This window comes from Halopelagius longus, assembly GCF_900100875.1.
Taxonomy (GTDB): Archaea; Halobacteriota; Halobacteria; order Halobacteriales; family Haloferacaceae; genus Halopelagius; species Halopelagius longus.
The window spans coordinates 725772-781432 of the sequence record NZ_FNKQ01000002.1 but is presented as its reverse complement, the minus strand read 5'-3'; the positions used below and the strand labels follow the sequence as shown (position 1 = coordinate 781432).

Here is a 55661-nt window from a genome sequence, read left to right as displayed (position 1 = left end):
GGGAGGCGCGGGTGTACCTCCTCGACGACCCGGTGACGGTGTGAACAGCTCCCGTAGTCGAAACCGTCAAACGGTCGTTCGACGAACGTTCGGGTAGCGAATGCTCACGAAGCGAATCATCCCCTGCATCGACGTCGATTTGGACGAAGACGGCGAGCCCGCGGTGTACACCGGCGTCAACTTCGAGGACTTGGAGTACACCGGCGACCCGGTGGAGATGGCGAAGGCGTACAACCGCGCCGGGGCCGACGAGTTCGTCTTCCTCGACATCACCGCCTCCTCGGAGGGTCGCGAGACGATGCTCGACACCGTCTCGCAGGTGGCCGACGAGGTGTTCATCCCCCTGACCGTCGGCGGCGGCATCCGCACCCGCGAGGACATCAAAGAGACGCTCCGCGCCGGGGCGGACAAGGTGTCTATCAACACCGCGGCGCTCCAGAACCCCTCGCTCGTGAACGAGGGCGCGCGGGCGTTCGGCAGTCAGTGCATCGTCATCTCCGTGGACGCCCGCCGCCGGTTCGACGAGGAGGGCGAGCACTACGAACGGGTCGACGGCGAGTCCTGTTGGTTCGAGTGCACCGTCAAGGGCGGCCGCGAGGGAACCGGCGTGGACGTGGTGGAGTGGGCCCGGGAGGCGGCGTCCCGCGGCGCGGGCGAACTGTTCGTCAACTCCATCGACGCCGACGGTACGAAGGACGGGTACGACATCCCCCTGACGCGGGCCGTCTGCGAGAACGTCTCGACGCCCGTCATCGCCTCCTCGGGGTGCGGCGGCCCCGAGGACATGTACGAAGTGTTCACCGAGGCGGGCGCGGACGCCGGACTCGCGGCCTCCATCTTCCACTTCGGGGACTACTCGATAGAGGAGACGAAGCGGTACCTCGCCGACAGGGATATTCCGATTCGCTTCTGAGACGGCGGCCGACGGGACGCCGCCGGCATTTCAGTACCCGACGCCTCCCATCCACAGGAGGTACGCCCCCGCCGCGAGGAACAGCACCGAAAGCGCGGCGGTGACGAGGAGTCGCCGGACGACCCGTCTGACGACGGGACGCCACCCCGTCGTCGACAGCAGCGGGCGATTCTCGAACCGCCCGGCGGGGCGAACGACCGACCCCCGCCCGTCGGGTTCGACGCGGACGCGGCCGAACACCGAGACGGTGTCGCCGGGACGGACCGTCGATTCGCTCACGTTCAGGACGTGTTCGAAGACGGGTCCGCGAGACGGTTCGGCGTCCGACTCCGCGTCGCGCGCTCGCAGGAACGACTGGACCGCGTCGATTTCTCGCGCCGAGTCGTCGCCGGCGGTCAGCGTCTCCGTCCGACCGCCGACGACCCGACAGTCGCCGCCGAGTGCGAGCGTCGTCCCGCGGTCGATCTCGAACGCCGCGCTCTCGGTGTCCTCGAAGTCGATTCCGATTTTCGCCGACGGCCGCGGAACCCCCGTGAACCGTTCCCGCTTTGCCACGTTCGTTGTCGCCGCGAGGGCGTCCTCGCCGAACGCGGTTCGGACCGTTCGGTTCCCCATCGACGCCGTCCCGGTCAACCGGACCCACGACGTGTCGGACGGCGAGTCTTCGGCGGAGCGAACGGGCGTGAGGACGAACCGGAGCGCTTGGTGTCCGCGCTGTACCGCCTCGGCGGCGCCCAGAACGCCGGCGGCGAAGAATCCGACGCCGAAGAGGAGGAGGAACGCGCGGACGGCGAGTCCGGACCCGCCGACGAAGACGCTGACGGACGCCGCCGCGCCGACGACGGCGAACGCGACGACGCCCGCCCCCACCAGTCGATCTCTCGTCACATCCCGCTGTCGAACTACTACCAGTTATACTGACCGGTCGGATAACGCGTATGTTCAGCGTCGCGACGGCGACGCCTCTCGCCGGTGTTCGTCGGAAGAACGGACGGAAGGACGGTCCGCGTCTACAGTGCGGCCTCGAAGGCCGTCGTGAAGTCGTCGGTCATGTTCTGTACGCGCCGGGAGGCGTCCGCGAGGGCGTCGAGGGGGTCGGTGCCGTCCACCGTCTTGATAGAGAGGATGGGGTCCGTCTGACCGCCCGACTGCTCGGGGTTCACGTCGTACGTCGCGGCGGCGACGCCCTCCGTCTCCAGGAGAGCGCCCTTGATGACGTTCATGAACGTGTGGTCTTCGCCCGCAATCTCCATGCGGAGTTCCTCGTCCGTCTTGTCGATGACCCGCAGTTCCATGTCCCTCCTTTCCCGGCGGCGGCGTTTCAGTATTTCGTATTCGGGAACAGGTCCGCGACGTTCGGGTCCGACTCCGAAAGCCGGTACTCCTCGCCCGTTCGCTCGGCGACCCCCCGCCGGACGAGGTGGTCGAGGTGGGCGAACGCCTCGCCCGGTCCGTGGAGGATGTGGATCTCCTCCAGTTCGCCGAAGAGGTCGGCGCTGACGGTCCACGGGTCCGCGGTCCCGCGTTCCCGGAGCACCGACACGACTCGCTCCGTTCGGTCGCGGTGGTGTTCGAGGATGGTTCGGGCCCGCGCCGTCGGGTCCTCGATGGGGTCGCGATGGCCCGGCCACGCCCGGTCGAGGTTACGGTCCATCAGGCGGACCAGACTCTCGACGTACCGTTCGAGGGGCGCGTCCACGGCGAGGTCCGCCCCGCCGACGTTCGGGGTGTACTTCGGGAGGATGGCGTCGCCGACGAACGCCTCCTCGCCGTCGTCCGTCTCGGCGGCGAACCCGACGAGTCCGGCCGCGTGACCCGGCAGGTGGACGACTTCGAGTTCCGCGTCGCCCGCGACCACCCGGTCGCCGTCCGAGAGCGTCTCCACCTCGACGGCCTCCCCCTGCAGGTCGTCGTGGCGGTCCAGAAACGCGACCAACTCCGCGCGCTTCTCCGCCGGAAGCCCCCACTCGTCGAAGCGGCGTTCCCTGCGCTCCCGTTCGGCCGCGAGGGCGTCCTCGTCGCCGGCGATGCGCGGCGCGTCCGCCTCGTGTGCGCGAACCGTCGCACCGCTTTCCGCGGCGAGTTCGCCCGCGAGGCCGGCGTGGTCGGCGTGCCAGTGAGTCAGAAGAATCTGGTCCACGTCGGCCGCCTCGACGCCCGCCGCCGCGAGTCCGGCGTGCAGGTCGTCTCGAACCGAATCGAGCGACGCGCCGGGGTCCACGAGCGTCGTCCGGTCGCCGCGGAGGAGGTAGGCGTTGTTGCGCCCCTCGAAGACGGCGTTGCCGAGTCGGATGCGGTGGAGGTCCATGTCTCGCCGGACGCGAAGCGACTCCATGAGGGTTTTCATCCACCCAAATCGCCGCGGACCGTACCGTTTCAGGCCTCCGGGACGAACGAACGGGCATGTCGGAGTATCAAGCCGGCGAGTGCAACATCGGCGAGGCCGAGCAACGGCGACGGTACGCGTTGGGCGGCGTCGCGTCGGTCGCGACGCTCGTCCTCATCACGTGGGTGCTCGCCACCGACGGTCCGATGTGGGTGCTCGGGTTCTCCGTGATCCCCCTGTTCGGCGCGGCGGAGGGGTTCTTTCAGGGGCGATTCGAGTTCTGCCCGCTGTTCGCCTCGCTCGGCATCTACGACGTGAGCACGGAGGGTGACGACCGCCGCGAGGTGCCGTCGGAAGCGGACCGCCGGGCGGACGCGCGGCAGGCGTGGCGGATCCACGCCTACTCCGCGGCCCTCGCGGTCGTCCTGACGCTGATCCTCTACGTCGTCGCCTACCTAGCACATATCGACTGACTGACTGGTACGACGCCGGTACATTCAAAGCAAGTGATTTCGTACCCGGTAGCGACGGGAATGGACGACTTCTACGACCTGCTGGAGGTTCCGGAGAATGCCTCCTCCGACGACATAAAGGCGGCGTGGCGGGAGAAGGCCAGAGAGTACCATCCGGACGTGAACGACGACAACCGCTCGACGGCGCAGTTCAAGACGCTCAAGAAGGCGTACGAGGTGCTCTCCGACGAGACGGAGCGGTCCGCGTACGACCGGATGGGACACGCGAACTACGTCTCGAAGCGACTCGACGGCCTCCCGACGGCGGGGATGACGCGCCCGTCGAGTGCCGGCGGGAACCGCTGGCAGACCGCCTCCCGGTCGTCCGGTTCGACGGGTAGCGGTCGGTCATCGTCGGGGTCGGGCGGCGGAACCGCCGCGTCGTCGAACGCTTCGACGGCGGGGTCGTCGTCGTCGTCGTCGCGGTCCGCGTCTTCTTCCGGCCGGTCTTCCACGTCGTCCGGTTCTACTCGGTCTTCGTCGTCCGGTTCTACTCGGTCTTCGTCGTCCGGTTCTACTCGGTCTTCGTCGTCCAGTTCTACTCGGTCTTCGTCGTCCTCCGCCTCGTCTTCGACGGGGACTCGGGGCTCTCGGTCGTCGCGCGGTCGGTCGCGGCGGTCCGCCGACCGGCCGTCCGGCGGCCGGACGTCGGCCTCCCGAAATCGCTCGCGGAGTCGAACCGACCGAAGCGCAGACGAGTCTGCTTCCGCGTCGGCCTCGGGAACCGACGAGGCGGCGACCGACGAGGGTTCGACGCGGAGTCCGCTTTGGTACGCGTGGACCGCGGTGTTCCTCGCGGGCATCGGGTACGCCGCCGGTCTCACCGGCTACCTGCGGTCGAACCTCGATGCGCTCTCCGCACTCGCGTCCGCGGCGACGGCGGACCCGGCCGCCGCGTTGACGGCGAGTCACGGGCTGACGCCGCCCGGGGCGTTCGTCCTCGGGACCGTCTCCGCGCCGCCCTCGGTCGGACTGGCGTTCCCGGCGGGCGCGGCCCTCCTCGCTCTCGTCTTCGTCGGGACGGTGGCGAAGTTCGGCCGCGGGACGGCGTACCTCTACCTCGTCGGCGCGTTCGCCCCCCTCGGGGCGTTCTCGTTCGGGACGGCGGTGGCCGTCGAACCGTCGGGCGCGACGCTCGCACTCCTCGTCGTCCTCCCCCTCGCGGCGACTCTCGTCTTCCTCGGCGACGTGGGGCAGTTCCTGCTCTCGGAGCGTTGACCCCCTCGGGGACGGCACTTTTGCCGGTTCGCCGCGAACGTCGACGTATGAGTCTCGAACCGGGGGCGGTCAGACGATTCGAACTGCGAGGGGTCAACGCGTACCTCGTGGACGACCACGGGGTGTTGACGCTTGTGGACGCCGGGACGCCGTTGGACGGCGACCGGATGCGCGCGATGCTCGACCGTGCGGGCCTCTCGCCGGGCGACATCGAACGCGTGCTTTTGACCCACTACGACGTGGACCACGTCGGCGCCCTCGGTTCTCTCGGGTTGGACGAGGAGACGCCGATATACGTCGCGGAACCGGACGCCGCCTACCTGCAGGGCGAAGTCGTCCCCCTCCTGACGAACGCCAAGGGCGTCATCCAGCGACTGACCGCGCCGTTCGCGACGGTGCCGGAGAACGAGGTGCGACTGGTCGCCGACGGCGACTCCGTCGGCGAGTTCGACGTGTACCGGACGCCGGGACACACGCCCGGCCACGTCTGCTACCACCACGACGCCCACGAGGCGGCGTTCCTCGGCGACTTGGTGCGGGAGTCCGACGGCGCCCTCGAACTGCTTCCGCGGTTCGTGAACTACGACACCGACCAGAACGCGGAGAGCGTCCGGGAGTTCGCGGAGCGCGTCCCCCCGTTCGAGGCGGCCTGCGTGGGACACGGCCACCCCCTCCCCCGCGACGGGTACGGGGCGCTTCGACGCCTCGCGGACAGACTGGCGTAACGACCACCGGCGTTTTTCAGTCCGTTCGACGTATCTACGGGGCGATGCGAAACTCGCCCTCCACGCTCACGCGGCGTCGGTTGCTCGCGACTGCAGGTAGCGGTTCGGTCCTCGCACTCGCGGGGTGTTCCGCGCCCGCCATCGAGACGCGACGGACGGACTCCGTCCAGTTTTCGCCCGACGGGAGCGACTCGCTCGCCGTCCGGAACCCGAACGGCGGGGTGACCGTCACGTCGGGCGACGGGGACGCCGTCGCCGTCGAGATGACGGTGCGCGGGTACGGCGTCGACGAGAGCCTCCTCGCCGACGTGACGGTCGAACGCTCCGTCTCCGACGGCACCCTCGTCCTCGAAGCGACGTACCCCGAGGGAGCGTCGCGAATCACCACGGGCCTCGACGTCCGGATGCCGCAGTCGATGTCGCTGTCGGCGGCCGAGACGCGAACCGGCGGCATCGAAGCCCGCGGCGTCGGCGGCGACCCGACGCTTCGGGCCGGCGACGGCGGCGTCACCGCGCGCCGCGTCGATGGATACGTGACGCTTGAGGCCACGAACGGCGGCGTCGAGGCCCGCGACGTGGGCGGAATCGACGGCGCGACGGTCGAGAACGGCGGCGTGAGCGTGGACGTCCCCGCCGTCCGCGGCGACACCGAGATACGGACCACCAACGGCGGCGTCGAGGCGCGCGTCGGCCCGGACGTAGACGCGGCGTTCGAGGTGAGAGCGTCGAACGGCGGCGTGGACGTCGGCGGTATCGAACTGGCCGACGCGACGAAGTCGCCGTCCCGCGTCGCCGGAACGCTCGGCGACGGAGGGCCGTCGCTGACGATTTCGGCTGGCAACGGCGGTGTCGAGGTCCGGTCGCTCGACTCCTGACGCTTCTCGGGGAGTTCAACGAGAAGGAAGCGGGGTCCGCGCGAACGCGGGCCCCGGACTGACCAAGCCACTGCGAAGAGCACCAGTCTCGCAGTTCCTTACCTGACGCGCCCGGAGTACACCACGCGCGTCAGTACGTTGTTTGACGCATGTCGTCAAAAGTCCTTTGTTCCTGCCAATAACGACCAACTCGTCATCGAGTAGTGGACGGATGGTTGGTAATTGTAGCCGATATCGGCACAGAACCGTAAATTCGTTTAATCTTAATGGTCGTTGCTGTCGTATTCGTCGGGGAAAATCGACCGAAATCGCCATTTCGAGAAGCGTGCGGGTGATTACCGTACGAGATACGGGTCGTTGCCGGCCTCGAACCGCCCGAGGTCGGCCTCGCGTCGGTAGTCGGTCGACTGGAGTTCGAGAAGCGAGTCGACGAGTCGGTCGTGGTGCGTCTCGTCCCACTCGGCGGGGTCTTTGATGGGGTAGACGAGGAATCCGCTCCCGCGAATCTCCTCGCCGTGTAGCGCCTCCATCTCTATCTCGGTCTTCCACGCCTGCGCCGTGTAGTTCTGCAGGACGTGCGCCGTCGCGCGGGCACCCACGGGCAGGAGGACGTGCGCGGCTATCGCGCGGAGTTCGGCGTCGAAGAATCGCTCCATGTCGTCGTACTCCGCCTGCGTCGGCGTTCCGTCGGCGACGCACATGTGCAGATACGAGAAGAAAGACTCCCGAACGTCCGGTTCGTCGCCGGTCGAATCGAGGAGTCCCGCCTCCGCGAGTGCGGCCTGCAGTCGTATCCCGGGTTCGTTGGTGAACGGGACGCCCGTGACCTCTCCGCCGTGGACGCCGGGATGGTCGCCGACGACGTGGAAGTTCGCGTTCGCGTCTCCGTACCCCGGAACGAACCGGTCGCACGCCGGTCGCATGCCGAAGGGGTTGCTCGTGCGGTCGGTTACGTTCTCCACGAAGCAGACGTAGCGACGGCGGCGTAATAGGTCGTGTGATTCCTCGCGATACTGCCGAATGCGGTTCGGTCGGCCGTCGAGAGACCCCCGTCGGTCCGCCACCCGGCGGCGTCGCCCTCAGAGTTCGACGCCGGAGGGGATGAGACTCTGGCCGCGGAGGAGGTTCCCCTCTTTGTCGTACACCAGAAACGTCTGTTTCTCGTAGGAGACGAGGTGTTCACCCTCGACGCTGATTTCGACCCGATAGCGTCCCTCGTCTGGGTCGGCGGCGTACTGGCCGTACTCCCGCGCCGCGCGGATGAACCGGAGTACGTCGTCGGCGTCTTCGTTCAGTTCGAGCACGAAATCCCCGGTGATTCGGTTCGTGACGCTCACGACGCCCGTCGCCGACGGGTCGTCGATACCGTCTTGAAGGCGGTAGGCCACGTCCGTCTCCTCGGCTTCGAGCACCGACTCCTCGGTCCCGGTCAGACGCTCCCGAAGCGACCCTTCCGGACCCCGGAAGTCGATTCGCACAAGCGGCTTTTCGGCGTCCCCGTCCGTCTCGACCCAGTCGATGTTTTCGACGTCCAACTGGAAGTAATCACGCCTCATTCCGTTACTAGAAGTTGGGTGCCACCGCGTATGAACGTAACGCCTATCCACGTTTCTGGGCCGACGGTCGGCACGCGTTGCGGGCGACGACAGTCGGTAGGTTTTACCCCTTCGACTGTTCGCCTCGGGTATGGTCTGGGTACGCTCCGAACACGCCGGAGCACTCGCAGTCGTATCCGCGTGGTTGACGGCGCTCATCCCGTGGAACGTGACGTATTCGTCCGCCGTCTCCGGCGGGTCCGTCCTGTTCGTTCGATTCCCGTTCTTTCAGATTCGGTACGCCTTCGGCGTCCCGTTCGCCGACGCGGTCAGGATTTCGGACCCCCTCTCGGCCGTCGCGTTCCAGTCGGGACAGACGATAGCAGTCGCCTATCAGGCGTGGGCCGTCGGCGCCGCCGTTCTCGCGGCGGCCGTCGGGTTCGCCGCACTCTACTACGCCCGCGAGGACGCCGTCGAGGCGGGGCCGGTCGACCCGGTTCGCCTCCTCGGCGGACTCCTCGGTCTGACGGGCGTCGTCCTCTCCGTCGCCACCGTCCTCCTGTGGACGCGGGGGTTCCCCGGCGTCCCGATACCCCTCGGCGTCGTCTTCTGCTTCGTCTTCGCCGGCATCCTCCTGTCGGTGGACAGAACATGAACGTCCGCACGAATTTAAGTCACTCCGACCGAAACGGCCGGTGACCTTCGGAAGGGGGACGCATGTCAGAACCGAACAACGAGAGGGGTGACGGCGGGGACGCGACGGATAGCCCCGCGGACGGATGGGGGTTCGACTCCGCGTTCGCGGACGTCAAACGGCGGTTCAAGCGGGCCGCGGAGGTTCTCCGCGGGTCGCACGTCGAGGTTCGGCCGTACCGTCCCGACGACGGCGCGTTCGGGACGTTCGACCCCCCGGACTCCGAGTCCGTCGTTGACCGCTACTGGGTGAACGCGCCGTACGCCCACGTCGTCGTCACCTACGACGACGAGGCGAGCGAACACCGCTACTACGCGGTCGAGCCGGATTTAGACGAGTTCCAACGCGACCTGTTGGATCGGGTCCGGGAGGACATCCGCGACCCGTTGCTCTACCGGACGAGCGCGGAACCGAACGAGGAGGAGACGCTTCGGAAGGAACTCCGATTGCTCCTCGAACAGTACGGCGTCGATATCGAGATGCGGCAGTTCCACGCGCTTTTGTACTACCTGCACCGGGACTTCCGCGGGTACGGCCGCATCGACCCCCTGATGCGGGACCCCCGCATCGAGGACATCTCCTGCGACGGGTACGACCTGCCCATCTTCGCGTACCACGACGACTACACCGACATCGAGACGAACGTCTCGTTCGGAAGCGAGGAACTGGACAGTTTCGTCATCCGCCTCGCGCAACGGTCCGGCCGACACGTCAGCGTCGGCGACCCGGTTCTCGGGACGACGCTCCCGGACGGGTCGCGCGCGGAACTCGCCCTCGGCGAGGAGGTGACGCCACGCGGGTCGGCGTTCACCATCCGCATGTACGCCGACGAACCGTTCACGCCCGTCGACCTGATACGGAACGGCACGTTCTCCGTCGAGCAGATGGCGTACCTGTGGCTCTGCATCGAGAACAACAAGAGCCTCATCTTCGCCGGGGGGACGGCGTCGGGGAAGACCACCTCGATGAACGCCGTCTCGATGTTCATCCCGCCGCGCTCGAAGGTGCTGACCATCGAGGACACGCGCGAACTGTCTCTGTACCACGACAACTGGCTCTCCTCGGTGACGCGGGAACGACTCGGCGAGGGGTCGGATATCGACATGTACGACCTCCTTCGGTCGGCCCTCCGTCACCGCCCCGAGTTCATCGTCGTCGGGGAGGTGCGCGGCGAGGAGGCCGTCACGCTGTTTCAGGCGATGAACACCGGCCACACGACGTTCTCGACGATGCACGCCGACAGCATCGAGACGGTCATCAACCGACTGGAGAACGAACCCATCAACGTGCCGCGGGCGATGGTCCAGTCGCTCGACCTGCTGTGCGTGCAGACGCTCACCCGATTCGAGGGCGAACGCGTCCGCCGGTCGAAGGCCATCGGGGAAATCGGCGGCATCGACCAGCGGACGGGCGAACTCGACTACTCGCGGGCGTTCCGGTGGAACGCCGACGCGGACACCTTCCGGCAGTCCGACTCCGTCCTCGTCGACGAGATACAGCGCGAACGCGGGTGGAGCAGGACCGAACTCCGCCGGGAGGTTCGCCGGCGCGAGCGGTTCCTCCGCCTTCTGGCCGAGATGGACGTCGCCGACTACCGACGCTTCACGGCGCTGGTCAACGAGTACTACGCCGACCCCGAACGGGCGATGCGGCGGTTGACGGAGCGAGCGGACGCCGACGAGGTGGCCGTGGCGGGCGACGCCGCGGATTCGGTCGGCGTCCGCCGCGAGGAGGCGGGCGGCCCCGACGGCGACGACGACGCCCCCGACGGAGGCGGGGCGGCGCGCGCGAACGACGGCGACGACGCGGACGGCGACGACGAGGAAACGGAGGCGGGCGCGGCCGACTGACATGCTCGTCGGCTACCTGCCGCTCCTCGCGGCGACGTTGGTCTGCGTCCCGTTCGCCTGCGTCCCGTTCAGCGCGCGGGCGCACCTGCTGGTCTCCCGCGTCTCGCTTCCCCTGTTCGGCCGGTACGTGGCGAACGAGAACCCGCACCGACGGGACCAACTCACCCGCCTCCGCGCGGCGTTCTCGGGGGAGACCCACCGCGTCTACGCCTCCCAGACGCTCCTGATGGCGGGGGCGTTCGGCGTCGCGGGGAGCGTCTTCGGCGTCTACCTCGCGGCGGGCGTGCTGCGACTCCTCGCCGTCTCCGAGGAGTCCCTCCGGGCGAGACTCCCCGAGGCGGTGGAGTTCCTCGCGGCCGTCGTTCGGGTGCCGAACCTCACCCCCGGCGAACTGTTCGTGCTGCTGTTGGTGTCGAGCGCCACCCTCGGCGCGACGCTGGCGGCGGGGACGTACTGGGCGCGGTGGCAGTACCTCGACTCGATGGCGCGCGCCCGCGGCGTGAAGGTAGACGCGACGCTACCGCGGACCGTCGCGTTCGTCTACGCCCTCTCTCGTTCCGGGATGCCGTTCCCGAAGGTGCTGGACACGCTCACGCGGAACCGAGACGTCTACGGGGAGGCGGCGCGCGAACTCGGCATCGCCGTCCGCGACGTGAACGCCTTCGGCACCGACGTGATAACCGCGCTTCAGCGCACCGCCGAGCGTACGCCGAGCGACAACGCCGAGGAGTTCGCCGAGAACCTCGCGAGCGTCCTCGGAAGCGGGCGGAACCTCGCGTCGTTCCTCAGCGAGCAGTACGAGCGGTTCCAAGACGAGGCCGAAGCCCAACAGAAGCAGTATCTCGAACTGCTCTCGGCGTTCGCGGAGATTTACGTCACCGTCCTCGTCGCCGGGCCGTTGTTCTTCATCACCGTCTTGGTCGTCGTCGGACTCGTCATGCAGGACACGCTGGGCCTCCTCGCCGTCGTCGGTTACGTCGGCGTCCCCCTCGCGACGTTCGGGTTCGCCGTCTACATCGACAGCATGACCGAGTCGATTCGCACCCCCGGCCGGGGCGACGGGGCGGACTCGTTCGAGACGGGCGTCGAGGTGACGGCGCGAACCGGCGGCGCTCCCCGCCCGGAGTCGCCGGCCACCGTCTCGGACGGCGGATTCGAGGCGGCCGACTCGCCGAACCGGGAGCGACTCGCCGTCTACGACCGGCTGAAGGGGGTACGAACCGCGTTCGAGCGACCCGGGCGGACGTTCCTCGAACGCCCGGCGAACACGCTGTTCGTCACGCTCCCCGCGGCGTTCGTCTGGTTCGCCCTCTCGGTCGGCCGGTCGGCCGAGGTGTCGGCGGCGCTGGAGACGGTGACGGCGGGTCCGGTCCCCGGCGCGTCCTCCGATGCCGTGATGACACTCGTCGCGGCGGTGGACGGACCCCTCGTCGTGGCGGCCGTACTCGTCCTCGGCGGCGTCGCACTCTCCCACGAGGTGGAGAAGCGCCGCCTCCGGCGCATCGAAGACGAGATTCCGGACTTCCTCGACCGGATGGCGAGCGTCAACGAGGCGGGCGCGACGGTGGTCGGGAGCATCGAACGCCTCGCGCGGACCGACCTCGGGCCGCTCTCGGCGGAACTGGAGCGCACGTGGCGGGACATCCGCTGGGGCGCGGACGTGCAGACGGCGCTTCGCCGGATGGAGGAGCGCGTTCGGACGCCCCTCGTCTCGCGGGCGGTGACGCTCATCACGAACGCGATGGTCGCCAGCGGCGACATCGCGCCCGTCCTCCGCATCGCGGCCGACGAGGCGCAGGACAGTCGTAGACTCCGCGAGGAGCGACGACAGGAGATGCTCACCTACCTCGTCGTCATCTACATCTCGTTTCTCGTCTTCCTCGGCATCATCGCGGCGCTGACCGTCGCGTTCATCCCGGCCGTCGAAGCCGCGGGTAGTTCGCCCGCCATCGGGAGCGGGGAGGTCGGCGGCGTCTCCACCGGCCTCTTCTCCGGCCTGCGGACCGTCGATACGGCGGCGTACGAACTGCTGTTCTTCCACGTCGCGGCCATACAGGGCGTCTGCTCCGGCCTCGTCGCCGGACAACTCGGCGAGGGGAGCCTCTACGACGGCGTCAAGCACGCCACCGTACTGCTCGCCGCCGCGTACCTGCTCTTTGCCTTCCTGTAGCGACCGCGGGTCGTCGCGCCTTTGTACGCCGACGGCAACCGGGAGGTATGGACGGCGAGGACGACGGACGCGGCCCGGACGGCGGCACCCCGGACGGGAACCGCCAGACGGACGCGGAGGCGCCGCGCGAGACGTACGACCGAATCGCCGAGCACTTCGCGTCGACCCGCGAGTACCCGTGGCCGGAGGTGTCGTCGTTCCTCGACGACCACGCCTCCGGCGCGCAACGAGGGCTGGACCTCGGGTGCGGCAACGGCCGCCACGCGGAGGCGATGGCCGAGAGCGTCGCCGCCGTCGTCGGCTTCGACGCGAGTCGCGGGTTACTCGAACAGGCGGTCGAACGGGCGACGGAGCGAGGGTTCGGCGTCGAACTCGTCCAAGGCGACGCCGCCGAACTCCCGTTCCGCGACGGCGAGTTCGATATCGCCGTGTACGTGGCGACGCTTCACCACCTCGGGACGCGCGAGGCCCGCGTGCGGAGTCTGTCGGAGCTAGCGCGCGTCCTCCGCCCGGAGGGTCGGGCGCTGGTCAGCGTCTGGTCCACGGAACACGACCGGTTCGATGCGGAGGAAGGGTTCGACACCACCGTCGATTGGACGCTCCCCGGCGGCGAACGCGTCCCGCGGTTCTACCACATCTACGCCCCCGAGGAGTTCGAGTCCGACCTCGGCGAGAGCGACCTGCGCGTGCGCGAGGCGTTCGTCTCCAGCGGGAACTGCTACGCCGTCGTTTCGCCAGCGTAGGTCGCGTGCGGTGCGGTTTCGCGGATGGTCGCCCCCGTCGCACTCGTGCTTTGCGTTTAAGTTCGGGGAAGAGTAACTCACGGATGATGAGTGAGACGGGCGACGCACGAGAGTACGAGGTAATCGTCGTCGGCGGCGGACCCGCCGGACTGCAGACCGCGTTGTACACGACGCGCTTGGGCCACGACACCGCGATCATCGACCGCGGGGGCGGGCGCGCGGCGATGATGCTCGACACCCACAACGTCGTCGGCGTCACCGAGGATATCTCCGGCAAGGAGTTCCTCCAGACGGGCCGCGACCAGATTCAGTCCTACGGGGCAGACTACGTTCGCGCCACGGTGACCGACGCCGAACGCCGGGACGACGGTCGGTTCCGCGTCGTCGCCGACGGGGAAACGTACGTCGGAGAGCGAGTCGTCCTCGCCGTCGGGTTCAACGACGTGCGCCCGGACCCGCCGCTTCCGCGCACGGGGAAGGGCCTGCACTACTGCCTGCACTGCGACGCGTACATGTTCGTCGACCGGCCGGTGTACGTGATGGGCCACGGCGACAGCGCCGCCTTCGTCGCCATGATCATGCTCAACTTCACCGACGACGTGGACATCCTGCTCCGCGGCGAGGAACCGCAGTGGAGCGACGAGACGGACGAACGCCTCCGCGCGCACCCCGTCGACGTCGTCGAGTCGGACATCTCGGGGATGCGCAAGTCCGACGACGGGTGGTTGGAGGCGTTCGAGTTCGAAGACGGGTCGGTCCGGCAGTACCGCGGCGGGTTCCCGATGTACGGGTCGGAGTACAACTCCGGACTCGCGGAGCAACTCGGCGCGGACCTGAACGACGACGGCACCGTCGTCGTGGACGACCACGGCCGAACGAGCGTCGACGGCGTGTTCGCGGTCGGCGACTTCACCCCCGGCCACAATCAGGTTCCGGTCGCGATGGGCGAGGGCGCGAAGGCCGGCATCGCACTCCACATGGAACTCCGAGAGTTCCCTCGTTCGCTCGACGACATCGAGGCGAACGGACCCGTCTCGCCGGACGAACTCCCCGGACTCGGGAGTCGCGTCCGCGAGGCCGCCGCCGAGTTCGAGGAGGCGCGCGCGCCGCCCATCGAATCGAACGCGGGTGCGGAACCGGCGGCGGACGACGACTGACCGCCCGATTCTCTCGCCTTCGGCGTCGTTCTCTCTTCCGAGCGGACACGATAGAATGATTCAATAGTCTTACCTGTCGTCGTCCCTTACTAATGGGAAGCACGGACTCCCCTCCATCCGCGACGAGCGCCCGCGCTCGTCTCTCCTCCGCCCTCGCGGTCCGACTCGGCATCGACACGCGCGCACTGGCGGCGTTTCGCGTCTCGCTCGGTCTGCTTTTGGTCGTCGACTTGCTGCTCCGTTCGCGCAACCTCGCCGCGTTCTACACCGACGCCGGCGTCCTCCCGCGGGCGGCGCTCTCCGAACAGTACCCGACGCTCTCGCGGTTCTCGATTCACGCGTTGTCGGGCGACGCGTGGTTTCAAGCCCTGCTCTTCGTCCTCGCCGGGGCGTGTGCGCTATCGCTACTCGTGGGATACCGAACCCGGATAGCGACGCTTTCGTCGTTCGTCCTCCTCACCTCGCTGTACGCCCGCAATCCCGGCGTGTTGAACGGCGGCGACTCCCTCCTGTGGCGACTCCTCCTCTGGAGCCTCTTTCTCCCGTTGGAGGAGCGGTGGTCGCTCGACGCGCTTCGGCGCGACGGCGCGCCGAGGCGGCGCGTGGCGAGCCTCGCGTCCGCCGCGCTGTTGCTCCAAGTCGTCGTCATGTACACCGTCAACGCCGCGTTCAAACTCCGAAGCGATCTCTGGGTCGGCGGCGACGCGGTACGGTACGTCCTGAGCCTCCAGCAGTTCACCGTCCTGATCGGGGACTCGCTGGCCGAGTTTCCGACGCTCCTCCACGCCGTCGACACGGCGTGGATGGGGATGGTCCTCTCGTCTGTGTTTTTGATCCTCCTCCGGGACCGACTGCGGACGGCGTTCGTCTCGCTCTTCGTCGGGATGCACCTCGGGATGCTGCTTACGCTCCGCCTCGGGCTGTTTCCGCTCGTCACGCTCACCGCCCTTCTCGTGTTCCTTCCCGCCTCGGCGTGGGACCGACTGGTCGCCCGACTGTCGAACCCGGTCGAACGGTCGGCGCGGCGGGTCGGCATCGATGCCGCACTCGACGGATGTCGCTCCCGAGCGCAGTCGTCGTCGGCCGAGTCGTCGTCATTCGGGGCGTCCTCGCTCGCGTCGCTCGCATCGGCGGCGGCGGCGGGCCGTCGGTACGCGGGGCGCGTCGCTCCCGCCGTCGTCGCCGCGTTGCTGGCGGTGATGCTCGTCTGGAACGCCATCGCGGTCGGATTGGTCGCCGCTCCGGTGACGGACTCGCGGTTGAGTCCGACGGACCACACGTGGACGATGTTCGCGCCGAACCCCCCGACGGTCGACGGCTGGTACGCCGCGCCCGGAACGCTCGAATCCGGCGAGCGAGTGGACGCCTTCCGCGAGTCGTCGGTCGTCGGCGACGAACGCCCGGCCACGCTGGCGATGTATCCGAGTGCGCGCTGGCGGAAGTACCTCGTCGGCGCGGTCAGCCCCGGACACGAGACACTCCAAGCGGCGTTCGGCGACTACCTCTGTCGGCGCTGGAACGGCAGTCACGAGGACGCCTTGACCAACGTCACCGTCTACTACGTGGAACAGCCGACCCGGTTCGACGGCCCGGAACCGACCCGGCGCGTCGAACTCGTGCACCGAACCTGTTCGACCGGCGAGTGAGTCGCGGTTCGACCGCCGTCCGTCGGTGCGGGTCGTGTCAACTACCGTCGGACGACGAACGCGAAGAGTAACACCCTTATTGTGGCGTCGAAAAGAGGTGAGTGAGCGCTGGCGTCACCAGAGCGCGAAGCGCTCTGGTTGGCGGACGAGACGCGAAGCGTCTCGTCAACGTCTCGACGTTCGAGACGAGTGCGCCGGTGTCTCCACCGAGTGTCACGAGGTGGAGGCTCGGCGCGAACGAACAGCGTGAGTGAGCGCCGGTGGTCTAGTGGTAGGACCTGAGCCTTCCAAGCTCATGGCCCGGGTTCAAATCCCGGCCGGCGCATTCTGCGAGGAACGAACGTGACGAGCGAATGCGTTACGACGGGATTCTGAATCAGGGAGCGAGCATCAGCGAGCGACCGCGGTTCAAATCCCGGCCGGCGCACTCCCTGCGGTCGTACGCCGCCCGACGTACCACTCGCGTTGCTCGTGGTACTCCCGGCCGGCGCATTTTCGCGACGAATCGTGCGCAGAGAGACATCCGCTGTCGCTCTTCCGGCCGAGTTTTACAAACCCCCGCGTCCCGTGGATGCGACTCGTGCGCGGAATCGAGTCGCTCCGGCGACGGGTTCGCACGAACCGGGTCGTCGTCGTGGTCGGAACCGTCCGCCGGGAGATTCGCGAGCAGAACATCCCGTTGCTCGCCGGAAGCTTCGCGTACCACGCTCTCGTGTCGCTTCTCCCGCTCCTCTTTCTGCTGTTCGTCGTGACGGGGTTCGTCGTGGACGAACCGCTGGCCGTGTTCGTCGTCGAGAGCACCGAGCGCTACCTGACGCCGGGCGAGACGCTCCTCGTCGCGGACGTCATCACCGACGACCAGAACCGCTTCCGCGCGTCGGTACTGAGCGTCGGGGTGTTGTTGTGGAGCACGCTCAAGGTATTCAGGCGGCTCGATACGGCGTTCTCAGCCGTCTACGGGACGACGGGCGAGGACTCGCTGGTCGACCGGGTTCACGACGGGGCGGTGGCGTTCTTCGCGGTGGTGTTCGCGGTGCTGGCGTTCTACGGCGCGACCGTCGGACTCGGAGACGTTCGCGGCTTTCCGGGGTTGGAGTACGTCCGTTCGCTGTTGGTGGTCCTCGGAGCGACGGTGGCGTTCCTCCCCCTGTACCTCCTGTTTCCCGACGTGGACGTCTCCGTCGCGGAGGCGATTCCCGGGGCGGTGGTCGCGGGCGTCGGGTGGGCGTTCCTCCAGCGCATCTTCGAGTTCTACCTCGAACTGACGGGCGAGTACCGGACGTACGGCGTATTCGGCGGATTCATCCTCCTCGCTCTGTGGCTCTACCTCGCGGGACTGTTGCTGTTGGGCGGCGCCGTCGTCAACGCGGTCCTCGGGGGTCGAATCGGGACCGCCGAGGAGTGACCGACCGCCGAACGGCGGTTCGGTTCGTCGGTTCGAGTGCGGCGTCTTCGCTCCTCCGGGTGACCGACGGGGACGAACGGAGCCTCCGACCGACGCGCACGGGCCTAGCCGTCACTCGCCGCCCGCCTCGGAGGCGTCGTCGTCGAGCGATTCCTCCCGCGCCGACACGGGGTCGCTTCCGACCGACTCGCCTATCGTCGCCGTCGGCGTGAGCGCCTCGCCGTGGAGGAGTTCGGGGAGGACGATGCGAATCGCTTCGAGCATCAGGATGAACACGATGGGAAGGAGGAAGAAGCCGTACCAGCCGAACAGCACCGGGCCGAGCAGGTAGGCGAACATCATCATCACCATGTCGAGTTGGCGGCCCGTGATGTACGGCTGAAGGAACGTCTGCGGGAGAATATCGAGGAGGAGGAAGTAAGCGACGAGCACCCCGGCGACGAACACGAGTTGGTTTCCGCCGAGGCGAATCGCCTGCAAGCCGAGGTAGCCGACCACCGGGAGGTAGACGACTTTGCCGACGACGATGGGAATCAGGCTGGCGACGCCGGTGAGAAACGCGAGCACGAAGACCATGGGGACGGTGAGTCCCGACGGCGCGAGGAGGTTCGTCCCCCAGTAGGCGGCCGCCGCGACGACTGCCATGACGACGACGAAGAGGAAGTTCCCGAAGAAGACGGACTCGATGTCCTCGTCGACGGCCGAGGCGTACGCGTAGGCCGTGGTGTCACCACCGCCGAACAGTTCCCGGAGGCCGTCGGAGAGTTCTTCGTCGTTCTTCAGGAGGAAGTACGAGAGCGTCACCGCCAGCGCCAAGAGTAACAGCGTGCTGACTATCGCCGACATCACCGTCAGACCCGCCTGAAGGACCTTCCGAAACGTCTGTTGGGGGTTCGTGACGACCTGCTGGGGGTTCTGAAGGACCGACGCGAGCATCTGGCGCTGCTCGCTTCCCAACGATCCGATGCCGAAGTACTGCTCGACGAGTGCGATCGGTCCGGTGGTACCGCCGAGCGACTGCTGGACCTGTTGGAACAGCTGAAACCCGGCGAAGGACACGATCGCGAAAATCGGGAGCAGTACGAGGAGGAGCGTCAGTGCGGCCGAGATACTGTCCGATCCGACGGTCCCTTTGAGGCGTTGATATATCGGACGGGTCGCGTAGTAGCCGAAGACGCCCAACACGAACATTCCGACGAACGAGTAGGCGATGTACGCCGCCGCCGCCGCGAGTACGAGAATGAACGCCCACCAGCCGATGCGAGCCCGGTCCTCCGGGGGTTTTACTCCGATTACTGACATGTTTGTGTACGGATAGGGACCTCATTTCCGAAATAGTTGTGGCAGCGTCTCCTCCGGCCGTAGAACGCCTCGCTCGGTCACAGAGTTCGGTAGCGCCGTCATCGTACCGAGCGGACTCGTTCGAGGTGTGTAGCACTACCCCCGACGTCACCGCGTTCGCCTCCGGGTGCGTAAGGTGGGCGCACTCGGGCGTGCGCGAGACGCAACTCGACGACGATCAGGATGAGGACGAGTCCGCCGATCAGCGCGAACCCGAGGTTCAGTTGGTTCGTGAGGAGAGTACTGCGACGGCTGTCGCCGAACGACGAGGCGAGTCGACTCCCCGCGGTGGGAACCGCGGCCTCCGCGTCGACGGTCAGTCGTCGCCATCGTCGCCGTCGCCATCGTCGCCGTCGCCGTCGTCGCCGTCGTCTCCGGCGTTCTTCGAGTCGAACTGTTCGACGAGGGCATCGACGAGGTCCTCCCGACTCTGGTTCGCCTTGATGTCGGCCTCCTTCGCCATCGACTGCAGTTCGCGGTAGGAGATGTTTTCGAGCAGTTCGCGGTACGTCTCGCGGCGGACTTCGCCGGGGTCCACCGAGTCCGGACTCTCCACTTCGGTCTCTTCGGCCTCCGACTCGGCCGCCTCGGCCTCGGATTCGACCTCCGACTCCGTCTCCTCGTCCGTCTCGTCGGCGCGTTCGAGCGTATCCTCGACGGTGCTCGCCGCCTCCGAGACGACCTCCTGCACTCGTTCGCCCGCATCTTCGGCCTGCTCTTTGGCCTCCTCGCCGGCGTCTTCGGCTTTCTCCTTGGCTTCCTCACCGGTGTCTTCGGCTTTCTCCTTGGCCTCCTCACCGGCGTCCGTCGCTTCCTCGACGACCGCTTCGGCGCTCTCTTTCGTCTCGTCCGCGGCGTCCGTCGCCGACTCCGCGGCGTCGCTCTCGGCGTCGCGAATCGACTCCTGCAGGTCGGCGAATGTCCGCTTGACCGACTCCGGGTCGCCGAGAGAGTCGTGTATCGACGCCGCGAGCGTCCGCTTGAGTTCGCCGGCGATCTCCGCCGGTCGCTTCCCTTGCTCGACGCCCTCGCGGACGGTTTCGTCCACCGTCGCGCCGAGGCGCGCGCCGAGGACGCGCCCCGCGCGAGAGCCGAACTCCCTGCCGACTTTCTTGCCCATCTTCTGGCTGTCTATCTGCGATTCGATTTCGTCGGCGATGACGCTCTTCAGCCCCGTGTTATCGTCGGCGGAGTCGCTACTCATGCATTCGCCTCCTGCGTCGAGTCGCTTCCGCCGTCACCGCTCCCCGACAACTGCGCGTCGCCGCCGACCTTATCGAGCATCTCGCCGACGAGCATATCGCCCGCGACTTCTCCGAAGAGAGCGCCGAGGGCACCTCCCAACCACTCGCCGGCGCGCGCGCCGAGGCGTTCGCCGAGGCCGTCTTCCTCCGTGACGCCCTCCCACTGAGTTCCTTCGAGGGCCTCCTCGTAGTCGACGTCGCTGAGGAGTTCCATCACGTCGATGCGGCCGAGTATCGACCCGCTCATGCTTCGGCCCCTTGGTCCTCCTGTCCGGCCTCGGAGTAGTCCTCGCCCTCTTCGGACTCCCCCTCTTCGGCCTCCGACTCCTCGCCTTCCTGCGCCTCCTCACCCTCCTGCTCGGCTTGTTCCTGTTCGTCTGCGCCTTCCTCCGCTTGGTCTTCAGACGCTTCCTGCTGTTCTTCCTCGCCGACGTCGGTGCCGAACAGTTGGTCGACGAGGCCGACGATGACCTGCGTCAGCACGTCCTGCAGGGGGAGTTCGTCGGCCACGTTCTTCGCCATGCTGCGAATCTTCTCGCCCATCTCCGGCGCTTCGGGGAGCATGTCCTTCAGCGACGGGAGCATATCGGAGAGACCGCCCATCAACTCGCCGGGCTTGTCGAGGAGGCCGGCGACGGCCGACAGGAGGTTCCCGACCAAGTTGCCGTCGCCCTTCTCGGCGGAGACGTCGAGGACGACTTCGTTGAGGTCGACCTCCAGTCCGAGGAGGTCCAGGTGCAGTCCTTCGAGGTCCAGAAACAGGACGCTGGTCTCGTCTTCGCCTTCGAGGCTCTCCTGCTTCTCGTCGGCCTCCTCCTCTTTGCTCTTGGCCGTCGCTTCCTTGAACTCGTCCTCCTCGCCTTCTTCGCCTTCGCTAGCCTCTCCTCCTTCCTCGTCTGCTCCTTCGCCTTGCTCTTCGTCTTCGCCCGCCTCTTCTTCGCCTTCGCTCGCCTCTTCTTCTTCCTCGCCTTGCCCCTCTCCCTCGTCGGCGGTCTGCTCTTGGTCGCTCTGCTCGTCCGCCTCCGACCCCTGTTCTTGGTTCTCTTCGCCCTCCGCGTCGTCGGTTTCCGCTTGTTCTTGGCCGCCGTCGGTCAGCAGACAACGGTTGACGTTCCCGGTTCGGCGTCGCCGGTCGGCGTTCGACGAGTCAGAAATCATGTGCTTATGACAACACGCCTCCATCGAGCAAGCCGGTTTAGCCTGTACTTGCAAGCCCGACGGAACCGGGGCGGCTGACGGCCGCACCGCTCCGGACTGGACGAATCGAGAGAGGCTGCGCGAGAAGGGGGACTCCGTTCTGCGAACCGCCTACACGGGCAGCGACTCGATGCCGTCTATCGCGGACTCGACGACCCGCCGCCGGGCGTCGAACTCGATGAGGCCGAGGTGCGCGAGTTTCGGCAGGTGCGTGTGATAGAGCGTGAGCGAGACGCTCTCGAACGTCTCCTCGGAAACCTCGTCGTCCGGCTCCGCCTCCTCGCGGGCGACGGCGCGCGCGAGCGTTCGGAGTTCGACGGGCGTCCCTGAGTCGGCAATCTTTGACAGCACGGTACGGCGTCTGCTGTTGGCGAGAGCCTCGAAGAGGTCGTCACGCGAGACGTGACTCGTCTCCGCCAGCGAGTCGGGTGGTAGGGGGGGAATGTGATTGCTCATCTATCTACTCGGGTCAGTCACCGGTGTCCGGTGCTGCTTGTCCGAACAATGACGAAGACGGCCAATAGCGTGTGGGGTTAAAATCATAGGCTCCATTTTCGCGGCGGCCGCTCCGTGTGACAACTGGATTGTACAACTCACGAATATACCCCTGATTCGGGGAGGCATTCAGACGGCTAATCGCGACAGAACGCACGTGTGATTGGGTCAGAATGTCCGTATTCCGTCAACGGAGATTTATTAACTGTCGTCGCTTTGAGCCGACAATGAGCCTCGAGGATTCACTCTCGGACTCCCTCGCGGAGACGCTCGCGGTCTTCGACGGGAGGGAATCGCCCCACGTTCCGCTTACGACGAGCGAAGTCTCCGAGGCGTTGGCCTGCACCCGTCGGACGGCGTACGACCGACTGAACCGACTCGCCGACGAGGGGTACGTCGAGACGAAGAAGGTGGGTGCGCGCGGGCGAGTGTGGTGGCGCGCACCGCAGTCGTCGGCGGGGAGTGCGGCGGAGTCGGATTCGACTCCGAGCGAGGGGTACGAATCGCTGTTGCTCGACGTTCTCGACGGCGCGGACGCGGGCGTCTTCGTCCTGAACGACGACTTCGAGGTCGTCTGGGCCAACGAGGGCGTCGAACGGTACTTCGGCCTCGACTGCGAGACGGTCGTCGGGCGCGACAAGCGCCGACTCTTGGACGAGGAGATTCTCGACGCCGTGGCGGACCCGGAGACGTTCGCCGAGACGGTGCTCTCGACGTACGAGGACAACACGTACGCCGAGGAGTTCGAGTGTCGGGTGACGCCCGGTGAGGGTCGCGCCGAGCGATGGTTGGAGCACCGAAGCCGACCCATCGAGTCGGGGCGGTTCGCGGGCGGACGCGTCGAACACTACTACGACGTCACCGAGTCGAAGCGTCTGGTACGGCGATTGAAGCGCTCTCACGCGGCCCTCGAACGGGAACTCGACGAGGCGTTCGAGCGAATCGACGACGCGGTGTTCTCTCTCGACGAGGAGGGGCGGTTCGCCTACCTCAACCCGCGCGCCGAACAACTGTTCGACCGCGACGCCTCGGAGGTGGTCGGCCGGCCCATCGACGTGGTGTTCCCCCAAAAAGAGCTGTCGGAGGGATGTGAGGCGATTCGTCGGGCGGCGAAGACGCAGTCGGCGGTGACGTTCGAGGATTACTTCGAACCGTTAGAGCAGTGGGTCGAAGGGCGCGTCCACCCCTCGGAGACGGGCACGTCGGTGTACCTCCGGGACGTTCACGACCGAAAGCGGCGCGAACGCGAACTGGAACGCTACGAGACGATTTTCGACACCATCGACGACGCCGTCTGCGTCTTCGACGAAGACGGACGCCTCGTGGAGGCGAACGACGCCTTCGAGACGTTGACGGGGTACCCGCCGGACGAGTTCGTCGGCGAGATGCCGACGGAGGTGATCGCCGAGGACATGTTAGAGAGCGCCCTCGAGTACTGCCGAGAGGAGTTCGAGGAGGGTCGAGACGTGGTGAGCGTCGACGCCGAGGTGGTGACGAAGGCGGACGAACGCGTCCCCATCGAGGCCCGAATCACGCGGTACTTCCCCTGCGAGAACTCCCACCGGTGGATAGCGGTCGTCCGCGACGTGACCGCACAGAAAGAGCAGTTACGGCGGTACGAACGCCAACGGGAGCGACTCACCGCCCTCAACAGCGTCAACGCCGTCGTCAGGGAGATATCCGACGCGATAATCAGTCGCTCGACGCGCGAGGAGATAGAGCACGCGGTCTGTGAATCGCTCGCGTCCTCGGAGTCGTACCTGTTCGCGTGGATAGCGGGCGTGGACCCGAGGCGGGGGAAGCTCACCCCCCGCGTCGAAGTCGGCGTCGAGGGCTACGTCGACGAGATAGACCTCTCCGATGCCCGGTCTTTGAACACGTTGGAGGAGAGCGGTCCCGCCAGTCGGGCCGTCCGGACCGGCGAGATTCAGGTCGTCAACGACGCTTTCACCGACGAAGATTTCGAACCGTGGCGTCACCTCGCGCGCGAGTACGGCTACCGGTCGGTCGCGGCCGTCCCCATCGAGTACGAGGGAACGACGTACGGACTCATCGGGGTGTACGCCGACCGCGAGAACGCCTTCGAGGAGGAGGAACGGCACGCGCTCGGCCCGGTGGGCGAAATCGTCGGTCACGCAATCGCGGCCAACGAGCGCAAACAGGCGCTCATGAGCGACGAAGCGGTCGAAGTCGAGTTCCGCGTCCCGGACCCGTTCGGCGGGTACGACGCGACGCTCCCCTCCGACGGCGTGTTCCGTATCGACCGGACCATCCCCCTCGACGACGGGACGTATCTGGAGTACGGGGTCGCCAGCGCGAACGTCCTCGACGTACTGGAGTCGCTCGTCGCGGAAGTGCCCCACTGGGAGTCGCTGACGACGTTCGAACGCGACTCCGCGCCCGACCGGTTCGAGCTGTACCTCTCGGAACAGCCCACCCAGTCGGCCGTCGCCTCCCTCGGCGGGTACGTCGAGTCCGCCGAGATGGTCGAGGGCCACTTCGAGTTGACCGTGCACCTCTCCGTCTCGACGGACGTCAGGCGCGTCATCGACATCGTTCAGGAGACGTACCCGGACGCCGAACTGGTCGCCCGCCGGATGGTCTCCGTCGACGGCGCGTTCCGAGAGCGCCTGCAACAGGAGTTCGCGGACGTGCTGACGGAGCGACAGCGCAACGCCTTGGAGACGGCGTACTACTCGGGGTTCTTCGAGTGGCCGCGGGAGAGTTCGGGCGAAGCGGTCGCCGAGTCGTTGGGCGTGAGTGCCCCGACGTTCCACCAACACCTTCGAAAAGCGGAGAAGACGCTGTTCCGACGGTTGCTCGCGGAGCGACCCGTGACGAGTCAGTGACGCCGCCACCGCGTCCGAGAGACTCAAACGCCGAAATCGCGGCGTACAAGTCCCGTCGCCCTCGTCTCACCCGTTTCTCGGGTGGCGAGATGCGGCTGACAAGTTGATAACGCCTCGGCTCGTAGAACGCTCGATGACATACAGCCTCGTGCCCTTGTTCCCCGGTATCCCCGGTGGACCGGAGATGCTCATAGTGCTCCTCATCGTCGTCCTGCTGTTCGGCGCGAACAAACTGCCGAAACTCGCGCGTTCGACCGGACAGGCGATGGGCGAGTTCAAGCGCGGCCGCGAAGACATCGAGACGGAACTCCGCGAAGCGACGGCGACGTCGGACGACGCCGAGAGCGACGTGGAGACCGAAACGGAGACCGAGACGGACGACACCGACCGAACCACCGCGGCCTGAACACGGTCACACCGAAAGCGCCGCGACACGTTTTTCGACCGCCGAATCACACCCGCGAGCCGACGGCTTCGCGCGTACGCCGGCTGAGTCGCGGTGCGTCCGGGCGTGTGACGGTCCGTCGCCGCGTCAGTCGCCCGGCGTCGGCGACACCGCCTCCGCGTTCTCCAACCGGTAGTACGTCGCGACGAACACGCCCGTCGCCACGAGGATGAAGCCGGCGGCGGTGAGGAACGCCGCCGTCGTGGAGACGAAGTCCTTGATGGTGCCGACGAGAACCGGCCCGGCCACCTGCCCGATTTTCCAGGAGGTGGAGCGAAGCGACATGCTCGAAGCCACGGAGTCGAACCGCTCGCCCTCCTCGACGAACAGCGCCATGCTCGCGGGCAGGCGGATGCTGTCCGCGACGCCGAGGAGGCCGTACGCGCCGAACAGCGCGAAGAACGCGCCGCCCAGCCGTTGGGTGTCGCCGAACGCCGAGAACGCGATGGGGTCGACGACCCCCTCGAAGAACAACGCCAGGGGGATGAGCGCCGTCCCGACACCGTAGAGAAATGCGCCGGCGGCGACGAACCGATGTCTCCCGCCGAGCCGGTCGGTCAAATCGCCCATGTACCCCTGCGCGAGCGTCTTCGTCAGTTTTCCGCCCGCGAGAATCCAGCCGATGGCGAAGGCGTTGATGCCGAACTCCACGCGGGCGAAGATGGGGAGGAAGATGATGACGGCCATCTTGCCGACGCTGAACGCGAGGCGGAAGAAGACGAGCGAGCGAATCATCGGCCGGTCGAGCAGAGCGCGGAGCGTCTCGACGCCCGTCGCCTCCTCGGGGTCTTTCATCCCGCCGGGGTTCGACCGGAGGTAGCGCCACACGAGGAGGAACGCGACGACGGTGACGGCGCTGAGGACGGCGTACGTCAGCGCGAAGTCGTAGGCGTACAGCAGGTAGCCGCCCACCACGTCGCCCGCGAGACTGGAGAACGCCGCCACCTGATTGTACCCGCCGAGCCACCGACCGCTGGCGTCGTCGGGGCTTATCTCGCCGACGACCGTCGAGCCGGTTATCCAGAGCATGCTCGCGCCGAGGCCCTGCACCATCCGCACGAGGACGACGTGCATCGAGTTCTGCACCAGCGTGAAGCCGAAGAAGACGACGACGTTGAGAGCGAGGCCGGCGAGCAGGTAGCGCTTGGCGTTGCCCGTGTCCACCTTCCGCCCGAGGGGGAGGACGATGAGCAGTTGGACGACGGCGAAGGCGGTTCCGAACAGTCCCTCGACGAACCCCGTCGTCCCGAACTGCTCGGCGTAGAGCGCGAGTGCGATGAGTATCGTCGAGTACGCCTGACTCCGCGCGAACGCCGTTCCCGCGAGTGCCGCGAACTCCCGGTCACGAAAGAGCGCCACGGTGCCGCCGCCTCGCGAACCCATCGTCGGTATTCGAATCGAAACGGAGTTGTCCGGTATAAATCACACCATACGGGAAGTGTACGCGGTGTTTCGTCGCGAGAGACCCGTCGCTCGGGGCGGTAGTGTCGATGAGGTATGAGTGGCGGACGACGGGTTTGCCCGGCGTTCCGGCACGGGTAGTCCCGGTTGCCTCCTCCACCCCGCGATCCCTCGAGCGACGCACGTCCGGCGGTCCGTTGCTCGCTTCCGCGCCTGGCGGGGTATCACCGGTAAACCGCGTACAACCGACCCTGCGGTCGGTTTCCGCGGTCCGCTGTCCCCGAGGGACGAGGCTTCTAAGTTGGCTCCCGGGGCCCGCGCCGGTCTGACCGGACGCCCCCGGTTTCGGTCCCCGCTGAAGGCCGAAATTGCGGGAAGTGGGCAGGGCCTGGCTGCCCGACCTAGTCCATTCTCACCTACCCGGTCGGCACATAAGGGGCTTTCGACTCGGGGTCGGTCCAATCGGCGGACGGCGGGCAGACGGGAGAGCGCGGCCGTCGGTGCGTCACTTGAGGGTCCCGCGCGCGTACGCGGCGGCGGAAACGGCGACGACGGCGGCGACGGCGACGACGGCCCAGCGGTGGTTCTCTATCCACGCGTACTCCGGGGGGAAACTGAACACGAGGGTCGAGTCTATCGACACCGCCCAAAGCAGGGCGAATCCGAGCATGGCGAGGCCGACGACGACGACGAGTCCGGCGACGGTGACGGGGTCGGTTCGGCCCCCTCTGCCGGCGAGGAAGACGACGACGCCGAGCAACCCGAGGAAACCGACGACGGAGATACCCACCGGGCCGGCGGCGTAGTAGGCGGCCACGCCGACGCCCGACTGCGTGACGAGAAGCGCCGGAGCGAACACGAGGGCGGCCAGAAGGAGGCAGGCGACGGCGCCGACGGCCGAGGCGACGGACTCGGTGTTCATACCGGGCCGTCGGAACGCTGTTTTGTTAAAGAATTCGACACGCGATTGGAAGGGAAATCGGTAAACGGGTGGCCGGTAGTTTCCGAGTATGGAACGCGTAGCAGTCATCGGCGCGTCGATGACCCAGTTCGGGCAACGCGACGCGTGGATACGCGAGTTACTCGCGGAGGCCGGACAAGCCTGTCTCGACGACGCGGGCGTCGCGCCGGACGAGGTAGAACACCTCTACGTCTCCAACATGGCGAGCGGAGAGTTCGAAGGACAGACGGGCGTCCCGAACGCCCTCGCGCAGGACTTGGCGGCGGTCCCCGCCTACACCGCCCGCATCGACCAGACGTCCTCCTCGGGCGGGGCGGGCGTCTACGCGGCGTGGCAGTCCGTCGCCTCCGGAGCCTCGGAGATGACGATGCTCGTCGGCGGCGAGAAGATGACCCACTGTTCGACGGCGGAGGCGACGGACGTCATCGCCTCCATCACCCACCCCGTCGAGTACAAACACGGCGTCACCCTGCCCTCCTTCGCGGGTATGACCGCGCGCCTCTACCTCGACACGTACGACGCGCCGCGGGAAGCCCTCGCGAAGGTGGCCGTCAAGAACCACGAGAACGGCGTGGACAACCCCCACGCGCAGTTCCGGAAGGAAGTCGATTTAGAGACGGTGCTGGAGTCGCCCGTCGTGGCGGACCCCCTCCGCCTCTACGACTTCTGCCCCATCACCGACGGGTCGGCGGCCCTCATGTTCTGCCCCGAGTCCGTCGCCCGCGAGTACACCGACGACTACGCCGTCATCTCCGGCATCGGCGGCGCGACGGACACCCACGTCGTCCACGAACGCGCCGACCCGACGACGATGGGCGGCGTCGTCAACTCCTCGGAAATCGCCTACGAGATGGCCGACATCGGCCCCGAGGACGTGGACGTGGCGGAACTGCACGACATGTTCACCATCCTCGAGTTCCTCCAATCCGAGGACCTCGGCTTCTTCGAGAAGGGCGAGGGTTGGAAGGCCGTCGAGGAGGGCGTCACCGACCGCGACGGCGAGTTGCCCATCAACACCTCCGGCGGCCTGAAGTCGAAGGGTCACCCCCTCGGCGCCTCGGGCGTCGCACAGGCGTACGAGATTTACAAGCAACTGGTCGGCGAGGCGGGCGACAGACAGGTCGAGGCGGACGTCGGTCTGGCCTGCAACGTCGGCGGATTCGGTAACTGCGTCACCACGACCATCATGGAGGCACGACGATGAGCGACGAGACTCCCCCGATGGAGGCGTACCGCTACCCCGACGGCAGCATCACCTACCCCGGCCACCCGGTCGGCCCCGACGGCGAGGAACCCGTCGGAACCGTCGACCTGAGCGAGTACACCGCCGAGATAGTCACGTGGACCACCTCGACGGCGACGCCGCCGGGCGTCCGCGAACCGAACTCGCTCGCCGTCGTGGAGTTCGACGTCGAGGGCGAACCCGTCCGCGCCATCGGCCAACTCACCGTCGCGAACGCCGCCGACGAAGGCGCGGTCGAAATCGGAGACGAGGTCCGCCCCGTCTACTGCGAGGAACTCCGCGACCCCGAGGCGGGCATCCGCGAGGCGGAGAGTCAGGAGTGGGACGGCTACCGGTTCGAACCGGTCTGACCGCTCCGCCGACCGAACCGGGGACTCGATACGCCCGAAGTCCCCAACCGCGCAGGGAACCGACGGCCGTTCCGCGAAAGTGCGGGTCGGACAGGCCCTCCTCGTCTTTCTCGTCCTGTTCCGGTGGCAGTACGTCCGGGGCATCGAGTCGTGGCAAAATCCCCTCGTCGTCGCGTTCTGTTTTTCGTCCTCACGCTGGCGATAGACGGGACCGGACGGAAACTCCGCGAGTGACCGGGTCGGTCGCCCCCCGAGAATCTCGACGCTGAGACGCGAGCGACGGTACTCGTCGAGTCCGGGCCGAGTCGCCGCCACGTCGAAATAAGGTATATGCGTTGTCACTTCCTCTTCGAACCCGTGAACGCAATCGACGCGCAACACGTCCAGTTGACGTACGCAGACGGGACGGAGGCCGTTCGGGACGTGACGCTCGAAATCCCGGAGGGGGAGTTCTTCGGCTTCCTCGGCGCGAACGGGGCCGGGAAGACGACGACCATCAAGGTGCTGTCGACGCTCCTGAAACCGACGGGCGGGAGCGTCACCGTCAACGGGTACGACGTCGAGACGGAGTCGCGCGCGGTGCGGGAGTCCATCGGCTACATGGCCCAAGAGACGAGCATCGACCCCGAACTGACGCCGCGGGAGAACATCCGCTTCGCCTGCGAGGCGTACGGCGTCTCGCCGAACGACCGCGGCGACCGAATCGACGACCTGCTCGAACTCGTCGACCTCGCGGACGTGGCGGACAAGCGCGCGAAGGACTTCTCCGGCGGGATGAAGAAGCGTCTCGACGTCGCCACCGCACTCGTCCACGAACCGCCCATCGTCTTCTTGGACGAACCGACGACGGGACTGGACCCGAAGGCGCGCAACCGCCTGTGGGACTACTTCCGCCGGATAAACGACCGCGGGACGACCGTCTTCCTCACGACCCAGTACCTCGAAGAGGCCGACCAACTGTGCGAGCGAATCAGCGTCATCCGGGGCGGGACCATCGTCGCCTCGGGGTCGCCCGCCGAACTCAAGTCCCGCGTCGGCGGCGCGGTGCTCGAAATCGAGTTCGAGGATCCCGACGCCGACACCCTCGAACGCGCCCGCGAGGTGGCGGTCGAGTCGGAGATATTCGACGACGCGCCCGTCGAAACCACCGAGGAAGGAATCACCGTCCGGTCGGCGGAGGCCCGACGCCGCGGGACCGACCTCCTCGTCGCGTTGAGCGAAGCGGGGTTCACCGTCGTCGGATTCAACGTCCGCGACCCGACGCTGGACGACGTGTTCCTCGAAATCACCGGCGAAGGCCTCGACGAGGCGGACGACGGCGAGGAGGACGCCGCGGTGGCGGAGGTGGTCGAATGAGCGCCGACGCGGGGACGCGGCGGAAAGCGACCGGAAACGGCTTCCTCCGGGACACGTGGATAAATCTGAAGCGGTGGGTGCTGAAGACCACCCGCAACCCGTTCGTGATGACCGTCTCCCTTCTGAACCCGATAATCTTCCTCGTGCTCTTCACCCAAGTGTTCGGGCAGATTACGGGCGGAGCGATAAGCCAGAGCGTCGGGACGGAGGTGAGTTACGTCACCTACCTCGTGCCGGCCATCGTCGTCCAGACGTCGCTCATCGCCGCCACCACGTCCGGAATCGGCCTCGTCGAGGACATCGAGAACGGCATGTTCGAGAAGGTGCTCGTCTCGCCGATGCACCGCGCGGCGGTGTTCCTCGGGAAGTCGCTCTCGGAGGTGCTCCGCATCGTCGTCCAAACGTCCATCATCCTCGTCCTCGGGTACGTCCTCCTCTTTCTCGACACGGGCGCGTCGCCCGGCGAGTACGTCGCCACGGGCGTCCTCGGCGCAGTCGGCATCGTCGGCGTCGGCATCGTCTTCTCCGTGTGGTTCACGGCGTTCTCGAACGTCATGGCGCTCGTCACGCGCGACCAAGAGTCCACAATCATCGGCGTGAACCTGCTTCAGTTCCCGCTTCTGTTCCTCTCGAGCGCCTTCCTCCCCCTCGAAATCCTTCCGGGATGGGTCCAGACGTTCGCCGCCCTCAACCCCATCACCTACGGCGTGGACGCCGCGCGCGCACTGATGCTCGGACAGGACGTGATGACCGTTATCGAGGTGACCGCCTTCGGCGGCATGTGGAACACGCTCGTCCCCGCCCTCGCCGTTCTGTCCGCCCTCGACGTGGTTCTCGGCGCCGTCGCAGTCTACTTCCTCAACAGCGCGTCGAGTTCGGAGGTACAGTAGGCGGAGCGAGGGCCGACAATCTGGTAGTACCACCAACTTATACCTTCCCGAAGCGCCCACGGGAGAACGTGATGTACACCGACGGCGGAAACGTCCCCGACACCTACGACGCGTACGCCGAGGCGCGCGAAGAGGCACGGTTCACCGATTGGCTCCGCGAACGCGCGGAACCGGCGTGGTCGGACGCGACGGGGCACCGGTTCACGCGAGAACTGGGAAGCGACGAACTCGACGACGACGCGTTTCGGCGGTACTTGCTGCAGGACTACGCCTTCCTCGAAACGCTCGTCGGTACGTTCGGCCACGCAGTCGGCGACGCGCCGACGATGGCGTCGAAGGGACGACTCGCGGAGTTCCTCGGGACGCTCACCGCCGAGGAGAACGACTACTTCGAGCGGTCCTTCGAGGCCCTCGGCGTCCCCGAGTCGGCGTACGCCGACCCGACGACGACGAAGACGACGCGGGCCTTCGAGGACCTGTTGCGCCGGGCCGGGACGGAAGGCGGGTACGCGGAGGCCCTCGCCGTCCTCGTGCCCGCCGAGTGGGTGTATCTGGCGTGGGCCGACGCCGTCCGCGACGAGTCGCCCTCGCGGTTCTACCTCGCGGAGTGGATCGACCTCCACGCGAACGAGGAGTTCGAGGCGTTCGTCGCGTGGTTGCGCGCGGAACTCGACCGGGAGGGCGAGGCCGCCTCGTCCCGCCGTCGGCGGCGACTCGAACGCCTCTTCCGCCGAACCGTCGAGTTAGAAGTCGCGTTCTTCGAGTCGGCGTACGACGACGGGACCGCCCAGTACTAACAGAGGTCGCCGAGGGCCGCCGCCGTCGCCCGTTCGTCCACCGTCGCCACGTCGCACTCCTCGCCCTCGCAGGGGCCGCCTCCGCAGGGGTCGCACGGGACGATATCGACCATCGACTCCATCTCCCGGAGGAGGCCGGCGAACCGCCGTCCCCGAGGGGTCAGCGAGTACGTCGTCGTCGGCGGCGAGGTGGGTCGAACCTCGCGTTCGACGGCCCCGAGGCGGCGGAGTTCGCGCAGTCGCTCCGAGAGCGTCTTCGCCGTGATACCGCCGGACCGCGTCCGGCAACCCGCCGAGGTTCCCTCGGTGCTCCCCCCGAGGCGGCGCTTCAGTTCGTTGAACCCCGCGTCCTCCTCGTCGAGGAGTCGGAGCACGTGGAACGTCCACTTCCCCGAGAGGGCGTCGTGGAGTTCGTGCCACCGTCGCCGCCGCGCCTCGTCGTCGGGTCGCGTCTCGGTCATGGACGAAGAGAGGCGGGCCGCGAACCTAAATCCGCGCGGGCGGTTTCTCCCGAGAAACTGCCGCCGCGACGGGACGGGTCGAGCGTCTTCACCGCTTCTCGTCGCCGTCGTCGCTATCGGCGGTGTTGTCGTCGTCGCCGTTGCTGTCGTCGCCGTCCTCCGTGGCGTCTCCGGCGGACGCCTCGCCTTCCGCGTCGGCGTCCGCTTCCCCGTCCTCGTCGCCTCTCGGCGGTTCCGCGTCCGACGCCTCGGGCGAGGCCGCCCCGCCGCGAACCTCCCGCTTTATCGACTCCAGTTCCGCCTCCACGTCCACCTGCGGCGTGTCGTCTTCGGGTTCCGCGCCCGCCGCGTCCTCGTCGTCCGTCTCGCCGTCGTCCGCCTCGGCGTCGGTCACGTCTATGGTCACCGACTCGCTCCGCCCGCGCGTTCGGTCCCCTCGGTCCTCTCTGGCGTCCCGACGGGTCGCGTCGCGTCCGTCTTCCCCGTCGGCGTCGCGTCGCCGCCGTTCCGCCTCGTCGATGCGCGCCTCTATCTCGGCGACGAGTCCGCGCGCGTCTTCGAGCACGGAGCGGGACTCCTCGTCCTCGGGGAGGTCGGCCTCCGAGAGCGCGGTTCGCATCTCCGAGAGCGCGGCGTCCAGGCCGTCGAGGGCGTCCCGACCCATCCGACTCCGCGCGAGTCTGTCCACCGTCGTCCGGTCGCCCTCGCGGGCGTCGCCGAGGAAACCTCGGCGGCCCGACGGACCCCGTCCGTCGGCGTCGCCGAACGCCGACCGCCCCGGGTCCGCGAGTCTGAGGGCGCGCCGCAGGAGTTCGAGCGACCGAATCGTCGCCTCCAAGGTGGCGATGACCGTGGGGATGGTGTACTCCTCGGTGAAGCGCAGGAGTTCGCCGACGCTCGGCGGGCGCGGAAGCGGCGACTCCCTGCGCCGCCCGCGCCGTCCGCGCCGGGGACTCTCGGGTCGTCGCTCGCCGTCTTGGGCTTCCTCGCCCCGTTCCGGCGGCCGGTAGCCGTACCGGTCGCGTTCGCGGTCTGTCGGTCCTCGCCCGTCCCGCGCGTCGAGTTCCCGGCGGAGGTCCCCGAGCGTCGATTCGAGGTCCGAGAGGAGGTCCGCGAGTTGCTCGTCGTCGCGGCCGTCGTCGCGGTCGTCGCGTCGTGGACTCATGGTTCGCCCTTCGGCGCGGACGGAGAAAAAGGGGTGCCCGGTCGGGCGGTCTCGACCCGCCCGTGGATACCGCCGGTCAGTCGAACGTGCCGCGGTGGTACTGCACGGGCCACTCGATATCCTCGCCGAGTTCGTGGGCCGCCTCCAGCGTGAAGTAGGGGTTCCGGAGGTGTTCCCGCCCGACGATGGCGAGGTCGGCGCGCCCGTTCCGAACTATCGCGTCGGCGTGTTCGGGTTCGGTGATGCCGCCGACGGCACCGACGGCGGCGTCCGTCGCCTCCTTGACGCGTTCGGCGTAGGGCACCTGATAACCCGGCCCCGCGTGCGGAATCTGCTGGTCGGGGTGGGTGCCGCCGGAACTCACGTCGATGAGGTCCGCGCCCGCCTCCGCGAGGAGGGGAGCGAGGCGCGCCGACTGTTCGAGGTCCCAGGAGTCGCGGTCCGGCAACCAGTCCGTCGCGGAGATGCGCACGAAGACGGGTTTTTCGTCCGGCCAGACGTCGCGGACGGTTTCGGTCACCTCGCGGACGAGGCGGGTGCGGTTCTCGAACGACCCGCCGTACTCGTCGTCGCGGTGGTTCGTCACCGGCGAGAGGAACTCGTGGAGGAGGTAGCCGTGGGCGGCGTGCACCTCGGCTATCTCGAATCCGGCGTCGAGTGCGCGTTCGGCCGCCGCGCGGAACTGGTCGAGTACGGCGTCGATGTCGCCTTCGGTCATCGCCCGCGTCTCGGGGGCCTCACCCTCCTCGTAGGGGTAGGGATCGTCGCTCGGCGCGAGGACCTCCCACCCGCCTTCCTCCTCCGGAATCGGGGCCGACCCCTCCCACGGCGGTCGCTTGCTGGCTTTGCGGCCGGCGTGCGCGAGTTGAATCGCGGGAACGCTCCCCTGCGACCGCACGAAGTCCGCGATGCGCGCGAGTTCGTCGGCGTGTTCGTCGGACCAGATACCCACGTCGCCGGGCGAGATGCGGCCGCGCGGCGACACCGCGGTGGCCTCCGTCATCACGACGCCCGCGCCGCCGACGGCGCGACTGCCGAGGTGGACGAGGTGCCAGTCGCTCACCAGTCCGTCTTCCGCGGAGTACTGACACATCGGAGACACCATCACCCGGTTCGGCAGTTCCGTCCCTCGGAGCGTCAACGGCGTGAACAGCGAATCGGTCATCGTCGGTCGTTCGGGCGGCGGGCCAAAACCCCTACCGAACCCGGAACTTCGCGTGGTGTTGACGGGTACTCGACAGATTCCGCGACCGTTTCTAAATCAATACGCTCATACCGGCGCGTCCGTATCGCTCCCTCATGGAACCTACGGACGCTCGGGACTCGGGCGCCAGCGGTCCCGACGAATCGAACGCCACCGTCTTCGCGCACCAGACGTCTCCGGACCGGACTGTCTTCTCCGAACGGGGGAACGCGGACGGGTGGATAGCAATCTCCGCGGACGCCGTCACCTCCATCGAACGGTAGCGAGGCGCGCCGGGCGAACCGCGTCGTAACGACGCCGAGCGGACGTTCTCGGCCGGACGTGCGAACTTTCGTACGCTGAGGACACACTCTCACTTCGTGACGTATCGCCGCATCCGCTGAAGCGCCGCGGTAGCGTCAAGTGCGTCCTCGACCAAGCGAGACCGCTGGCTGTCAGCATCCGTCACAGTACTCACCGCCAGCGTACGACCGATTGCGTCCGTCGCGGGACCGTGTCATGGCCCGCGGCGATGGGTAGGGCGTCGGTCGGCACAGCCCCCTGAGCGTCTTCGCCTTCGGGCCGGTGACGAAATCCGAAGGGAAACGCTCTTTTCGTACACGCTCCGAGTTCTCGCATATGAGCGACGGGGACGACGAGACGCCCGCCGAAGAATCGTCCGGAGCGGAAGATACCGACGAGTCGGTAGCCATCACGCCCGAGTCTCTGGAGACGCGCCTCGAAGAGGCGCGCGTGGAACTCGAAGCCGCCGAAACCGAGTCCGACCTCGACGACGTGGAGGCGAGACTCGACGACATCGAGTCCGACTTCGATGCGGCCGAGTTCCCGGAACCCGGCGAAGACGACGAGGACGCCGAAGACCCCCGCGAGGAACTGGAGTCGACCCTCTCGGACCTTCGCGACGAACTTGAGGAGAAGCGCGGCCCCTACGGCGAAGACGTCGTCGAGGATATCGAGTCCGCGCAGTCGAAGATTTCCGACACCCGCTGGACTGAACGCGGCGCGGACGAAATCGTCGGTCCCGTCGAGTCGTTCGCCGCCGACGTCAACGAGATTCTCGGCGCGTCCGTCTCCGTCGACGGAACCGACGAGGAGGACCTCACCGCGGCCTTAGACGAGGCCATCGCCGCCGTCGAAGGCGCGAACCTCGACGCCGACGACGACGAGGAGACCATCGCGTCGCTTCTCGAGGCGACCGACGAACTCGAATCCGGCCTCGAAGAGTCCCAGGAGTGGGACGACTTAGAGACGAACGAGAAGCTCGAAGCGCAGGGCTACTACGACGTTCTCGGCCACTACAAGGACTACCCGCCGGAGTGGGCCGCACTCAAGGAGTGGGAGAAGCGCGGCCGCGTGGACATGATTCTGCTCGCGAAGGACAGCCTCCAGTCGGACTTCATGGAGAGACACTGCATGGAGGCGCTCATCCGACTCGGCGACCCCGAGGCGTTCGACGAGATGCACCAACTCGCCCAACGCCGCGACAAAGACGCCATCAAAGCGCTCGGAAAGATGGGGAGCGGCGCGGAGGAGGCCGTCGAAACCCTCGTGGAGTACGTCGACGCCGACTCCGACCCTCAGCTTCAGAAGGTGACGTTCAAGGCCCTCGGCGAAATCGGCTCGCCGGAGGCGACGCAGGCGCTCGCCGACAAACTCGAGATGGAGAACGACACCGTGCGGCCGTTGGCCGCGCGCGCCCTCGGCCTCATCGGCGACACGCGCGCGGTGAAACCGCTGACCGACTCCCTCGAAAACGACGGAAGCAACAACGTCCGCGCCGCCGCGGCGTGGGCGCTTCGCCAAATCGGGACCGACGAGGCGTTGCAGGCGGCCGCCGAGTACACCGACGACCGCGCGTTCCTCGTCCAGAACGAGGCCGAAATCGCCACCGAGTGGCTCTCCTCGGACGAGTCCGACGCCACGGGCACCGAGAAGCCGACCGCGTAAGCGGCGCTTCCCTTCGATTTCTTCTCTCCGGTTCGACCGCCGGGCGTCCGCCCCTTCCGTGAGCGCTCCGAACGAGACGGAGCGACCGCCGCAGTCTCCCGCCGTCCCCGCTCCGCCCTTCGCGCCGAACCCGACGAACCTAGTTATTTACCGTCAAGAATCCTACTGACGGAGTATGAGCGGGTGGCGAACGAAAGCGAAGGCCGCCGTCGTCGTCGCCGCGATAGCCGCGCTCGAAGTCGTCTCGTACCGGATGCTGAGGCGATACGGGAGCGGTCTCAACAGCATACCCACGGTCGTCATGGAGGAGTTCCCGGAGATAGACCGGGAGCTTCTGGAGAAGTTCACGAGTTTCGATCCGGAGTTGGGCTGGAGTCCCCAACCGAACACGACGAAGCAGAAGGACACCGGCGAACACCTCCCCGGCGAGGAGGTGCGGACGGTGGTCACGTACTCGACGGACGAGTACGGGAGTCGGGTGTGCCCCGCGAGGGACCGTCGGGAAGACGACGTTCGCGTCTCGACGTACGGCGACTCCTACTGCTTCTGCCGGGAGGTGGACGACGACGAGACGTTCCAGAACTACCTCGCGGAGAAGATAGACGCCCACGTCGGCAACTACGGCGGCGGGAACTACGGCCTCGACCAGGGACTCCTCCGGTTGAAGCGGACGTACCCCGAGGACCCCGCCGACTACGTGTTCATGGTCGTCACCGCGTCGTCCATCGCCCGCGTCCTGAGCGTCTGGAAGCACTATCAGGAGTTCGGCAACGTCCTCGCGGTGAAACCGCGGTACGTGCTGGAAGACGGCGACCTGCGACTCGTCGAGTCGCCGATTCGGAAGAAGGAGGATCTGCTTCACCTCGAACGGTACGCGGAGTTCCTCCGGAGTCGCGACTACCACTACGAACACTGGTTTCGGCCGCACCTCGTGACGTTCCCGTACGCGCCGGACCTGTTCGGCGACCCGCGCCACCTGCGGTACGTCCTCTACGCGGCGCTCCGCGACGCCGAACGCGAGTACGGGGTCTCGGTTCCGGGCATCGACCCGGGCGAGGCCCTGACCCGGACCACCGTCGAACTGGAGCAACCGCGGGTGAAGTACCACGAGTCGCTGTTCGACGAGAAGGAGGACCTCTTCTCCGCCATCGTCGGCGAGTTCGTCTCCTACGCGGAGGAGAAGGAGTTCACGCCGGTGTTCGTGATGAGCCAGCAACTCCGCTACGCGGCGTACGAGGAGGAGCACGGCCCCGTCTACGGCGACCTGCTCGACCGACTCGACGAGCGCTACCCGGCGCTCGAAACCGTCGACCTGGCCCGGCACCTCTCGGCCGACGGCGACGTGGAGTCGTTGTACGTCGAACGGGGCGAGGGCGGCCACTACAGTCCGGAGACGAACGAGCGAATCGCGGAGGTCCTGTTCGACGAAGTGCTCGCCCGGCCGGAGACCGGCCCCGAGAGAGACCGGTGACGCCCCGCGACGCCGACCGACGGCCGACGCCCGCGGCGTTCGGGCGGAGTCGGAGCGACGGGGTGAGCGAGCGGTGACCGTCCCGTTCGACCCGACGCTTCAACTCACCCTCGTCCTGATAGCGCTTTTCTCCGGCGTCGGCATCACGACCATCGGTCCGGGCGGCATCTTCGTCACCATCGCCCTCTACTCGCTGACGCCGATTTCGTCGGGAGAGGTCGCCGGCACCGCCCACCTCACCTTCGTCGCCACGGGCCTGCTGTCGAGCGCGATGTACGCGCGCTCCGGCGAGTTGAACCTGAGCGGAAGTCGGACGATGGCGGCCGTCCTCAGCGCATCGAGCGTCGCGGGCGCGTTCCTCGGCGCGTACGTGAACGCCTTCGTCCCGCGGGACCTGTTCGGACTGCTCCTCGGCGCAGTCGCGATGGTCACGGGCGTCGTGCTCGTCTACCGGGAGCGGCGTGGACTCAGTCCCGTCTACGAACTCGACGTGACGACGACGCGGGGGCGAGCCGTCCTCGCCGTCCTCGGGTTCGGCCTCGGCGTCGCCAGCGGACTACTCGGAGTCGGCGGCCCCGTCATCGCCGTCCCCGCGTTGGTGCTCGTCGGCGTCCCGATGCTCTCGGCTCTCGCCGTCGCGCAGGTGCAGTCGATATTCATCGCGGCGTTCGCGGCGTCGGGGTACTTCGTGCAGGGCAACGTCCTGTTTCCGCTCGCCGTGCTCGTCGGCGTGCCCCTGCTGGTCGGCGCCGTCGCGGGGTGGAAAATCGCCCACCTGGTCGACCCCGCTCGACTGAAGGTGGCGCTCGGGGTGGTCCTCTTCGCCGTCGGGCCGTACCTCGCGCTCTGACCGCGACAGCCCTTCTTCGGGGTGACGACGGGCGGTAGCGTCGGTTCTGCCACCACACTTTACCGGACTTCTCACGAAATTTACGGAGTGGTCGCTCATGAGTGGGAAAACGAGCCAAGTGCGGTATCGGGGTAGGACCGACAGATGAGTGCCGCTTCGGACCGCGGGTTCTTCACGCGGTTGGGCGACGGCGCGAGCCGAATCGTCCAGCGGTTCCTCCCGGACGCGTTCATCTTCGCGCTCCTTCTCACGTTCGCGACGATGCTTCTCGCGATGGTCTTCACGGACCGCGGTCCCGGCGAGGTGGTGGCCCACTGGGGCCGGGGGTTCTGGTACGTCCTCACCTTCTCGATGCAGGCGTCGCTCGCCCTCATGACCGGGTGGGCGTTCGCGGATTCGCCGCCGATAAAGCGGGTGCTCCGGCGCGTCGCCGACGTTCCGAAGACGCAGACGCAGGCGATATTCGCCACCGCGGTCGTCGGCATGGTGTTCGGACTGTTCCACTGGGGCGTCGTCCTCATCGCCTCGGCCATCTTCGCGCGCGAAGTCGGCATCGCGATGCAGCAGAAGGGCGTCGACGTGCACTACCCGCTTTTGGTGGCGACCGCCTACGCCGGACTGCTCCCGTGGCATCAGGGACTCTCCGGGGCCGCGCCGCTTCTGGTCGCGACGCCGGATCACTTCCTCGTCGATCAGATCGGCGTCATCCCCGTCTCCCAGACCATCTTCAGCACGGCCAACCTCGTCATCGTCGCGGGCGTCGTGCTTGTGACCGTCGTCCTCATGCCGCTCATGGCCCCCGACGAGGGCGAGGACCTCATCACCGTCCCCGAAGAGCAACTCCGAAAGGCCGAACAGCCGGTCACGGACGGCGGCGCGGCCGCCCTCAACCGCCTGCGCGAGGCCGGGTGGAAGTCCGCGCTCCTCGACAGCAAGGCCGTCTGCGTGAGTCTCGGCGTCCTCATCTGGGTGTACCTCGGCTACCTGTTCGCCACGAACGACTTCATGTCCGTGTTCAACCTGAACGTCTTCATCTCCGTGATGTTCGGGCTCGGGTTCATCTTCCACATGACGCTCCGGAGCTACATCGACGTCTTCAGGGACGCCATCGAGGGCGCGAGCCAGATACTCATCCAGTTTCAGTTCTACGGCGGCATCATGGGAATCATGGCGTGGTCGGGGCTCGCCACGCTCATCGCGCAGACCGCCGCGCAGTACTCGACGGAGACGACGTGGTACCTCGCGGCGTTCCTCTCTGCGGGGACGGTGAACTTCTTCGTCCCCTCCGGCGGCGGCCAGTGGGTCGTCACCGGGAACGTGATGATAAACGCCGCGCAGGGCATCGAAGGCGTCGCCATCGACAAGACCGTCGTCGCGTTCGCCATGGGCGACCAGTGGACGAACATGATTCAGCCGTTCTGGGCGCTGCCCGTCCTCGGCATCGCGGGGCTGTCGATCCGCGATATGATGGGCTACGTCGGCGTCCTGTTCGTCTTCAGCGGTATCGTGATGGGAATCGGCGCGCTGCTCATGGGGACGGGGGTCCTCTAGGAGGTGTCGTGAGATGGCGACCGAAACCTCCGACGATACGACGGGGGACGGCGACGACGGGTTCGTCCCCGCTATGGGGCGGTTCTTCCCCGAGTCGCTGACCCTCGCGGCCCTGTTAGCGGTCCTCGCGCTCGTGGTCACGATACCGTACCTGCCGGTCGTGACGCAGTTGGAACTGTTCGCGACCGGCTTCTTCGACCTGTTCACCGTCCAGATGCCGCTCATCCTGCTTTGGGTGCTCTCAGCGTCCGTCGTCGAGTCTCGCTGGGTCGGCCGACTGTTCGACCGAATCGCCGCCGCGTCGCCCACCGGGAGTCAGCGCTCGGTCGTCTACGCCACCGGGTTCCTCGCCGTGCTGTTAGGGTGGGTCAACTGGGCGCTCGGGTTCCTCGGGGCGATGTACGTCGGCCAGCGACTCTGCCGGGAGGCGGAAGCGGACGGCGTCCGGGTCCACTACCCGCTGGTGTTGACCGCCGCCCTCCTCTCTTTGGTCGTCACGAACGTCGGCCTGTCGAGTCCGGGGGCGCTGATGATGGCCGACGCCGAGGGGACGACGAACTTCCTCGTGAACCCCGAGCAGGGGCGACTCGTCGCCGACGTGTCGGCGTTCCTCCTCCACCCCGCGAACGTCGTCTCCGTGCTCCTGTTCCTGTTCACCCTCCCGGCGGTACTGGCGGCGTTGGCCCCCGACGAGGAGAGCGACCGCAAACCGCTCTCGGCGTACACGTCGCTGTTGGAGGGGACGATAGCGGAGTCGCTCGCCCACTACGAACCGCCGCCGGCCGAGGAGTGGGTAGCCGCCGACAGACTCGAACAGTCCCGACTCGTAAGCGTCGCGACGTTCCTGCTCGGCGCGATTTCGTTCGGCGCGTACTTCGCCACGGGCGGCGACCTGACGCTCCTGTGGCTCCTGTTCGGGCTGATGATGCTCGGCATCCTCGTCCAAGAGCGACCGATGGCGTTCGTCGCGAAGACCCGCGACGCGACCCGGTGGGCGAACCACGTCGCCATCCCGTTTCTGCTGTACGCCGGCGTCTACGCCCTCCTGTCCGAGGCCGGCCTCTACTCGGTCATCGGCGACGTGCTGGCGGCGACGGGGGTCACGCAGGTCGCCTCCTACGTCGTCGCCCTCCTCGTCGGTCTGCTGATTCCGAGTCCCGGGTCGGTGTGGGTCGTACAGGGGCCCGCGTTGGTCGCCACGGGCGCGGACCTCGTCCCCTCGCTCGTCTCGGTGATGTACGGCGCGGGCGTCTCGAACCTCTGGCTCGGCTTCCTGTTCGTCGGCGTCGTCGGGAGTATCTACGGCTTCGACTGGCGCGAGTACGTCCGCTACGCGGCCGTCGTCACCGCCTACGTCTCGGTGGTCGTAATCGCCCTGCTTGTCGTCTTCTGACGCCGAGCGTTCAAGTGGGATGGGGCGGCCACCCCCGCCGTGTCGCTCACCCGCGCCGCCTCGATACTCGCCGTCTGCTGGGTGCTCTGTTCGGTCGCCGCGCCCGCCGCCGTCGCGCCCGTCGCCGCCGCCCCCTCGGAGATGAGCGAACCAGCGACGGACGCGACGGTGACCGACGCGACGCGGAGTCCGACAGCGACGCCGAACGCGACGCGGAACGCGTCGGCGGAGGACGGGACGCCGAACGCGTCCGCGCCCGCGATTCTCTCGGCCTACCCGAACCCCCTGACGGACGGTGACGCCGGCGAGTACGTCGTCGTCCGAACCGGCGGGACGGCGAACCTGACGCTCTCGGACGGCGAATCGAACGTCTCCGTTCCGCCCGACGCCGACGTCGTCGCCGTCGCCTCGGACCCGGTGCGGGCGCGGAACCTGACGGACCGTCCGGTCGTCGCGGCGCGCCTCGACCTGTCGAACGCGGGCGAGCGTCTCGTCCTCAGGCGGGGCGGCGTCGTCGTCGCCGAGACGACGTACGGGCGCGCGCCGGACGCCGAACGCTGGAACGCGACGGCCGACCGGTGGGTCCCGCGCGGGTTGAGCCTCCGCGACCCCGTCTCCACCGGACCGGCGAACGCGACGGCGTTCGTCCTCCCCGACGACCCCGGCGTCGTCCGCGAGACGCTCCGGAGCGCCGACGAGCGCATCCTGCTCGCGGGGTACACGTTCTCCTCGACTCGGGTCGCCGACGCACTCGTGGCCGCCCACCGGCGCGGCGTCCGCGTGCGAGTCCTCGTGGAGGGGAGTCCGGTCGGCGGCGTCTCGACGCGGCAGGCCGACGCGTTGGCGCGGTTGGCCCGCGCGGGCGTCGCCGTCCGCGTCGTCTCCGGGTCGCGGGCGCGGTTCGACTACCACCACGCGAAGTACGCCGTCGCGGACGAGACGGCACTCGTCTCGACGGAGAACTGGAAACCCACCGGGACAGGCGGGCGGAAGAACCGGGGGTGGGGCGTCCGCGTCGAGGGCGGCCGAACCGCCGAGGAACTCGCGGCGGTGTTCGAACACGACTTCGGCGGGGCCGACGCCGTGTCGTGGCGACGGTACCGACGGGGGCGGACGTTCGCGGAGTCCTCGCCCCCCGAGGGCGACTTCCCGCGGCGGGTCGCCGCAGAGTCCGTCGCCGTCGAGGAGGTGCGCGTCCTGACCGCGCCCGGAAACGCCGGGTCGGCGGTGGTCGAACGGTTCGACGGGGCCGAACGAAGCATCGACGTTCTCGCCCCGCGGATGGACCCCGACGGGCGGTTCTTCGACGCCCTCCGGCGGGCGGCGAACCGGGGCGTCCGCGTCAGGATACTGCTCTCGAACGCGTGGTACGACGAGGAGGCGAACGCGGCGTTGGTGAACCGAACGGAGACGCTCCGGGAACGTGGGTACGACATCGAGGCGCGAATCGCCCGCCCCGACGGGCGGTTCGGGAAAGTCCACGCGAAAGGTGCCGTCGTGGACGGCGAACGGACGTTCGTCGGCAGTCTCAACTGGAACGACCGCGCCGCGACGGAGAACCGGGAAGTCGTCCTCGAACTGGTCGGCGAGGACCCGGCGTCGTACTACGCGGCGGCGTTCGACGCCGACTGGCGGGCGAGCGAACCCGGCGGCGGGTGGTGGGGAACGAAGACGAAGACGACGGCGACGCTCGCGTTGGGTGCGCTCTGTTCGCTCGCGCTGGCGACGTGGGTGACGAAGAAGACGGTTCGGTTCGACGGGTGAGCGGTTCTACTGTAGGTCCGTTTCGACGGACGCCTGCGAGGAGATCTCCTCGTCGATGTCGGCGTCGGCCATCTTGCGGACGAGGCTGTCGATGACCTCCTCGCGCATCCCCTTGACGAACTTGATGGACCCGACGACGAGGTGGCCGCCGCCGGAGACGCCGCCGCCGACGACTTCCTCGTTCAGTTCGGCGACCATCCGCGGGATGTCGAGTCGGACGCCGTCAGACCGCAGCACGGCGAAGTCGGGACCGTAGCCGATGGTGATGACCGGTTCTTCGAGTTCGGTCACCTTCCGGTCGTGAAGTTTCCCGGTGGTCTTGCCCGGCGCGGGGTAGGTGAAGCGGTGCGCCCACTCGTCTAAGTCTATCTTGTAGAGGTGCGCACCGCTGTTGAGGCGTTCGTGTTCGAGGTGGGACTCGGCGGCTTCGAGTTGGCGTTCCACGTCGCGTTCCGCGCGGGTGGCGAGGAACTCGACCAGTTCCTCGTGGCGGGCCTCGTCGTCGCACCCGACGTTCAACACGTCGTTGACGATGGTCTGTCCGTCGCTGTAGCGGAGCCAGTGGGCCGCGTAGTCGAGGGCCTCGCCCACGTCGAGCAGTTGTTCGCGGTCGTAGCCCTCCTCTTCGGCGAGGGCGACGTAGTCGGACATCGCCTCGGCCTTCGACCGGTCGGAGAGACCGGCGACGGCGGGAACGTGGCGCAGACTGTCCGTGATGGAGGGGTCGATCATCCGCGCGAGTTCGACGCACATCATGCCCGTCGTGATGCGGTAGTCCTCGTCGTACAGGTACGGGTTGACGTGGGCGTCCAAGAGGGGGTTCACCGCCTCGGGGTCGGGATGGTGGTGGTCCACGACGGCGATGGGCACGTCGTAGTGTGCGAGGTTCTCGTAGGCGGGCACGTCCTCCTCGGTGGACCCGTTGTCGAGCATGAGGAGGAGGGGGAGCTTCTGACCGTGACGGGCGCGGCCCTCCAAGGCGAAGTTCAGGTCGCGGGTCACGTCCTCCATCTCGTAGAACGGGGCCTTCGAGGGGAGGCGCTTGAACAGGTGCCGCGGCGCGTCGGGGTCGTCGTGAACCTCGGCGATGAAGTTCTCCAATGCGAGTTGGACCGGGACGGAGGCGCACATGCCGTCGCCGTCGGCGTGGTGCCGAACGCGGATGGGCCGGCCTTCGAGGACGGTCCGACGGAGCAGACGCGCCACCTCGCGCAGGTCGTCGCGGAGTTTCTCGAAGGCGTCCCACTCGACGAGGGGTTCGACTTCGGCGGGTTCCGCGCGGGTTTCGAGGGCGTCGTCGATTCGGTCGCGCACGTCAGCGGCGGCCTCGCCGTCGAGCTTCGTGAGCGATTCGACCTCCAACTGGAGGCTCTCCTCGTGGTTCTCGACGCTCCCGCTGAGGCGGACGGCGTCGCCGAGTTCGACGTCGGGGTAGGCGCGGACGCCGGCCTCCTCGAACGCGGCGGCGGAGACGATGCCGGACTGGTCGACGATGCGGAAGATGGTCGGGCCGCCGGTCTGTTTTATCTGTGCGACGGTCCCCTCGACGTGGACCGTATCGCCGGAGGAGAGGTCGACGATGGGCGTGATGTCGTGTTCGTGTTCGACGACGACGGTCCGGTAGTCGGAGGGGTCGACGGTGGAGAAAGCGACGTCGCCGTTCTCCTTCACCTCGTCGAGGCTGACGATGAGGCGGTCGCCCACCTCGTACGTTCGGTCGAGGTTCGATTCGTGGACGAGACCCGACACCTCGTCGGAGATATCGACGAAGATACCGTACTCGACGACGCCGTTGACGACGGCGTGGTAGTTCTCGTTTTCGTCCGCATCGTCGAGCGTGCAGTTCGGTGCGAGATCGAAGACGACAGGTCTCGAGTCGGCGTCCGAATCCGGATCCGACTCGCCGCCGGAATCTCCGGCGTTTTCGAGAGTCATGGTCGCGCCTAGTAGTCGGTCGGTGTTAAGCTTTACATGATAGGCCGACGCGTGGGGAGGGGTGATATCTCGCGTCGAACCGCCGCGGGTCGGCAGAACTGCACGCCCGCCCGTCGTGACGGCGGTGCGGTCGCCCGGTCAGTAGCCGAGACGGTCCAACGCCTCGTCTAACTCCGAGAGGTAGCGGTCGCCGAACACTCGGACGTGTTCGAGAATCGGGTAGAGACGGTACGCCGGGCGTCGCTCCTCGAAGAAGCCGTCCTCGACGCCGCGGCGTTCGCGATAGCGTTCGAGGAACGCGTCTCCGAACGCGTTCGTACCCACGACGTACGCGAGTTCGACCTCCGGGTGGCCGTAGTAGATTGCGGGGTCTAAGAACGCCCGCACCTCGTCGCCGGAGACGACGAGGTTCGCCTCCCACACGTCGCCGTGGACGAGGGCGGGCGCGTCCGGTTCGGTCAGGACCGAGCCGATGTTTTCGGCGAACGCCTCGATTCGCCGCCGGTAGGAGTCGTGGAGGCTCCCCTCGGCGACTGCCGCCTCGGCGCAGTGGCGGAGGCGGTGGTCGCGGTAGAACTCGACCCACGAGTCGGTCCGCGGGTTCGGCTGTCGGTACGGACCGCTGAGCGTGTCCCGCGGGAATCCGAAGGCGTCGGCGGTCACCTCGTGGAGGGCCGCGAGGTGGTCCGCGACTGTCCGTTCGAGGGCGGGGCCGAACGTCGGGTCGTCGTCGCCTTCGACGAACTCCATCACGAGCAGGTCGTCCTCGGCGTGGAACACCTCGGGGACGGGAATCGGCGACTCCGCGGCGAGATACCGGAGCATCTCGGCTTCGACGGTGAGCGGCGTCCCGCCGACTTTCGCCACGACGGGGTCGCGGCCCGAAACGGAGACGCGGTAGACGGTCCCGACGAATCCGCCGTCGAGTTCGGTCAGGTCCGTCGCGGACGCGTCGAACAGCGATTCGACGCGGGCTCGAATCTCCTCCGGCGGCGGCGTCTCGGCGTCGTCGTCTGCGGCCATACTCCCCGTCGGGCGGTGAGGGAAGTGAGGCTGACGCTTCCGAATCGCGGGCCTCGTCGCCGGGTACGTCGGCGTCGTCTGTCGATTCTTCCGTCGGCCCGACCGCAACTCTTAGAAGGCGACGCGCCGGAGTTCGTAGCATGCGCCTCTTTCGGTCGGGAGAGATTCTCGGCATCGCCGAGGACGCACTCGAGTTCGCACTCGAGGCCTCCCGCGAAACGCACCCGGACGAGTACATGGGATTCCTGCGCGGGGACGACGCGCGGAAACTCGGACTCGACCGACGGGGGACGGTCATCACGGACGTTCTCATCATCCCGGGGACGAAGTCCGACCCGACGAGTGCCACCGTGGACTCGAACATGGTTCCCAACGACCTGCGCGCCGTCGGGTCGATTCACTCTCACCCGAACGGCGTCCTCCGCCCCAGCGACGCCGACTTGGACACGTTCGGCAACGGGAAGGTCCACATCATCGTCGGCGCGCCGTACGAACGGACCGACTGGCGGGCGTTCGACCAGTACGGCGACCGGCGGAGTTTGGACGTCCTCGACGTGGAGTTGGCCGACCCCGAGGAGTTCTTCGACTTCACCGAGGACGATTTGGACTTAGACGACGTATGACGGGCAGAGTCATCGCCCAGGGGACGTTCGACATCCTCCACCCCGGCCACCTGCACTACCTCCGCGACGCCGCCGCCCTCGGCGACGAACTCCACGTCATCGTCGCGCGGCGGGAGAACGTGACCCACAAGGCCAAGCCGGTCCTCCCGGACAGGCAACGGCGGGACATGGTGGACGCCTTGGAGATGGTCGCGGAGGCGCACCTCGGCCACCGCGAGGACATCTTCGTCCCCATCGAACGCATCGAACCGGACGTCATCGTCCTCGGCCACGACCAACACCACGACGAGGACGGCATCCGCGCCGCCCTCGCGGAACGCGGCATCGACTGCGACGTGACCCGCGCGTCGCCATGCGAACCCCGATACGACGGCGAACTCCTCTCGACCGGTCGCATCGTCGACCGCATCCTCGACCGGCGGGGATGAGGTAGCCGACTCCTCGTTCCCCGTCCGTCTCTCTTCGGTGACATCCTCGTCAGACCGCCCCGCGTTATCGGTCGCTCTCTCGATTCACAGAGTACAGTATCGCTCCGGAAGCGAGGCCGCCCGCGGCGCCCGAAATCACCGCACTCACCACGTTACCGTCGAAGAAAACCAGTTCGAGGCCTCCCCAGACGACGACCCAGATAACGATCATCGTCGCGACGTAGGCCCACCGCGTCTCCGAGACGAAGCCGACGAGTTCGTTCACGTTCCGTTCGATTCCTTCGGGACGGATATACGTTCGCCACCGAGCGACTGCGATACTTCGTCGCCGGAGTGTTCGACTGACACGCCGACCGGACGTCGAGAGTCGGATGTCGGCGGAACCACCGAGGCGCAGAGACCGGTCGGAGAGACGGCGGACGGAGAGCCGAGAACGCGGACGCTCCGCGTTACGTTCGACCGAAGAAGTGTGACCGCGACGCGTCGGGCTTACTGCCCTTCGCTGGTACTGTTGCCGCCGTTGCCGCCGTTGCCGCCACTGCCGCTACTGCTGTTCTGTTGCTCGCTCAGCCACTGCTGGTACTGGTCCTGTGAGACGACTTCCATGGTGAAGTACATCTGCGAGTGGGAGACGCCGCAGTACTCCGCGCAGTAGCCTTGGTACGTTCCCGTCTCGTAGGGGACGGTGTTGATGACGTTGACCTGTCCGGGCATCGCGTCCTGCTTCAGGCCGAGTTCCGGCACGTGGAACGCGTGTACCACGTCCCGACTCGTCACGCGGATGACCACCGGCCTGTCCTTCGGGACGACTATCTCGGTGCCGGTCGTGAAGTTACCCGCCTCGGGGTACGACATCTCCCATCCCCACTGGTAGGCTTCCGCGCGGACGACGACGGGGTCCGCCTGTTCCTCTTCGATCCCCACGTCGGCGGCGCTCTGCCCGCTGACGTGCGTCACGTCCGCGAGGACGCCGTAGGACGCCACACCGACGAAAAGGAGGATGATGGCCGTCGCGATGGTCCACGTGATTTCGAGGCGACGGTTCTCCCGCGTCGGAAGCGGGTTGCCGCTGTTCCGGAACTTCACCACCGTGTAGATGAGGATGGCCTCGACGAGCAGGGTGATGGGTACTGCCACGTACAGGAGTTTTCCGTTCAACTCGTTGATCAACTGCGCGCTGGACGACGGTTGCGCCGCGACGGGGAGTGCGACGAGCGCCATCGCCAGCATCGACAGCAGAGGAACGAGCGCCAAGCGCGTCTTTCGCATCTTATCGGGGGTTAGGAGCAAGGACCTAAATAGTTGCTGACTCCCGCACAGCGGCCCCCACGGGCGAAAGCGCGGGGCCTAAATAGAGTGCGTCCCAACCGCCACTCAGGTGATTATCGTGGAATCGACTCGCACACACGACACCGTCCACGGCCTCCTCGCCGCCACCGCGATGGGCGTCTACCTCCTGCTTCTGGTGGGGGCGACGACGGCCGTGACGGACGCCGCCGCGGCGTGTACGGCGTGGCCCGCCTGCGGCGACGGCTTCGCCACGCCGACGACGCTCGCGGGGTGGGTGGCCATCGGCCACCGAATCGCGGCGGTGGCCGTCGGACTGCTCGGCGTCGTGACGCTCGTCGCCGCCCTCCGCGCCGACGTCGAACGCCGCGTCCTCGTTCCGATGCTCGCCGCCGGCGCGTTGTACCCCGTACAGGCCGGGCTGGGCGCTCTCGTCGCCACCGAAGGCGGCGGCGGGACGCTCTCGGCCCTCCACCTCGTCGTCGGGATGGCCATCTTCGGCGGTCTCGTCGCGGCGCTGGCGTGGTCGCTCGAATCCGAAACCGGCGACCCCTCGGAGTCGCCGACCGGCCACCCGGAACCGGACCTCCCGCCCGCAGAGTCGCACGACCCGGACGTTCCGACCGCACCCCTCGCCCGCGCGAAGGCGACGGCGAACGCGTACTTCCGGATGATGAAACCGCGGCTGATGTGGCTGCTCTGTCTCGTCGCCTCGGCGGGGATGGCCCTCGCGAGTGCGACGACGGGGGGGCTCTCCCCCGAGATAGTGCTGGCGACGCTCGGCGGCGGCGTCCTCTCCATCGGCGCGTCGGGGACGTTCAACCACGTCTTCGAGCGCGATATCGACCGCCGGATGTCGCGGACGAACGACCGACCGCTCGCGACGGACCTCGTTCCGGTGCGCAACGCCATCGCGTTCGGCCTCGTCCTCGCGGCGGCGTCGCTGGCGCTGTTCGCGTGGGTGAACGTCCTCGCGGCGGTGCTCGGCCTCGCGGCCATCGTCTTCTACAGCGTCGTCTACACGCTGATGCTGAAGCCGAACACGGTGCAGAACACCGTCGTCGGCGGCGCGGCGGGCGCGCTCCCGGCGCTCATCGGCTGGGTCGCCGTGACCGGCGAGGTGGGACTCGGCGGACTCGTCTTGGCGACGGTCATCTTCCTTTGGACGCCCGCGCACTTCTACAACCTCGCGTTGGCGTACAAGGACGACTACGAGCGCGGCGGCTTCCCGATGATGCCCGTCGTCCGCGGTGAGACGACGACGCGCAAGCACATCCTCTGGTACCTCGGGGCGACGCTGGTCGCCGCGGGCGTGCTGGCGGCGACGGAAGCGCTGGGGCTACTGTACGCGCTCACGAGCGTCGCGTTCGGGGGGCTGTTCCTCTACTTCGTCGTCCGCCTGCACTACGAGCAGAGCGAACGGGCGGCGTTCCGCGCGTTCCACGCCTCGAACGCCTACCTCGGCACGGTGCTTCTCGCCGTCGTCGTGGACACGCTGGCGCTATGACCTCCGTCTCGGCCGCCGTCTCCCGACCCTCGCGCGACGACCTGCTACTCGTCGGACTCCTCGCCAACACGCTCGTTCTCGGCGCTCTCGCTTACGTCGCGGCGGCCGGTATCTCGGTCACTCAGCCCCGGTACGCGCTGTACGGACTCGCGTGGATACTCGTCGGCGTCCTCGCCGTCTGGAAGACGGACGTGGCACCGACCGACCGGACGACGCGGCGACGGGCCGCCGCCGTCGCCGTCGGGTACGCGGCCGTCCTCGCCGTCGCGGGCGGCGTCCTCGTCACCGCCGCGGGGCAGGTTCCGGGAGGCGAGTGGGGCGTCCGAATCGCCACGCTCGCGCCCGGATGGGGGCCCGCGCCCGTCCTCTCGACGCCGTACGCCGCCGTCGTCCTCATGCCCGCCCGCGTCGTCGGCTACCTCGCGTTGGCGTACCTCGTCTACGCCACCGTCATCGACGCCGCGGGCTCCGCGGTGTCGGGACTCCTCGGTCTCCTGTCGTGCGTCTCCTGTTCGTGGCCCATCGTCGTCTCCCTCCTGACGGGCGTCGTCGGCGGCGGGTCCGCCGTCGCCGCGGTGGCGTTCGACTTCTCCTACGATATCTCGACGGCCGTGTTCCTCGTCACCGTGGGACTGCTCTACTGGCGACCGTTCGGCTTCCGCCGCGGGGAGTGAACGCCGGGTGCGTCGGGCGCGTCCACCGCATCACCCGTCGAGTCGCACCGCGTCGAGTCGCGTCGGGTTTACCTTCCTTCGCGGAGAACGTCCGGCCATGACGACCGTCGAAATCGAGTACTGCGTCCCCTGCGGCTTCCTCGACCGGGCCGAGGAGATTCAGCACGCGCTTCTGCAGCAGTTCGGCGAGAGACTCGACAGGGTGGCCTTGGTGACCGGCGACCACGGCGTCCTGACCGTCGCCGTCGGTGGCGAGACGGTCTGGGACAAGGAGGACGACGAGTACGACGTCGACGCCATCACGCGCCGCGTCCGAGAGACGCTGTGAGACGGTGAAGTCGGGCGAACACGCCGTCGTCGGCGCAGTCGTCGGGAGCGTCGCGGCCGTCCTCCTCGTGGGAACTGCGTCGCTCCCCCTCCTCGCGGGGTACGTGGCGTACGCCGTCCTGTTGAGCGTCGTCGTCGATTTGGACCACTTCCTCCTCTCGCGGGCGGTGGTCGGCGACTGGCGACACCTCGAACTGGCCGTGACGAACCCGCGAGTCGGCCTGATAGAACAGGAGAAGGTGTTCGAGGGGTACGCGGACGTGTTAGAACCTCGGCGACTCCTCAGTCACCACGTCGTCGGCGGCGTCCTCGCCTTCGGCCTCGCGGCCGCCGGACTGGGTACCGTCGCCGTCTTCAGCGCCGTCGTCCTCTACGCGCACGTCCTCTGCGACTACCTCCGCGACTTGGGGTACGCCTGAGTCGGCGGCACCCCGCCGCTTACGGCCTCCGCGTCTCCCGAGGCCCGGCGGGAGATTAGTGGATGAGTTTCCCGTCCTCGCCGTACCGGGCGTCCATGATGCGCTCCCACTGGTCGTCCGAGAGGTCCACGTCGGCCGCGCCGACGTTCTCGTCGAGTTGTTCGACGGTGCGCGCGCCGACGATGGGGACGACGGTGGCCTCGGGGTAGTCCATCAACCACCGGAGCGACACCTGCGCGGGCGTGGCGTCGACCTCTTCGGCGACGTCCCGCACGGCGTCTAAGACGTGCCACCCGCGCTCCGAGAGGTAGAACTGGTCGAACCGCTCGTCGAAGTCGGCGCGGGACCCGTCGGGCGCTTCGACTATCGTCGGGTCGTCGGGGTCCGCGCGTTCGTACTTCCCGGTGAGGAAGCCGCCCGCGAGCGGGGAGTACGGACAGACCGCGAGTCCTTGGTCGCCGCAGACGTCGAGGTAGTCGGCCACGTCCTCGTAGTAGCCCGCGTGGAACAGCGGTTGGGTCACCTCGAACCGCTCGTAGTCCTCCACGTCGGACTTCCAGAGCGCCTTCGTCAGTTGCCACGCCGCCATCGTCGAGGCGCCGAGGTAGTTCACTTTCCCCTCCTCGACCAGACGGTCGAGCGTCGAGAGCGTCTCCTCGATGGGCGTCTCCTCGTCCCAGCGGTGGATGTAGTACAGGTCGAGGTAGTCGGTGCCCAGTCGGTCCAAGGTCCCCTCTATCTGGTTTCGGACGTGCGTCCGCGAGAGACCCGACCCGTTGGGGTTCTCGTCGTCGAAGCCGAAGTACACCTTCGAGGCGACGACGAACTGCTCTCTGTCGTAGTCGGAGAGCCAATCGCCGATCCAGTCCTCGCTCGTCCCGTTGGGGTCGCCGTAGACGTTGGCGGTGTCGATGAAGTTGCCGCCGCGTTCGACGTAGGCGTCCAGGAGTTCGTGCGCCTCCTCCTTCGACGTCTCCAACACGCCGCCGGTCTTCCGGCCGAACCGCCACGTGCCGAAGCAGAGTTCGGAGACTTTCGTCCCTGTCGTCCCGAGTCGTCGGTAGTCGAGGCTCATGGTGAACACGTCTCCCGCGTCGGTGAAAAACGTGACACTTGCGGCGAGCGCCTCTTCCTCGGTCGCTTCGCTCCCTCGGTCGATGCTCTCACCGACGTCCCACTCGCTCACTCCGTTCGCTCGCGGGACTTGCGGCGAGAGCGTTCGAACCGAACCCCTCCGCATCACATTCAATTTCCAAATCGAACACTCGTATTCTCAGACGAGCTATACCGGAATGGTAGACGATAGAAACGTCGGATCTGTCGTGTCTCACCGTAGATAGAAATTCGTTCTTGTCGGAACGTTTTTCACTTCGGAACGCTCCCGTGTCGACATGACACATCTTTCGGTGGTCGCAATCGGTCTCGGCTCTCTCGGTAGACTCGAGAGTCACATCGCGAACTCGCTCGGCGACGTCGAAATCGTCGGCGGCGCGGACCCCTCCGAGTCCGCCCGCGGGACGTTCGAATCGGAACTCCACGCGCCCGCGTACGACTCCCACGAGGAACTGCTGGACGCCACGGACGCCGACGCCGCCATCATCTCGTCACCGCACACCCTCCACTTCGAGCACGCGATGTCGTGTCTCGAACGCGGCGTCCACGTCCACTTGGAGAAGCCCATGGTGACGGACTTAGACGACGCGCGCACCCTCGCCCGCGAGGCGGAGTCGCGCGACTGCGTCCTCGCCGTCGGCTACCAGCGACACTTCGACGACCGGTTCCGGGAGATTCGGCGCGTCATCGACGAGGGACGCATCGGCACGCCGCACATGGCGACCTGTCACCTCGAACAGGTGTGGATAGACGCCGTCGGCGACAGTTGGCGGGGGAACCCGGCGCTGTCGGGCGGCGGACAACTGTACGACTCGGGGTCGCACCTGCTCGATTCGCTCCTGTGGGCGACGCGGAGTACGCCCGTCTCCGTCGCCGCGACGGTGGATTCCCGCGGCGCCGACGTGGACGTGAACTCGGCGCTGGCCGTGACGCTCGAACGCGACGACGGCCGCATGACCGCCAGCGTCGGCGTCTCCGGCGCGGGGCAGAGTTCGCCCGCGCCCGGCGAGATGCTCTCTATCTGGGGCACCGAGGGCTCCGTCTCCTTCGACGGCGAGACGATTCGCGTCACCGAGAACGGGACGACGTACGAGGCGACGCCGGAGGAACCCTCCTTCGAGGACCTCACGGAGCGGAAACTCGGCAACTTCTTCGACGCGATTCGCGGCGACGCGGAGTCTCTGATTCCGCCCGAGGACGCCGTGAAGGTGACCGCACTCACCGAGGCGGCGTACGAGTCCGCCGACTCCGGCCGCCGCGTCGAGGTGGACGCCAGTCTCGACGGGAGCGCCGAAGCGCCCGCTGAAGTCGTTCAGAACGACTGAGCGAGCCGAAAAACTCGATTTTCACGGCGCGACGAGTCGGGAGAGCGTGCCGGAGGACCCGGAGACGCCGCCCTCGTTGGCGAGGACGTACACCTCCTCGCCGTCGCGGCCGAACGCGAGGACGTTCGACCCGAGCGACGGCGACCCGACGACCGACACCTCCGAGATAGGCCACGGCGTCTCCGACGAGTCGGGGGTCGCGGCGAACAGACGGCCGTCAGCCTGCCAGTCCGCGAAGACGTACGCCCCCGAGAGAGCCGGAACCTCGTCGCCGCGGTAGACGTACCCCCCGATGACGGCCGCGCCCGAGGGGCCGTCGCCGGAGTGGGAGTACTCGATTACGGGGTCGACGAGGGCTTCGCCGTCAGCAGTCTCGGCCGGGCAGGAGTCGGCGCCGAAGCAGTGCGCGCCCTCGCGGACGTTCCACCCGTAGTTGCCGCCCGCGGTGACGCGGTTCACCTCCTCGTAGGCGCTCTCGCCCACGTCGGCGACGTACAGGTCCTCGCCGTCGAAACTCACACGCCACGGGTTGCGGAAGCCCCACGCGTACTGTTCGTCGAAGCCCTCGCGCCCCACGAGGGGGTTGTCCTCGGGGATTCCGTACGGCTTTCCGTCCGTTCGGGAGTCCACGTCGTCGGACTGCGTCCGACTGCCCGACGAGGTTCCCTCGTCGACGTCGATTCGCAGTACGCTCCCGAGGCGGTTCGCCGTCACGTCCTGTCCGTTGCCGCCCGGGACGGCGTCGTACCAGTCTTCGACGTGGCCCGTCCCTCGGTCCTCGCTCCCCCCGCCGTCGCCGACGCCGACGTAGAGGTAGCCGTCCGGACCGAAGACGACGGACCCGGCGTTGTGGTTC

The 55661-nt window shown here is 67.6% G+C and carries 56 protein-coding genes, 1 tRNA gene, 1 other RNA gene and 1 pseudogene (2 of these 59 cut by a window edge); 36 read left to right on the top strand and 23 right to left on the bottom strand.

Going from position 1 to position 55661, the window contains the following annotated elements:
• On the top strand, positions 1-44 hold the 3' portion of the coding sequence (locus BLS11_RS09735; protein WP_092536623.1) for a glycoside hydrolase family 13 protein. 1720 nt of this gene lie to the left of the window's left edge; only the last 44 of its 1764 coding nucleotides appear in the window; the start codon falls outside the window, past its left edge; its stop codon occupies positions 42-44.
• A gap of 56 nt (positions 45-100) precedes the next feature.
• Entirely contained in the window at positions 101-913 is an 813-nt protein-coding gene (hisF, locus tag BLS11_RS09730) for an imidazole glycerol phosphate synthase subunit HisF (protein WP_092536620.1), read from the top strand.
• Between the two features lie 30 nt (positions 914-943).
• Here the strand turns inward: hisF and BLS11_RS09725 are convergent, their stop codons facing one another.
• The 3 genes from BLS11_RS09725 to BLS11_RS09715 form a co-directional block, all read right to left on the bottom strand.
• Entirely contained in the window at positions 944-1801 is an 858-nt protein-coding gene (locus tag BLS11_RS09725) for a hypothetical protein (protein WP_092536617.1), read from the bottom strand.
• A 122-nt stretch (positions 1802-1923) separates the two neighbouring features.
• A complete protein-coding gene (locus BLS11_RS09720; protein ID WP_092536614.1) occupies positions 1924-2208 on the bottom strand; it encodes a DNA-directed RNA polymerase subunit L in 285 nt (94 codons plus the stop codon).
• 26 nt (positions 2209-2234) lie between these two features.
• Positions 2235-3221: an MBL fold metallo-hydrolase gene (locus tag BLS11_RS09715; RefSeq protein WP_092537248.1), complete on the bottom strand. Its 987-nt coding sequence runs from the start codon at positions 3219-3221 to the stop codon at positions 2235-2237.
• A gap of 95 nt (positions 3222-3316) precedes the next feature.
• Between BLS11_RS09715 and BLS11_RS09710 the strand changes: the two genes are divergently transcribed.
• Both BLS11_RS09710 and BLS11_RS19710 read left to right on the top strand, forming a co-directional pair.
• On the top strand, positions 3317-3712 hold the full coding sequence (locus tag BLS11_RS09710) for a hypothetical protein (RefSeq protein WP_092536611.1): 396 nt from the start codon (positions 3317-3319) through the stop codon (positions 3710-3712).
• 60 nt (positions 3713-3772) lie between these two features.
• Positions 3773-3952 (top strand): annotated as a pseudogene (locus BLS11_RS19710) (DnaJ domain-containing protein); the annotation flags it as partial.
• A gap of 29 nt (positions 3953-3981) precedes the next feature.
• On the opposite strand, the gene BLS11_RS19705 reads toward BLS11_RS19710, so the two are convergent.
• A complete protein-coding gene (locus tag BLS11_RS19705) occupies positions 3982-4554 on the bottom strand; it encodes a hypothetical protein (protein WP_245698873.1) in 573 nt (190 codons plus the stop codon).
• On the opposite strand from BLS11_RS19705, the gene BLS11_RS19700 reads away from it, so the two are divergent.
• The 3 genes from BLS11_RS19700 to BLS11_RS09695 are packed head-to-tail and all read left to right on the top strand — an operon-like array spanning position 4538 to position 6569.
• Positions 4538-4969, top strand: a complete 432-nt coding sequence (locus tag BLS11_RS19700) for a hypothetical protein (protein WP_245698872.1) — start codon at positions 4538-4540, stop codon at positions 4967-4969. The two genes, BLS11_RS19705 and BLS11_RS19700, sit on opposite strands and share 17 nt — an antisense overlap.
• Before the next feature lie 47 nt (positions 4970-5016).
• Positions 5017-5694 (top strand): MBL fold metallo-hydrolase, encoded by a 678-nt coding sequence (locus tag BLS11_RS09700; RefSeq protein WP_092536604.1) that lies wholly within the window; start codon positions 5017-5019, stop codon positions 5692-5694.
• Between the two features lie 44 nt (positions 5695-5738).
• Positions 5739-6569, top strand: coding sequence for a DUF4097 family beta strand repeat-containing protein (locus BLS11_RS09695; protein ID WP_092536601.1), 831 nt, complete (start codon positions 5739-5741; stop codon positions 6567-6569).
• A 335-nt stretch (positions 6570-6904) separates the two neighbouring features.
• Here BLS11_RS09695 and BLS11_RS09690 read toward each other — a convergent pair whose 3' ends face one another.
• Positions 6905-7531 carry a uracil-DNA glycosylase family protein gene (locus BLS11_RS09690; RefSeq protein ID WP_092536598.1) on the bottom strand — a complete coding sequence of 209 codons (627 nt, stop codon included), beginning with the start codon at positions 7529-7531 and terminating at the stop codon, positions 6905-6907.
• A 117-nt stretch (positions 7532-7648) separates the two neighbouring features.
• Positions 7649-8125 (bottom strand): DUF5793 family protein, encoded by a 477-nt coding sequence (locus tag BLS11_RS09685; RefSeq protein ID WP_092536595.1) that lies wholly within the window; start codon positions 8123-8125, stop codon positions 7649-7651.
• Between the two features lie 130 nt (positions 8126-8255).
• Between BLS11_RS09685 and BLS11_RS09680 the strand changes: the two genes are divergently transcribed.
• The 8 genes from BLS11_RS09680 to BLS11_RS09645 all read left to right on the top strand — a co-directional run bounded on the left by BLS11_RS09680 (position 8256) and on the right by BLS11_RS09645 (position 17769).
• Complete coding sequence (locus tag BLS11_RS09680) at positions 8256-8759, top strand: DUF7549 family protein (RefSeq protein ID WP_092536592.1); 504 nt, start codon at positions 8256-8258, stop codon at positions 8757-8759.
• 62 nt (positions 8760-8821) lie between these two features.
• Entirely contained in the window at positions 8822-10648 is a 1827-nt protein-coding gene (locus BLS11_RS09675) for a type II/IV secretion system ATPase subunit (protein WP_092536589.1), read from the top strand.
• 1 nt (position 10649) lies between these two features.
• On the top strand, positions 10650-12818 hold the full coding sequence (locus BLS11_RS09670; protein WP_092536586.1) for a type II secretion system F family protein: 2169 nt from the start codon (positions 10650-10652) through the stop codon (positions 12816-12818).
• 47 nt (positions 12819-12865) lie between these two features.
• On the top strand, positions 12866-13561 hold the full coding sequence (locus BLS11_RS09665; protein ID WP_092536583.1) for a class I SAM-dependent methyltransferase: 696 nt from the start codon (positions 12866-12868) through the stop codon (positions 13559-13561).
• 86 nt (positions 13562-13647) lie between these two features.
• Positions 13648-14718, top strand: coding sequence for an NAD(P)/FAD-dependent oxidoreductase (locus BLS11_RS09660; RefSeq protein WP_092537246.1), 1071 nt, complete (start codon positions 13648-13650; stop codon positions 14716-14718).
• A 92-nt stretch (positions 14719-14810) separates the two neighbouring features.
• Positions 14811-16364 (top strand): HTTM domain-containing protein, encoded by a 1554-nt coding sequence (locus BLS11_RS09655; protein WP_175454421.1) that lies wholly within the window; start codon positions 14811-14813, stop codon positions 16362-16364.
• Positions 16365-16618: 254 nt separating this feature from the next.
• Positions 16619-16689, top strand: a tRNA-Gly gene (locus BLS11_RS09650).
• A 246-nt stretch (positions 16690-16935) separates the two neighbouring features.
• Positions 16936-17769: a YihY/virulence factor BrkB family protein gene (locus BLS11_RS09645; RefSeq protein ID WP_092536580.1), complete on the top strand. Its 834-nt coding sequence runs from the start codon at positions 16936-16938 to the stop codon at positions 17767-17769.
• Positions 17770-17880: 111 nt separating this feature from the next.
• Here BLS11_RS09645 and BLS11_RS09640 read toward each other — a convergent pair whose 3' ends face one another.
• The 5 genes from BLS11_RS09640 to BLS11_RS09620 form a co-directional block, all read right to left on the bottom strand.
• The gene (locus BLS11_RS09640; RefSeq protein WP_092536577.1) at positions 17881-19071 is read right to left on the bottom strand and encodes an AI-2E family transporter; all 1191 of its coding nucleotides are present in this window, start codon (positions 19069-19071) and stop codon (positions 17881-17883) included.
• Between the two features lie 355 nt (positions 19072-19426).
• On the bottom strand, positions 19427-20314 hold the full coding sequence (locus BLS11_RS09635) for a YtxH domain-containing protein (RefSeq protein WP_092536574.1): 888 nt from the start codon (positions 20312-20314) through the stop codon (positions 19427-19429).
• Complete coding sequence (locus tag BLS11_RS09630) at positions 20311-20601, bottom strand: hypothetical protein (RefSeq protein ID WP_092536571.1); 291 nt, start codon at positions 20599-20601, stop codon at positions 20311-20313. The genes BLS11_RS09635 and BLS11_RS09630 overlap by 4 nt, the downstream gene beginning before the upstream one ends.
• The gene (locus BLS11_RS09625; RefSeq protein WP_092536568.1) at positions 20598-21512 is read right to left on the bottom strand and encodes a hypothetical protein; all 915 of its coding nucleotides are present in this window, start codon (positions 21510-21512) and stop codon (positions 20598-20600) included. Before BLS11_RS09625 ends, BLS11_RS09630 begins: the two co-directional genes overlap by 4 nt.
• A 150-nt stretch (positions 21513-21662) precedes the next feature.
• Positions 21663-22007 carry a DUF7344 domain-containing protein gene (locus BLS11_RS09620; protein WP_092536565.1) on the bottom strand — a complete coding sequence of 115 codons (345 nt, stop codon included), beginning with the start codon at positions 22005-22007 and terminating at the stop codon, positions 21663-21665.
• 266 nt (positions 22008-22273) lie between these two features.
• Here BLS11_RS09620 and BLS11_RS09615 point away from each other — a divergent pair, with 266 nt between their 5' ends.
• Both BLS11_RS09615 and BLS11_RS09610 read left to right on the top strand, forming a co-directional pair.
• Positions 22274-24895: a PAS domain S-box protein gene (locus BLS11_RS09615; protein WP_175454420.1), complete on the top strand. Its 2622-nt coding sequence runs from the start codon at positions 22274-22276 to the stop codon at positions 24893-24895.
• A gap of 133 nt (positions 24896-25028) precedes the next feature.
• Positions 25029-25301, top strand: a complete 273-nt coding sequence (locus BLS11_RS09610) for a Sec-independent protein translocase subunit TatA/TatB (protein WP_092536559.1) — start codon at positions 25029-25031, stop codon at positions 25299-25301.
• 126 nt (positions 25302-25427) lie between these two features.
• On the opposite strand, the gene BLS11_RS09605 is transcribed toward BLS11_RS09610, so the two are convergent.
• From BLS11_RS09605 to BLS11_RS09595, 3 genes are all read right to left on the bottom strand, one after another.
• Positions 25428-26723, bottom strand: a complete 1296-nt coding sequence (locus tag BLS11_RS09605; RefSeq protein ID WP_092536556.1) for an MFS transporter — start codon at positions 26721-26723, stop codon at positions 25428-25430.
• A 119-nt stretch (positions 26724-26842) separates the two neighbouring features.
• Positions 26843-27153, bottom strand: an RNA gene (gene ffs, locus BLS11_RS09600) — signal recognition particle sRNA.
• Between the two features lie 93 nt (positions 27154-27246).
• On the bottom strand, positions 27247-27663 hold the full coding sequence (locus BLS11_RS09595) for a DUF7548 family protein (RefSeq protein WP_092536553.1): 417 nt from the start codon (positions 27661-27663) through the stop codon (positions 27247-27249).
• An 88-nt stretch (positions 27664-27751) separates the two neighbouring features.
• Here BLS11_RS09595 and BLS11_RS09590 point away from each other — a divergent pair, with 88 nt between their 5' ends.
• From BLS11_RS09590 to BLS11_RS09570, 5 genes are all read left to right on the top strand, one after another.
• Entirely contained in the window at positions 27752-28906 is a 1155-nt protein-coding gene (locus tag BLS11_RS09590) for a thiolase family protein (RefSeq protein WP_092536550.1), read from the top strand.
• Complete coding sequence (locus BLS11_RS09585) at positions 28903-29295, top strand: OB-fold domain-containing protein (RefSeq protein ID WP_092536547.1); 393 nt, start codon at positions 28903-28905, stop codon at positions 29293-29295. Before BLS11_RS09590 ends, BLS11_RS09585 begins: the two co-directional genes overlap by 4 nt.
• 357 nt (positions 29296-29652) lie before the next feature.
• On the top strand, positions 29653-30651 hold the full coding sequence (locus BLS11_RS09580) for an ABC transporter ATP-binding protein (RefSeq protein WP_092537242.1): 999 nt from the start codon (positions 29653-29655) through the stop codon (positions 30649-30651).
• Positions 30648-31541, top strand: coding sequence for an ABC transporter permease (locus tag BLS11_RS09575; protein WP_092536544.1), 894 nt, complete (start codon positions 30648-30650; stop codon positions 31539-31541). Before BLS11_RS09580 ends, BLS11_RS09575 begins: the two co-directional genes overlap by 4 nt.
• A gap of 71 nt (positions 31542-31612) precedes the next feature.
• On the top strand, positions 31613-32338 hold the full coding sequence (locus BLS11_RS09570) for a TenA family protein (RefSeq protein ID WP_092536541.1): 726 nt from the start codon (positions 31613-31615) through the stop codon (positions 32336-32338).
• On the opposite strand, the gene BLS11_RS09565 is transcribed toward BLS11_RS09570, so the two are convergent.
• The 3 genes from BLS11_RS09565 to BLS11_RS09555 all read right to left on the bottom strand — a co-directional run bounded on the left by BLS11_RS09565 (position 32335) and on the right by BLS11_RS09555 (position 35129).
• Positions 32335-32799, bottom strand: coding sequence for a winged helix-turn-helix transcriptional regulator (locus BLS11_RS09565; RefSeq protein ID WP_092536538.1), 465 nt, complete (start codon positions 32797-32799; stop codon positions 32335-32337). The two genes, BLS11_RS09570 and BLS11_RS09565, sit on opposite strands and share 4 nt — an antisense overlap.
• An 88-nt stretch (positions 32800-32887) precedes the next feature.
• On the bottom strand, positions 32888-33964 hold the full coding sequence (locus BLS11_RS09560; RefSeq protein WP_092536535.1) for a DUF7547 family protein: 1077 nt from the start codon (positions 33962-33964) through the stop codon (positions 32888-32890).
• Positions 33965-34040: 76 nt separating this feature from the next.
• Positions 34041-35129 (bottom strand): NADH:flavin oxidoreductase/NADH oxidase, encoded by a 1089-nt coding sequence (locus BLS11_RS09555; protein WP_092536531.1) that lies wholly within the window; start codon positions 35127-35129, stop codon positions 34041-34043.
• A 134-nt stretch (positions 35130-35263) separates the two neighbouring features.
• Between BLS11_RS09555 and BLS11_RS19400 the strand changes: the two genes are divergently transcribed.
• The 7 genes from BLS11_RS19400 (at position 35264) to BLS11_RS09525 (ending at position 44144) form a co-directional block, all read left to right on the top strand.
• The gene (locus BLS11_RS19400; RefSeq protein WP_175454418.1) at positions 35264-35431 is read left to right on the top strand and encodes a hypothetical protein; all 168 of its coding nucleotides are present in this window, start codon (positions 35264-35266) and stop codon (positions 35429-35431) included.
• A 355-nt stretch (positions 35432-35786) separates the two neighbouring features.
• Complete coding sequence (locus BLS11_RS09550; RefSeq protein ID WP_092536528.1) at positions 35787-37115, top strand: HEAT repeat domain-containing protein; 1329 nt, start codon at positions 35787-35789, stop codon at positions 37113-37115.
• 175 nt (positions 37116-37290) lie between these two features.
• The gene (locus BLS11_RS09545; protein WP_092536525.1) at positions 37291-38586 is read left to right on the top strand and encodes a hypothetical protein; all 1296 of its coding nucleotides are present in this window, start codon (positions 37291-37293) and stop codon (positions 38584-38586) included.
• Positions 38587-38659: 73 nt separating this feature from the next.
• A complete protein-coding gene (locus tag BLS11_RS09540; protein ID WP_092536522.1) occupies positions 38660-39436 on the top strand; it encodes a sulfite exporter TauE/SafE family protein in 777 nt (258 codons plus the stop codon).
• Positions 39437-39580: 144 nt separating this feature from the next.
• Positions 39581-40987 (top strand): short-chain fatty acid transporter, encoded by a 1407-nt coding sequence (locus BLS11_RS09535; protein WP_092536519.1) that lies wholly within the window; start codon positions 39581-39583, stop codon positions 40985-40987.
• A 13-nt stretch (positions 40988-41000) separates the two neighbouring features.
• A complete protein-coding gene (locus BLS11_RS09530; protein ID WP_092536516.1) occupies positions 41001-42380 on the top strand; it encodes a TIGR00366 family protein in 1380 nt (459 codons plus the stop codon).
• 39 nt (positions 42381-42419) lie between these two features.
• A complete protein-coding gene (locus tag BLS11_RS09525; protein WP_245698834.1) occupies positions 42420-44144 on the top strand; it encodes a phospholipase D-like domain-containing protein in 1725 nt (574 codons plus the stop codon).
• 6 nt (positions 44145-44150) lie between these two features.
• Here BLS11_RS09525 and BLS11_RS09520 read toward each other — a convergent pair whose 3' ends face one another.
• Positions 44151-46079 carry a Hef-associated nuclease gene (locus BLS11_RS09520; protein ID WP_092536513.1) on the bottom strand — a complete coding sequence of 643 codons (1929 nt, stop codon included), beginning with the start codon at positions 46077-46079 and terminating at the stop codon, positions 44151-44153.
• Between the two features lie 138 nt (positions 46080-46217).
• Entirely contained in the window at positions 46218-47102 is an 885-nt protein-coding gene (locus BLS11_RS09515; RefSeq protein ID WP_092536510.1) for a fructosamine kinase family protein, read from the bottom strand.
• Positions 47103-47242: 140 nt separating this feature from the next.
• Here BLS11_RS09515 and BLS11_RS09510 point away from each other — a divergent pair, with 140 nt between their 5' ends.
• Together BLS11_RS09510 and BLS11_RS09505 are read left to right on the top strand one after the other, a co-directional pair.
• Positions 47243-47725: a Mov34/MPN/PAD-1 family protein gene (locus tag BLS11_RS09510; protein ID WP_092536507.1), complete on the top strand. Its 483-nt coding sequence runs from the start codon at positions 47243-47245 to the stop codon at positions 47723-47725.
• Entirely contained in the window at positions 47722-48153 is a 432-nt protein-coding gene (locus BLS11_RS09505) for an FAD synthase family protein (protein WP_092536504.1), read from the top strand. The genes BLS11_RS09510 and BLS11_RS09505 overlap by 4 nt, the downstream gene beginning before the upstream one ends.
• A gap of 64 nt (positions 48154-48217) precedes the next feature.
• On the opposite strand, the gene BLS11_RS09500 is transcribed toward BLS11_RS09505, so the two are convergent.
• Together BLS11_RS09500 and coxB are read right to left on the bottom strand one after the other, a co-directional pair.
• Entirely contained in the window at positions 48218-48418 is a 201-nt protein-coding gene (locus BLS11_RS09500; RefSeq protein ID WP_092536501.1) for a hypothetical protein, read from the bottom strand.
• A 224-nt stretch (positions 48419-48642) separates the two neighbouring features.
• Complete coding sequence (gene coxB / locus BLS11_RS09495; RefSeq protein ID WP_092536498.1) at positions 48643-49422, bottom strand: cytochrome c oxidase subunit II; 780 nt, start codon at positions 49420-49422, stop codon at positions 48643-48645.
• Between the two features lie 172 nt (positions 49423-49594).
• Here coxB and cyoE point away from each other — a divergent pair, with 172 nt between their 5' ends.
• The 4 genes from cyoE (at position 49595) to BLS11_RS09475 (ending at position 52367) form a co-directional block, all read left to right on the top strand.
• The gene (gene cyoE / locus BLS11_RS09490) at positions 49595-50947 is read left to right on the top strand and encodes a heme o synthase (RefSeq protein WP_092537238.1); all 1353 of its coding nucleotides are present in this window, start codon (positions 49595-49597) and stop codon (positions 50945-50947) included.
• On the top strand, positions 50944-51621 hold the full coding sequence (locus tag BLS11_RS09485) for a DUF7546 family protein (protein WP_092536496.1): 678 nt from the start codon (positions 50944-50946) through the stop codon (positions 51619-51621). Before cyoE ends, BLS11_RS09485 begins: the two co-directional genes overlap by 4 nt.
• Before the next feature lie 97 nt (positions 51622-51718).
• A complete protein-coding gene (locus BLS11_RS09480) occupies positions 51719-51949 on the top strand; it encodes a SelT/SelW/SelH family protein (RefSeq protein ID WP_092536493.1) in 231 nt (76 codons plus the stop codon).
• A gap of 4 nt (positions 51950-51953) precedes the next feature.
• On the top strand, positions 51954-52367 hold the full coding sequence (locus BLS11_RS09475; protein WP_092536490.1) for a hypothetical protein: 414 nt from the start codon (positions 51954-51956) through the stop codon (positions 52365-52367).
• Positions 52368-52422: 55 nt separating this feature from the next.
• On the opposite strand, the gene BLS11_RS09470 is transcribed toward BLS11_RS09475, so the two are convergent.
• The gene (locus tag BLS11_RS09470; RefSeq protein WP_092537236.1) at positions 52423-53442 is read right to left on the bottom strand and encodes an aldo/keto reductase; all 1020 of its coding nucleotides are present in this window, start codon (positions 53440-53442) and stop codon (positions 52423-52425) included.
• Positions 53443-53758: 316 nt separating this feature from the next.
• On the opposite strand from BLS11_RS09470, the gene BLS11_RS09465 reads away from it, so the two are divergent.
• Positions 53759-54805, top strand: a complete 1047-nt coding sequence (locus BLS11_RS09465) for a Gfo/Idh/MocA family protein (RefSeq protein WP_092536487.1) — start codon at positions 53759-53761, stop codon at positions 54803-54805.
• Between the two features lie 21 nt (positions 54806-54826).
• Here BLS11_RS09465 and BLS11_RS09460 read toward each other — a convergent pair whose 3' ends face one another.
• A protein-coding gene (locus tag BLS11_RS09460) for a PQQ-dependent sugar dehydrogenase (RefSeq protein ID WP_092536484.1) crosses the window boundary here: on the bottom strand, positions 54827-55661 show its 3' portion. Its footprint extends 545 nt past the window's final position; the window shows 835 of its 1380 coding nt (coding positions 546-1380); its start codon lies off the right edge, out of view; its stop codon occupies positions 54827-54829.

Bases quoted from the DNA above. Each gene is read 5' to 3' on its own strand.
- hisF (WP_092536620.1), top strand. From the start codon at position 101: ATGCTCACGAAGCGAATCATCCCCTGCATCGACGTCGATTTGGACGAA.
- BLS11_RS09720 (WP_092536614.1), bottom strand. From the start codon at position 2,208: ATGGAACTGCGGGTCATCGACAAGACGGACGAGGAACTCCGCATGGAG.
- BLS11_RS09715 (WP_092537248.1), bottom strand. From the start codon at position 3,221: ATGGACCTCCACCGCATCCGACTCGGCAACGCCGTCTTCGAGGGGCGC.
- BLS11_RS09710 (WP_092536611.1), top strand. From the start codon at position 3,317: ATGTCGGAGTATCAAGCCGGCGAGTGCAACATCGGCGAGGCCGAGCAA.
- BLS11_RS19705 (WP_245698873.1), bottom strand. From the start codon at position 4,554: ATGCCCGCGAGGAACACCGCGGTCCACGCGTACCAAAGCGGACTCCGC.
- BLS11_RS09700 (WP_092536604.1), top strand. From the start codon at position 5,017: ATGAGTCTCGAACCGGGGGCGGTCAGACGATTCGAACTGCGAGGGGTC.
- BLS11_RS09695 (WP_092536601.1), top strand. From the start codon at position 5,739: ATGCGAAACTCGCCCTCCACGCTCACGCGGCGTCGGTTGCTCGCGACT.
- BLS11_RS09685 (WP_092536595.1), bottom strand. From the start codon at position 8,125: ATGAGGCGTGATTACTTCCAGTTGGACGTCGAAAACATCGACTGGGTC.
- BLS11_RS09680 (WP_092536592.1), top strand. From the start codon at position 8,256: ATGGTCTGGGTACGCTCCGAACACGCCGGAGCACTCGCAGTCGTATCC.
- BLS11_RS09675 (WP_092536589.1), top strand. From the start codon at position 8,822: ATGTCAGAACCGAACAACGAGAGGGGTGACGGCGGGGACGCGACGGAT.
- BLS11_RS09670 (WP_092536586.1), top strand. From the start codon at position 10,650: ATGCTCGTCGGCTACCTGCCGCTCCTCGCGGCGACGTTGGTCTGCGTC.
- BLS11_RS09665 (WP_092536583.1), top strand. From the start codon at position 12,866: ATGGACGGCGAGGACGACGGACGCGGCCCGGACGGCGGCACCCCGGAC.
- BLS11_RS09660 (WP_092537246.1), top strand. From the start codon at position 13,648: ATGAGTGAGACGGGCGACGCACGAGAGTACGAGGTAATCGTCGTCGGC.
- BLS11_RS09655 (WP_175454421.1), top strand. From the start codon at position 14,811: ATGGGAAGCACGGACTCCCCTCCATCCGCGACGAGCGCCCGCGCTCGT.
- BLS11_RS09645 (WP_092536580.1), top strand. From the start codon at position 16,936: ATGCGACTCGTGCGCGGAATCGAGTCGCTCCGGCGACGGGTTCGCACG.
- BLS11_RS09640 (WP_092536577.1), bottom strand. From the start codon at position 19,071: ATGTCAGTAATCGGAGTAAAACCCCCGGAGGACCGGGCTCGCATCGGC.
- BLS11_RS09635 (WP_092536574.1), bottom strand. From the start codon at position 20,314: ATGAGTAGCGACTCCGCCGACGATAACACGGGGCTGAAGAGCGTCATC.
- BLS11_RS09630 (WP_092536571.1), bottom strand. From the start codon at position 20,601: ATGAGCGGGTCGATACTCGGCCGCATCGACGTGATGGAACTCCTCAGC.
- BLS11_RS09625 (WP_092536568.1), bottom strand. From the start codon at position 21,512: ATGATTTCTGACTCGTCGAACGCCGACCGGCGACGCCGAACCGGGAAC.
- BLS11_RS09620 (WP_092536565.1), bottom strand. From the start codon at position 22,007: ATGAGCAATCACATTCCCCCCCTACCACCCGACTCGCTGGCGGAGACG.
- BLS11_RS09615 (WP_175454420.1), top strand. From the start codon at position 22,274: ATGAGCCTCGAGGATTCACTCTCGGACTCCCTCGCGGAGACGCTCGCG.
- BLS11_RS09610 (WP_092536559.1), top strand. From the start codon at position 25,029: ATGACATACAGCCTCGTGCCCTTGTTCCCCGGTATCCCCGGTGGACCG.
- BLS11_RS09605 (WP_092536556.1), bottom strand. From the start codon at position 26,723: ATGGGTTCGCGAGGCGGCGGCACCGTGGCGCTCTTTCGTGACCGGGAG.
- BLS11_RS09595 (WP_092536553.1), bottom strand. From the start codon at position 27,663: ATGAACACCGAGTCCGTCGCCTCGGCCGTCGGCGCCGTCGCCTGCCTC.
- BLS11_RS09590 (WP_092536550.1), top strand. From the start codon at position 27,752: ATGGAACGCGTAGCAGTCATCGGCGCGTCGATGACCCAGTTCGGGCAA.
- BLS11_RS09585 (WP_092536547.1), top strand. From the start codon at position 28,903: ATGAGCGACGAGACTCCCCCGATGGAGGCGTACCGCTACCCCGACGGC.
- BLS11_RS09575 (WP_092536544.1), top strand. From the start codon at position 30,648: ATGAGCGCCGACGCGGGGACGCGGCGGAAAGCGACCGGAAACGGCTTC.
- BLS11_RS09570 (WP_092536541.1), top strand. From the start codon at position 31,613: ATGTACACCGACGGCGGAAACGTCCCCGACACCTACGACGCGTACGCC.
- BLS11_RS09565 (WP_092536538.1), bottom strand. From the start codon at position 32,799: ATGACCGAGACGCGACCCGACGACGAGGCGCGGCGGCGACGGTGGCAC.
- BLS11_RS09560 (WP_092536535.1), bottom strand. From the start codon at position 33,964: ATGAGTCCACGACGCGACGACCGCGACGACGGCCGCGACGACGAGCAA.
- BLS11_RS09555 (WP_092536531.1), bottom strand. From the start codon at position 35,129: ATGACCGATTCGCTGTTCACGCCGTTGACGCTCCGAGGGACGGAACTG.
- BLS11_RS19400 (WP_175454418.1), top strand. From the start codon at position 35,264: ATGGAACCTACGGACGCTCGGGACTCGGGCGCCAGCGGTCCCGACGAA.
- BLS11_RS09550 (WP_092536528.1), top strand. From the start codon at position 35,787: ATGAGCGACGGGGACGACGAGACGCCCGCCGAAGAATCGTCCGGAGCG.
- BLS11_RS09545 (WP_092536525.1), top strand. From the start codon at position 37,291: ATGAGCGGGTGGCGAACGAAAGCGAAGGCCGCCGTCGTCGTCGCCGCG.
- BLS11_RS09535 (WP_092536519.1), top strand. From the start codon at position 39,581: ATGAGTGCCGCTTCGGACCGCGGGTTCTTCACGCGGTTGGGCGACGGC.
- BLS11_RS09530 (WP_092536516.1), top strand. From the start codon at position 41,001: ATGGCGACCGAAACCTCCGACGATACGACGGGGGACGGCGACGACGGG.
- BLS11_RS09520 (WP_092536513.1), bottom strand. From the start codon at position 46,079: ATGACTCTCGAAAACGCCGGAGATTCCGGCGGCGAGTCGGATCCGGAT.
- BLS11_RS09515 (WP_092536510.1), bottom strand. From the start codon at position 47,102: ATGGCCGCAGACGACGACGCCGAGACGCCGCCGCCGGAGGAGATTCGA.
- BLS11_RS09510 (WP_092536507.1), top strand. From the start codon at position 47,243: ATGCGCCTCTTTCGGTCGGGAGAGATTCTCGGCATCGCCGAGGACGCA.
- BLS11_RS09505 (WP_092536504.1), top strand. From the start codon at position 47,722: ATGACGGGCAGAGTCATCGCCCAGGGGACGTTCGACATCCTCCACCCC.
- coxB (WP_092536498.1), bottom strand. From the start codon at position 49,422: ATGCGAAAGACGCGCTTGGCGCTCGTTCCTCTGCTGTCGATGCTGGCG.
- cyoE (WP_092537238.1), top strand. From the start codon at position 49,595: ATGGGCGTCTACCTCCTGCTTCTGGTGGGGGCGACGACGGCCGTGACG.
- BLS11_RS09485 (WP_092536496.1), top strand. From the start codon at position 50,944: ATGACCTCCGTCTCGGCCGCCGTCTCCCGACCCTCGCGCGACGACCTG.
- BLS11_RS09480 (WP_092536493.1), top strand. From the start codon at position 51,719: ATGACGACCGTCGAAATCGAGTACTGCGTCCCCTGCGGCTTCCTCGAC.
- BLS11_RS09470 (WP_092537236.1), bottom strand. From the start codon at position 53,442: ATGAGCCTCGACTACCGACGACTCGGGACGACAGGGACGAAAGTCTCC.
- BLS11_RS09465 (WP_092536487.1), top strand. From the start codon at position 53,759: ATGACACATCTTTCGGTGGTCGCAATCGGTCTCGGCTCTCTCGGTAGA.